General features: G+C 59.5%; 54 protein-coding genes (1 of these 54 only partly in view). 28 read left to right on the top strand and 26 right to left on the bottom strand.

All coding sequences use genetic code 11. The features are described 5' to 3' along the window. The 8 genes from XH83_RS40540 to XH83_RS37940 all read left to right on the top strand — a co-directional run. A protein-coding gene (locus tag XH83_RS40540; RefSeq protein WP_276575769.1) for a hypothetical protein crosses the window boundary here: on the top strand, positions 1-84 show its 3' portion. It extends 48 nt beyond the left edge of the window; 84 of the gene's 132 nt are visible here — the last part of the coding sequence; its start codon lies beyond the left edge, outside the window; its stop codon occupies positions 82-84. Between the two features lie 13 nt (positions 85-97). Further along, the gene (locus tag XH83_RS37970) at positions 98-1,423 is read left to right on the top strand and encodes a carotenoid oxygenase family protein (protein ID WP_206733113.1); all 1,326 of its coding nucleotides are present in this window, start codon (positions 98-100) and stop codon (positions 1,421-1,423) included. A 311-nt stretch (positions 1,424-1,734) separates the two neighbouring features. Next, positions 1,735-2,367: a VOC family protein gene (locus tag XH83_RS37965; protein ID WP_128930002.1), complete on the top strand. Its 633-nt coding sequence runs from the start codon at positions 1,735-1,737 to the stop codon at positions 2,365-2,367. Between the two features lie 6 nt (positions 2,368-2,373). Next, positions 2,374-2,811 (top strand): nuclear transport factor 2 family protein, encoded by a 438-nt coding sequence (locus XH83_RS37960; RefSeq protein ID WP_128930003.1) that lies wholly within the window; start codon positions 2,374-2,376, stop codon positions 2,809-2,811. A 25-nt stretch (positions 2,812-2,836) separates the two neighbouring features. Next, on the top strand, positions 2,837-4,108 hold the full coding sequence (locus tag XH83_RS37955; RefSeq protein ID WP_128930004.1) for an MFS transporter: 1,272 nt from the start codon (positions 2,837-2,839) through the stop codon (positions 4,106-4,108). Positions 4,109-4,148: 40 nt separating this feature from the next. Further along, entirely contained in the window at positions 4,149-4,997 is an 849-nt protein-coding gene (locus XH83_RS37950) for a fumarylacetoacetate hydrolase family protein (RefSeq protein ID WP_128955136.1), read from the top strand. Positions 4,998-5,121: 124 nt separating this feature from the next. Then, a complete protein-coding gene (locus XH83_RS37945; protein ID WP_128930006.1) occupies positions 5,122-6,117 on the top strand; it encodes a zinc-binding dehydrogenase in 996 nt (331 codons plus the stop codon). Between the two features lie 201 nt (positions 6,118-6,318). Next, the gene (locus XH83_RS37940; protein ID WP_128930007.1) at positions 6,319-8,391 is read left to right on the top strand and encodes a methyl-accepting chemotaxis protein; all 2,073 of its coding nucleotides are present in this window, start codon (positions 6,319-6,321) and stop codon (positions 8,389-8,391) included. A gap of 388 nt (positions 8,392-8,779) precedes the next feature. On the opposite strand, the gene XH83_RS37935 is transcribed toward XH83_RS37940, so the two are convergent. Beyond that, positions 8,780-9,427 (bottom strand): TetR/AcrR family transcriptional regulator, encoded by a 648-nt coding sequence (locus tag XH83_RS37935; protein WP_164938227.1) that lies wholly within the window; start codon positions 9,425-9,427, stop codon positions 8,780-8,782. Positions 9,428-9,573: 146 nt separating this feature from the next. Between XH83_RS37935 and XH83_RS37930 the strand changes: the two genes are divergently transcribed. The 3 genes from XH83_RS37930 to XH83_RS37920 all read left to right on the top strand — a co-directional run bounded on the left by XH83_RS37930 (position 9,574) and on the right by XH83_RS37920 (position 14,866). Next, the gene (locus XH83_RS37930; RefSeq protein WP_164933587.1) at positions 9,574-10,698 is read left to right on the top strand and encodes an efflux RND transporter periplasmic adaptor subunit; all 1,125 of its coding nucleotides are present in this window, start codon (positions 9,574-9,576) and stop codon (positions 10,696-10,698) included. 197 nt (positions 10,699-10,895) lie between these two features. Then, complete coding sequence (locus tag XH83_RS37925; RefSeq protein ID WP_232995547.1) at positions 10,896-11,771, top strand: efflux RND transporter periplasmic adaptor subunit; 876 nt, start codon at positions 10,896-10,898, stop codon at positions 11,769-11,771. Then, complete coding sequence (locus XH83_RS37920) at positions 11,768-14,866, top strand: efflux RND transporter permease subunit (RefSeq protein WP_128930011.1); 3,099 nt, start codon at positions 11,768-11,770, stop codon at positions 14,864-14,866. Before XH83_RS37925 ends, XH83_RS37920 begins: the two co-directional genes overlap by 4 nt. Positions 14,867-15,734: 868 nt before the next feature. Here the strand turns inward: XH83_RS37920 and XH83_RS37915 are convergent. After that, positions 15,735-15,977, bottom strand: coding sequence for a hypothetical protein (locus XH83_RS37915; RefSeq protein ID WP_128930012.1), 243 nt, complete (start codon positions 15,975-15,977; stop codon positions 15,735-15,737). Positions 15,978-16,035: 58 nt separating this feature from the next. Between XH83_RS37915 and XH83_RS37910 the strand changes: the two genes are divergently transcribed. From XH83_RS37910 to XH83_RS37890, 5 genes are all read left to right on the top strand, one after another. Continuing rightward, a complete protein-coding gene (locus tag XH83_RS37910; RefSeq protein ID WP_128930013.1) occupies positions 16,036-16,413 on the top strand; it encodes a hypothetical protein in 378 nt (125 codons plus the stop codon). 23 nt (positions 16,414-16,436) lie between these two features. Further along, positions 16,437-17,159, top strand: coding sequence for a hypothetical protein (locus XH83_RS37905; protein ID WP_128930014.1), 723 nt, complete (start codon positions 16,437-16,439; stop codon positions 17,157-17,159). Positions 17,160-18,643: 1,484 nt separating this feature from the next. Next, positions 18,644-19,012: a hypothetical protein gene (locus XH83_RS37900; protein ID WP_128930015.1), complete on the top strand. Its 369-nt coding sequence runs from the start codon at positions 18,644-18,646 to the stop codon at positions 19,010-19,012. A gap of 110 nt (positions 19,013-19,122) precedes the next feature. After that, positions 19,123-19,665 (top strand): hypothetical protein, encoded by a 543-nt coding sequence (locus XH83_RS37895; RefSeq protein ID WP_128930016.1) that lies wholly within the window; start codon positions 19,123-19,125, stop codon positions 19,663-19,665. A 49-nt stretch (positions 19,666-19,714) separates the two neighbouring features. Continuing rightward, a complete protein-coding gene (locus XH83_RS37890) occupies positions 19,715-21,187 on the top strand; it encodes a benzaldehyde dehydrogenase (RefSeq protein WP_232995548.1) in 1,473 nt (490 codons plus the stop codon). Positions 21,188-21,593: 406 nt separating this feature from the next. On the opposite strand, the gene XH83_RS37885 is transcribed toward XH83_RS37890, so the two are convergent. From XH83_RS37885 to XH83_RS37865, 5 genes are all read right to left on the bottom strand, one after another. Then, positions 21,594-22,388, bottom strand: coding sequence for a GGDEF domain-containing protein (locus XH83_RS37885; protein WP_128930017.1), 795 nt, complete (start codon positions 22,386-22,388; stop codon positions 21,594-21,596). A gap of 313 nt (positions 22,389-22,701) precedes the next feature. Beyond that, on the bottom strand, positions 22,702-23,367 hold the full coding sequence (locus tag XH83_RS37880) for an RraA family protein (protein WP_128930018.1): 666 nt from the start codon (positions 23,365-23,367) through the stop codon (positions 22,702-22,704). Between the two features lie 16 nt (positions 23,368-23,383). Then, positions 23,384-24,004, bottom strand: a complete 621-nt coding sequence (locus tag XH83_RS37875) for an RraA family protein (RefSeq protein WP_210326182.1) — start codon at positions 24,002-24,004, stop codon at positions 23,384-23,386. A 35-nt stretch (positions 24,005-24,039) separates the two neighbouring features. Beyond that, positions 24,040-24,429, bottom strand: coding sequence for a RidA family protein (locus XH83_RS37870; RefSeq protein WP_128930019.1), 390 nt, complete (start codon positions 24,427-24,429; stop codon positions 24,040-24,042). Positions 24,430-24,449: 20 nt separating this feature from the next. Next, positions 24,450-25,448 (bottom strand): amidohydrolase family protein, encoded by a 999-nt coding sequence (locus XH83_RS37865; RefSeq protein ID WP_128930020.1) that lies wholly within the window; start codon positions 25,446-25,448, stop codon positions 24,450-24,452. Between the two features lie 175 nt (positions 25,449-25,623). Between XH83_RS37865 and XH83_RS37860 the strand changes: the two genes are divergently transcribed. Next, positions 25,624-26,616: an extradiol ring-cleavage dioxygenase gene (locus tag XH83_RS37860; RefSeq protein ID WP_164938228.1), complete on the top strand. Its 993-nt coding sequence runs from the start codon at positions 25,624-25,626 to the stop codon at positions 26,614-26,616. A 172-nt stretch (positions 26,617-26,788) separates the two neighbouring features. Next, positions 26,789-27,526: a TetR/AcrR family transcriptional regulator gene (locus tag XH83_RS37855; protein WP_164933590.1), complete on the top strand. Its 738-nt coding sequence runs from the start codon at positions 26,789-26,791 to the stop codon at positions 27,524-27,526. Here XH83_RS37855 and XH83_RS37850 read toward each other — a convergent pair. The 7 genes from XH83_RS37850 to XH83_RS37820 all read right to left on the bottom strand — a co-directional run bounded on the left by XH83_RS37850 (position 27,501) and on the right by XH83_RS37820 (position 34,369). Next, positions 27,501-28,658, bottom strand: a complete 1,158-nt coding sequence (locus XH83_RS37850) for a cytochrome P450 (RefSeq protein ID WP_128960202.1) — start codon at positions 28,656-28,658, stop codon at positions 27,501-27,503. The two genes, XH83_RS37855 and XH83_RS37850, sit on opposite strands and share 26 nt — an antisense overlap. Before the next feature lie 5 nt (positions 28,659-28,663). After that, complete coding sequence (locus tag XH83_RS37845) at positions 28,664-29,824, bottom strand: cytochrome P450 (RefSeq protein WP_128930024.1); 1,161 nt, start codon at positions 29,822-29,824, stop codon at positions 28,664-28,666. Positions 29,825-29,893: 69 nt separating this feature from the next. Next, entirely contained in the window at positions 29,894-30,616 is a 723-nt protein-coding gene (locus tag XH83_RS37840) for an ABC transporter ATP-binding protein (protein ID WP_232995550.1), read from the bottom strand. After that, positions 30,609-31,361 carry an ABC transporter ATP-binding protein gene (locus XH83_RS37835; RefSeq protein WP_128930026.1) on the bottom strand — a complete coding sequence of 251 codons (753 nt, stop codon included), beginning with the start codon at positions 31,359-31,361 and terminating at the stop codon, positions 30,609-30,611. Before XH83_RS37835 ends, XH83_RS37840 begins: the two co-directional genes overlap by 8 nt. A 63-nt stretch (positions 31,362-31,424) precedes the next feature. Further along, a complete protein-coding gene (locus XH83_RS37830) occupies positions 31,425-32,342 on the bottom strand; it encodes a branched-chain amino acid ABC transporter permease (RefSeq protein ID WP_128930027.1) in 918 nt (305 codons plus the stop codon). Then, entirely contained in the window at positions 32,339-33,202 is an 864-nt protein-coding gene (locus XH83_RS37825) for a branched-chain amino acid ABC transporter permease (RefSeq protein ID WP_128930028.1), read from the bottom strand. Before XH83_RS37825 ends, XH83_RS37830 begins: the two co-directional genes overlap by 4 nt. A gap of 3 nt (positions 33,203-33,205) precedes the next feature. Then, the gene (locus XH83_RS37820; RefSeq protein WP_128930029.1) at positions 33,206-34,369 is read right to left on the bottom strand and encodes an ABC transporter substrate-binding protein; all 1,164 of its coding nucleotides are present in this window, start codon (positions 34,367-34,369) and stop codon (positions 33,206-33,208) included. Between the two features lie 154 nt (positions 34,370-34,523). Between XH83_RS37820 and XH83_RS37815 the strand changes: the two genes are divergently transcribed. Together XH83_RS37815 and XH83_RS37810 are read left to right on the top strand one after the other, a co-directional pair. Continuing rightward, on the top strand, positions 34,524-36,137 hold the full coding sequence (locus XH83_RS37815; protein ID WP_128930030.1) for an acyl-CoA synthetase: 1,614 nt from the start codon (positions 34,524-34,526) through the stop codon (positions 36,135-36,137). A gap of 62 nt (positions 36,138-36,199) precedes the next feature. Continuing rightward, a complete protein-coding gene (locus XH83_RS37810) occupies positions 36,200-37,138 on the top strand; it encodes an SDR family oxidoreductase (RefSeq protein ID WP_128955140.1) in 939 nt (312 codons plus the stop codon). A gap of 269 nt (positions 37,139-37,407) precedes the next feature. Here XH83_RS37810 and XH83_RS37805 read toward each other — a convergent pair whose 3' ends face one another. After that, complete coding sequence (locus XH83_RS37805; RefSeq protein WP_128930032.1) at positions 37,408-37,836, bottom strand: DoxX family protein; 429 nt, start codon at positions 37,834-37,836, stop codon at positions 37,408-37,410. Between the two features lie 108 nt (positions 37,837-37,944). Between XH83_RS37805 and XH83_RS37800 the strand changes: the two genes are divergently transcribed. Further along, positions 37,945-38,832, top strand: a complete 888-nt coding sequence (locus XH83_RS37800) for a LysR family transcriptional regulator (RefSeq protein WP_128930033.1) — start codon at positions 37,945-37,947, stop codon at positions 38,830-38,832. A 43-nt stretch (positions 38,833-38,875) separates the two neighbouring features. Here the strand turns inward: XH83_RS37800 and XH83_RS37795 are convergent, their stop codons facing one another. Next, positions 38,876-39,850, bottom strand: a complete 975-nt coding sequence (locus tag XH83_RS37795; protein WP_237864940.1) for a LysR family transcriptional regulator — start codon at positions 39,848-39,850, stop codon at positions 38,876-38,878. Positions 39,851-39,909: 59 nt separating this feature from the next. Between XH83_RS37795 and leuC the strand changes: the two genes are divergently transcribed. The 7 genes from leuC (at position 39,910) to XH83_RS37760 (ending at position 47,619) form a co-directional block, all read left to right on the top strand. Then, the gene (gene leuC / locus XH83_RS37790) at positions 39,910-41,334 is read left to right on the top strand and encodes a 3-isopropylmalate dehydratase large subunit (protein ID WP_128930035.1); all 1,425 of its coding nucleotides are present in this window, start codon (positions 39,910-39,912) and stop codon (positions 41,332-41,334) included. After that, positions 41,331-41,939 carry a 3-isopropylmalate dehydratase small subunit gene (leuD, locus tag XH83_RS37785; RefSeq protein ID WP_128930036.1) on the top strand — a complete coding sequence of 203 codons (609 nt, stop codon included), beginning with the start codon at positions 41,331-41,333 and terminating at the stop codon, positions 41,937-41,939. Before leuC ends, leuD begins: the two co-directional genes overlap by 4 nt. 74 nt (positions 41,940-42,013) lie before the next feature. Beyond that, positions 42,014-43,333, top strand: coding sequence for a 2-hydroxycarboxylate transporter family protein (locus tag XH83_RS37780; protein ID WP_237864939.1), 1,320 nt, complete (start codon positions 42,014-42,016; stop codon positions 43,331-43,333). 24 nt (positions 43,334-43,357) lie between these two features. Beyond that, positions 43,358-44,572 (top strand): mannonate dehydratase, encoded by a 1,215-nt coding sequence (locus XH83_RS37775; RefSeq protein ID WP_164933591.1) that lies wholly within the window; start codon positions 43,358-43,360, stop codon positions 44,570-44,572. A gap of 21 nt (positions 44,573-44,593) precedes the next feature. Continuing rightward, positions 44,594-45,901 (top strand): lipase family protein, encoded by a 1,308-nt coding sequence (locus tag XH83_RS37770; protein ID WP_232995552.1) that lies wholly within the window; start codon positions 44,594-44,596, stop codon positions 45,899-45,901. A gap of 282 nt (positions 45,902-46,183) precedes the next feature. Then, on the top strand, positions 46,184-46,504 hold the full coding sequence (locus XH83_RS37765) for a putative quinol monooxygenase (protein WP_128930039.1): 321 nt from the start codon (positions 46,184-46,186) through the stop codon (positions 46,502-46,504). An 83-nt stretch (positions 46,505-46,587) separates the two neighbouring features. Further along, complete coding sequence (locus tag XH83_RS37760; protein WP_128930040.1) at positions 46,588-47,619, top strand: aldo/keto reductase; 1,032 nt, start codon at positions 46,588-46,590, stop codon at positions 47,617-47,619. 146 nt (positions 47,620-47,765) lie between these two features. Here XH83_RS37760 and XH83_RS37755 read toward each other — a convergent pair whose 3' ends face one another. The 10 genes from XH83_RS37755 to XH83_RS37710 form a co-directional block, all read right to left on the bottom strand. After that, the gene (locus XH83_RS37755; protein ID WP_128930041.1) at positions 47,766-48,662 is read right to left on the bottom strand and encodes a hypothetical protein; all 897 of its coding nucleotides are present in this window, start codon (positions 48,660-48,662) and stop codon (positions 47,766-47,768) included. Positions 48,663-48,720: 58 nt separating this feature from the next. Beyond that, a complete protein-coding gene (locus XH83_RS37750) occupies positions 48,721-49,455 on the bottom strand; it encodes an amino acid ABC transporter ATP-binding protein (RefSeq protein ID WP_128930042.1) in 735 nt (244 codons plus the stop codon). Continuing rightward, positions 49,439-50,086 (bottom strand): amino acid ABC transporter permease, encoded by a 648-nt coding sequence (locus XH83_RS37745; RefSeq protein ID WP_128930043.1) that lies wholly within the window; start codon positions 50,084-50,086, stop codon positions 49,439-49,441. The genes XH83_RS37750 and XH83_RS37745 overlap by 17 nt, the downstream gene beginning before the upstream one ends. 15 nt (positions 50,087-50,101) lie before the next feature. Continuing rightward, on the bottom strand, positions 50,102-50,785 hold the full coding sequence (locus XH83_RS37740; RefSeq protein ID WP_128930044.1) for an amino acid ABC transporter permease: 684 nt from the start codon (positions 50,783-50,785) through the stop codon (positions 50,102-50,104). 34 nt (positions 50,786-50,819) lie between these two features. After that, positions 50,820-51,617: a transporter substrate-binding domain-containing protein gene (locus tag XH83_RS37735; RefSeq protein WP_128930045.1), complete on the bottom strand. Its 798-nt coding sequence runs from the start codon at positions 51,615-51,617 to the stop codon at positions 50,820-50,822. A gap of 354 nt (positions 51,618-51,971) precedes the next feature. Beyond that, positions 51,972-52,766: a shikimate dehydrogenase gene (locus tag XH83_RS37730; protein WP_128930046.1), complete on the bottom strand. Its 795-nt coding sequence runs from the start codon at positions 52,764-52,766 to the stop codon at positions 51,972-51,974. Between the two features lie 17 nt (positions 52,767-52,783). Then, positions 52,784-53,257: a nuclear transport factor 2 family protein gene (locus tag XH83_RS37725; RefSeq protein ID WP_128930047.1), complete on the bottom strand. Its 474-nt coding sequence runs from the start codon at positions 53,255-53,257 to the stop codon at positions 52,784-52,786. 4 nt (positions 53,258-53,261) lie between these two features. Continuing rightward, on the bottom strand, positions 53,262-53,990 hold the full coding sequence (locus tag XH83_RS37720) for a ribonuclease activity regulator RraA (protein ID WP_128930048.1): 729 nt from the start codon (positions 53,988-53,990) through the stop codon (positions 53,262-53,264). 138 nt (positions 53,991-54,128) lie between these two features. Beyond that, positions 54,129-55,235 carry a mandelate racemase/muconate lactonizing enzyme family protein gene (locus tag XH83_RS37715; protein WP_128955142.1) on the bottom strand — a complete coding sequence of 369 codons (1,107 nt, stop codon included), beginning with the start codon at positions 55,233-55,235 and terminating at the stop codon, positions 54,129-54,131. 17 nt (positions 55,236-55,252) lie between these two features. Next, complete coding sequence (locus XH83_RS37710; RefSeq protein ID WP_128930050.1) at positions 55,253-56,905, bottom strand: IclR family transcriptional regulator C-terminal domain-containing protein; 1,653 nt, start codon at positions 56,903-56,905, stop codon at positions 55,253-55,255. Between the last annotated feature and the right edge of the window lie 50 nt (positions 56,906-56,955).

Genomic DNA, 56,955 nt, shown 5'->3' with positions numbered 1-56,955 from the left:
CCTGGCCGTGTAGAGGCACACGTGTTCGATCTTGACGTTGAAGGACGCATTCCAACCGATCTCGACGGCACCTTTTTCGTGTAGCTCCCGAACCACAATGGCCGCCGAGCTTGGCCGTGACATCTTTTTTAACGGCGATGGCATGGTTGGCGCCTTCCGTTTCAAGGATGGTCATGTCGACTTTACGTCGAAATATGTCCTGACCGACAAGTTCGTTGCGGAGCGGGCGGCGCGCCGCGCCCTCTACGGCGCCTACCGCAATCCGTTCACTGACGATCCATCGGTTGCCGGTACTATCCGAAGCACGGCCAATACCAACGTCGTCGTTCACCATGGGCTGTTGCTCGCGCTGAAGGAGGACGGACCGCCGGTCGCGATGCGGCCAGATACGCTTGAAACGATCGGTAACTACCGTTTTGACGGAAAGATGACCAGTCAGACATTTACGGCTCACCCCAAGATCGATCCGACCAATGGCGAGCTGATTGGCTTTGGTTATGCCGCCAAGGGTGTGACGACCACCGATATCGCCTATTACGTCATCGATCGCGGCGGACACGTGGTGCATGAAGCTTGGTTTAATGCGCCGCGGGCAGCGATGATACACGACTTCGCCGTGACGGAAAACTATGTCGTCTTTCCCGTGAGCTCGCTGACGTCGGACATCGAACGCCTGAAGCAGGGCGAACCGGCCTTTGCCTGGCAGCCGAATGTGGACCAAATCTATGGGGTTCTGCCCCGCCGCGGCAGCGGAAAAGATATTCGTTGGTTTACAGTGCCGACGAACGGCTTCCAGGGCCACACCATCAATGCATGGGACGAAGGACACAAAGTCTATCTCGACCTGCCCGTCGTCAATGACAACGTGTTCTGGTTCTTCCCAGAATATAGTGGGCACGTGCCTGATCCCCGGTCCCTGCGTCAAGCCATGACGAGATGGACATTTGATCTATCTAGCAACAGCCCCGTTCCTCAGGCCGAGATCTTTACCCAAACGATGGGCGAGTTCCCCCATGTGGACGAGCGTTACGCCACGCGGCCCTATCGTCATGCCTTTCTCGCCCTTATCGACCCCTTCGCTCCGTATGACGCGGATCGCTGTGGCCCGCCCTCGGTCAACGCTTTCCTCAACGGCCTCGCTCACCTGGATATAGCGACCGGAAAGAGCGAGCGCTGGCTACCCGGTCCCACCTCGTCTGTCCAAGAACCGGTGTTTGCTCCCCGATCCCCTAATGCGCCGGAGGGAGACGGCTACGTCATTGCGCTCGTCAACAGGCTCGACGAAAGGCGGAGCGGCCTCGTCATCTTGGACACTCAACATTTTGCAGATGGCCCGGTCGCAGTCGCTCACTTACCGCTGCGGCTACGCAACGGCTTGCACGGCAACTCGGTGCCTTCAAGCGAGCTCACTGCACCAAACTGACACGGCTCCACTACGGACAGCAACCAGCTGACCTCAGCCACAGGCAACCACAAGAGGATGTAACATCTCTTGTGGTGACCTGCCTGTGGCTGATTTCGCTCGTGAGGCGACCGTCGCGCCAGGGACGGCGATCTTGGACGGCCTTGCATGTTGCCGCTTCAGCATGACGGGCGTTTGATCATTCACGAACAAGCGCCCGCGCTCAACTCCAGACAAATGCTGCATGGCGCCATATGTAATAGTTGACATATCGTCGAGCCCTGATAACCTAGAACTATAAGTCAAAAGTGTCATATGAGGAATCTGTCCCCATGAGCGTCCAATCGCTACCCGCCGACCTGCACAAGGCAACCTCCGCGCTGCCTTCGCCGCGCGTTTCGGAGATCGTTCTGCAAACTGCACAGTACGAGCTGATGCGCGACTGGTACTCATCTGTGCTGGGATTGAGCTGGAGCATCACAAATCCTGGCGGTGCCCCGGAAAACCGGCGCCGTTTCGCCGGCTCGCCCAAACAGACCCGAGCTAGCGACGTGCGATCCTGTTTCATGTTCTTGGACCGCTCGCCGGTTCATGGGCAGGTCCTGGCGCTATTCGAGCTGCCAGAGCTATCCGACTCGCCCAGCCGCGATCCCGGCTTGAATCACTTTCAATTTCGTCACGCAAATCTGGCGGCGCTGCTGGATCGCGTGGAATTGTTGCTCGGCGCTGGTCTGCAAGCCCACCGCGCTTCCAACCACGGTCCAGTGACAAGCTATTATTTCTCAGATCCAGACCAGAACGTCGTTGAGCTTTGCTGCAACAATTTTGACGACGCCGAGAAACTCAAGGCCTTCATCGACTCTGACGCTTTCAAGAACAATCCCTCTGGCATTGATGTCGACCCGAAGGATTTCTTGGCGCGCTTCCGCGCCGGCGAGCCATTAGACCAGCTGCTTAAGATCTGAGGGCCCATGCAGCGGGATAGGCTAGAACGAGCGGCGGATATCCTCGAGGCTCAAGCGACGGTCTTGAGCTTCATGGAGCATTTTGACTATGGCAATGCCGAGGCCGCTGCAGGGCTCTTCACAGAAGATGGTGTCTGGCACCGCGGCGATGGCCTTGTACGCGGCAAGGGCATGCTTGTTGATCTTATCAATCGCCGCGATCGCAACCTGGTCGTCCGACACCTGATCTCCAACATCAGATCGGAATGGCTGAACGAAGATCGCATTCTTATTCACGCGTACGTAACTCTGCTCAGCCAGCGCAGTGAGACCACTCCTCAACAGTTTCCTCTGCCATTTGATGGCGTAGCAGGATTTGGCCGTTACGAAGACGAGCTGCATCGGAGCGACGGGCGCTGGTTGATCGCAAGAAAGAAAACGGTGACCGAACTCAAGAAAAAATAAAACATGAGCTGAAAAGGGGAGGAAGATGATGACGAGCGTTAATACGCCTGCGCTGCCGGCCGTTGGCGACCTGTCGCCGCAGGTTCAGCTACGTGGAATAGAGGCAACAAAGGTCGTGCTCGGTTCCGGAATTGGCATGTTGACCAATTTCGGGCCGATCGTAATCTATACTTTCGGAACATTCCTGCTGCCAATTGTCAACGATACGGGCTGGTCGAGGGCCAGCGTGGCTGCCGCTCTTGCGCCAGCTGCTCTCTGCTCCGGCTTCTCGCAGCCAATCGTCGGGTGGCTGGTCGACCGATATGGGCCGCGCGTCTTTGCAGGCTTTTCTTTCGCTTTGTTTGCGCTCGGCCTGATTGCACTCGGTCAACTTCCACGTGATCCCTTAAGTTTTGCAATCTTTATGGGCCTGCTCGGACTCCTTGGCGCGGGGCAAGGGATCACGGCTTTCACCTACATAGTCACTCGGACTTTTTCGACCTTTCGTGGGTTTGCGCTCGGCATCATTAATGCAGCCTCGGCCGCCGGCATCATGTTAATGCCCGCGATCGCCACCTTTTCCATTGCAGAATACGGCTGGCGCAACAGCTACGCAGCGATCGGCGCTGGGGTCGCAATCCTTGGCGCAGTAGCCGTCATCTGGCTCATTCCCGGCAAGGAGCGCTTTCAGAAGTCCGCCGCTTCCGCGCAATCCTCCAAGCTTGTCTTCGGTGAGCTTTTGTCTGCTCCAATTTTTTGGATGCTTGCGTTGGCATTCCTACTGATGACGCTCGCCATTCAAGGTATGATTGTCCACATGACACCGTTGTTGATCGATCGCGGCTTTCGGCCCGTCGATGCGGCGGCTGTGATGGCGACATACGGCATGACGATGCTGGTAGCCCGCTTCTTGCTCGGGTCCATGCTTGATCGATGGTCTCCACGGTTGGTAGCGGTCGTTGGTTGCCTCGGTCCTGTGGCTGCCGGACTGCTGTTGGTCTCGACACGGCAGACTTCTATGGTTTATTTGGCCGCAGCTCTTCTTGCGCTTGGAGCGGGAGCAGAGTCGGATCTCATCCCATACACTGTCGCACGGCAATTCGGCGTTGCCCAGCTGGGGCAAAAGATCGGGCTGTTTATCGTCGTGTTCGCCATTGGCGTAGCCATTGGCCCGCTGATGTTTTCCGCGGTTCAAGCCTTGCGGGGAAACTACGACATCGCGCTCATCGCCAGTAGCGCCCTGATGCTGGCGGCGTCAGTCATCTTTGCTTTGATCCCATCCGCCTCGTTAAGCCAAAACGGCGAAAAGAGCGGCTGAGTCAGCCTTCATCAGCGCCTCAAAAAAAGAAGGTATCTCAATGAAAGTAGCTCGATTTGCTCGGAATGGCTCGGTCAGCATCGGCCTTGTGAAGGGCGACGGCATCATCTCCCTGTCGCCGTTTGATAAAGGCCTATCTGATATCGATGAAGTAGTGGCTGCGGAAGGCTGGGCTCGCGCAGAAAAGCTTATGACACGCGAGCCTGACCTGAAGATTGGTGACGTTGAGTTTCTTCCTCCCCTGTCTGCTAGGGCCAGGGTGTTCTGCGTTGGCTTCAACTATAAAGCTCACGTAGACGAGACCGGAAACGAGGCGCCTGCTTACCCGACTTTTTTCCAGCGAACGCACGAGAGCTTCGTTGGGAATCGCCAGCTGCTGCTTCGGCCTAAAGTGTCTGAGCGCCTCGATTACGAGGGGGAGCTTGCTCTCATCATCGGCCGGACGTGCCACAGAGTGGAGGAGGGAAGGGCGCTCGACTACGTCGGCGGGTACACCTGTCTAAACGAGGGCAGTGTCCGAGATTACCAAAAACACTCTGCCACTGGCATGACGGGCAAGAATTTCGATTCGAGCGGATCCATAGGACCCTGGATCGTGGCGGCGACTGACGTCCCGCATCCGGACCGCCTCGCGCTTTCCACGCGCTTAAACGGCGAGGTGGTTCAACAGGCATCGACGAGCCAGCTGATCTATGGGTTACCGCGGCTTATAAGCTATCTGTCCAGTGTTCTCAGGCTCCTGCCAGGCGATATCATCGCGACCGGTACTCCAGCAGGAGTTGGGTCGCGTCGCGTTCCGCCGCGTTGGCTGCGCGCTGGCGACCGGGTCGAGGTGGAGATCTCAGGCGTCGGAATTTTGGAAAACGCGGTGATCGACGAACCGACGTGAAAGCTCGCCCGAAAGCGGCCGCTTAAAACCTTCCCGATAGGCGGACCCAACAATCTGCTTTCAACAACGGCCCGCGGTTAAGCGCGCCAATACGACCTTACCAATTCAGCGCACGGAGGTGTTCATGCCCGCAGCCATGATGAAAGCTGTTCAAGTCGAAAAGCCGGGAGGACCCGAGGTCCTCAAATACATCGATCTGCCAATTCCCACACCGGCGGCTGGGCAAGTCCTCATTCGGACCGACACCATCGGGGTCGGGAAATACGATGCGCTGGTCAGGACTGGACGCTACCCGTGGCCCGTGGAGTATCCGGAGGTGCCGGGGATCAGTGTAACCGGCTATGTTGAGCGGGTGGGAGATGGTGTTGAAGGCTTCTCCCCGGGCCAGCCCGTTCTCGCATGGAAGTTTTCTCGCCGATGTTACGCCGAATATGTCGCCTGCGATGTCCACGAGATCACGAAGCTGCCTGAAGGCATAGACATTGAGGGCGCGGTCGCAATTCCCGACTATCAGGTCGCATGGGGCATGTTGAATGACGCTGCAGATCTGCGCCGGGTAAAGGTCGCCTCCATCAACGGAGCTACTGGCGGCGTCGGCTGCGCCATGATCGATCTTTGCCGCGCTGCTGGGATACAGCTGATAGCTGTCTGCCGGGCCCCGAACAAGGCAGCGTTCGCCTTGGAGCGGGGTGCAAGCTATGCGATCGACAGCAGCTCTGAAGCGGTTGGTGCCCGGATCTTGGATATCACCAAAGGTACGGGCGTCGACTTGATGTTCGACCAATTGGTCGGTCCGGATTTCCGCGACAACATCAAGCTCGTTGCTCCCTTGGGACAGATCGTCACGTTCAATGCGCTGTCGGGACTTCCATCGTCCGACCTATTCGCGGACTTGCGCAAGAACATGGACCGCAGCATCTCAGTGCGTGCTTATAGCGTTCACGTCTACGATCCATTTCCTCAAGAGCGCGTACGGATTGCGTCAGAGGTCTTCAAACTCGTGGAAGCAAGAGCCATCAATCCGTCCGTGACGGTGCGATTGCCGCTTAGGGAGGCTGTGCAAGCGCATCGAATGCTTGATGGCCGGGAAGTTATGGGCAAGCTGGTGTTAAAGCCGTAGCGAGGGATGCATCACCGCACACCCGAGACGCCGTGATTCGCCGCCTTCCATTTCCTGTCGATGGCAAGGAGATGCGGCGCAATCGACGACACGACAATTCTATACATAGGCATACCGCCACCAAGATGCGTCCCGGACTTAATGATGAATTAGCGAGAGCGCGATAGGTTCTCGGAAACTTATGCGAAATGTGGGGTACGCATGCGAATCGGAAAGCTCTTTGCGCTGTCGATGCTGACGGTGACCACGTTTGCGGTTATTCTCGGCGCCGAGGTTCTGCTTCCGCAGACGCGCATCTTCGTTAGTCGCTCCGAATCCATCAAAATGGTCGAGGCTTTCGGCGCGGTGCTGATGGTCAGTCAACACCTGGCGGGCCTTCGTACACCCTACATCACGATCTTTCAGGAAACGCCCGCCACGCCGACCCAGATCGAAGCGATGGGCAAGGCGTCGAGCGCCGCCGATGCGGCCTTCGACCTGGCCCGCAACAGTTTGCTGGCCCTTGATGGTGGCGAACCGATGATCCAAAGCCTGGACCGTACCGGGCGCCGTTTCAAGGATGTTCATGCGGCGGCCGATCGGGCCGTGCGCGTATCCCTCGGATCGCGCGATAGTGCGGTGGTCAAAGAACTCCTTCCCACTGTTGCCGAGATGATCGGCGCGATCGAGCCGATCCTGAATCGGCTGGAGGGGCAGGTGGTCAGCGCCGATTCTTCACTTGCAACGCTGCTGAGCCTGGCGCGAACCGCGCAGGATTTGCGGGTGACCGCCGGCAGCCACGCCTCGCCACTGTCGCCGGCCTTGAGCGCCTCGCGTCCGCTCACTCCCGCTGAATTTGCGCTGATGGATCGTATGCAGGGCCGCTTAGATGCCGACCGAGAACGCATCGAGGGCACGATCGACCAGCTCGGCAATCCGCCCCGCCTTGCCACGGCCATGAAAGCGGCCGTCGAAGCCTATTTCGGAAAGGCGATTCCGGTCGTCGAGAAGGAAATGCCGGCGGCCAGAGGCGACGGCAAATACAGTCTCAGTCCCTCCGACATGGCCAAGGTCATTGTGCCCGCTATCCAGATGTTCTTCGGCGTCCGCGATGCCGCCTTGGCCGAAGCTGCCGAGCGCGCCTCGGCGGTCCGTGACGGCGCGCTGGGGATGCTGGTGCTTGCAGGAGTTGCAGTGCTGGCCCTGCTCGGTACGCTCGCTGGCGTGACCATAATGCTGCGCCGACGCGTGGTGACGCCGCTAGGCCAGCTTGCGGAGGTGATCGGCACTCTTGCGGCCGGAAACCATGACGTCGAGATCCCATCGACCGGCCGGAATGATGAAGTCGGCCAAGTTGCCGGCTCGCTACAGCATTTCAAAGACAAGCTAGTCGCCCAAAAGGCTGCCGACGCCGCGGCCGCCAGCGAAGCCGAGGGCAAACTCAAACGCGGCCAACGCTTGGACCAGATTGCGCGCGAATTCGAGGCCATGATCGGCGATGTGATCAGGACCGTTTCGTCCGCCTCCGCGGCGTTGGAAGCGTCGGCCGGTATGCTGACTAGCACGGCCGAGCAATCCAAACAGATCACGGCTGCCGTGGCTGGCTCCTCCGAACAAGCTTCGACCAACGTGCAGACCGTGGCGGCGGCCGCCGAGGAGATGTCGTCGTCCGTCGACGAGATTGGTCGCCAAGTGCAAGATTCAGCCCGCATTGCTGGCGAAGCGGTGCTGCAGGCGGGACGGACCAACGAGCATGTCGCCGAACTCGCCAAGGCGGCCCGTCGGATCGGCGACGTAGTCGAACTCATTAGCCAGATCGCAAGCCAAACCAACCTATTGGCCCTCAACGCCACTATAGAAGCGGCACGCGCCGGGGAGGCCGGCCGCGGGTTCGCGGTGGTGGCGTCGGAGGTCAAGGCTCTGGCCGAGCAGACGGCCAAAGCAACCGACGAAATCGGTCAGCAGATAACAGGCATTCAGAGCGCAACCCAGGACTCGGTCGGCGCGATCAAGTCGATCGGAGACACCATCGGCCGCATGTCAGAAATCGCCTCCACGATCGCGGCGGCGGTTGAGGAGCAGGGCGCGGCAACGCGCGAAATCTCCCGCAACGTGCAGCAGGCGGCGCATGGTACCCGACAGGTTTCGGCCAGCATCGTTGATGTACAGAGGGGCGCCAGCGAGACCGAAACGGCGTCATTCAACGTGCTCGCCGCCGCGAAGTCACTGTCCGGCGAAAGCAACCGGCTAGAGACCGAGGTCGCCACATTCCTGGAAGCGATCCGCGCAGCCTAACGGGCCTAACACGGATCACCTGTCCTCGCCGGAACTCTCCGGGCTGAACGTCTCATTGCTCGTCTTGAACGGGCACTCACCACAAGGTCACCTGGACACACCGTCGATAGTCATGTCGGGATAGCACTCAATATGTTTGCCTCGAGTTCGTTGCGGAAACCCCGCAGACTCTGATCGTCCGCTGGATAACAATTGAGTGACAGGTCAGCACCCACACTAGTCACGACCGCCGCCTCACAAACTTTGCTGGCGGTGCAGCTGTGAGCCGTGTCGTGGAAACGTTGCGATCACGACGTGGCTGGGCAGCCTCCTACTTCCTTTTGGTAAACTCAGGCGGCGACGACATTCTCTTTTTCGCCCGTCGATCGGCTACTAATTCAGCAGCCTGCTAGGCGTTTTCGGGACACATCACTGCGCTAATGACGGCGATCAGCTCCTTGCGGAATTGCTTGTCGTCTTTAGCAACCGGCGCAAATCGCGCGATGAATTGCCGGTTAGCCATGGACATCGACATCGCGCCGAGGGCGGCAAAGAATCGCAAGTTCGGATCGACTTTCCGGCTGTTGCCACTCCGATTGACTGCTGCGATCAAGGGTACCAAGGTTTCTCGGAGTGGCTTAGTTAGGGCATTGTGAAAGAACTCAAATCGCTCGCTCTGGTCGATCCCGGCAACCTCGTTGATGACAAATCGCGCAAATTGCGGCTTACGCTGGCCCACATTGATCAATTGTTCAATCGTAAGCTCTAGGCGCTCCCTCGAAGACACTTCTGCCCCATCCGATCGCACGGATGCGAGCAGAGCCATCGCCTCCCCCGAAAACGACTCGATTACGGCCTTCCATAGTTCGAGTTTTGATCCGTAGTGGTAAGAGATCAGGGCGACATCAACTTTCGCGGCAGCAGCGATTGAGCGGAGGTTTGCCTTTTCGAAACCGTGCTCGGCAAATGCGTCGAGCGCTGCATCGAGAAGGTTGTCGGCCTCTAGTTCTGAGCCCTTCCGTGGTCGACCGCGCGTTCTCACGGCTTTTCGAGACATCCCTCCTCCTCCATCGACCATTCCGACCTCTTGACGTTTAGAACGATGCAACTAAATATTCAACGCCTGTTGAATATTACGCCTTGGAGTTCTTTGGCGGGGCGCTCAGACAACTTGAAACTTTGAGTTAAATCAGCATGTTGCAAATGCCCAGCGAAGAAGGGGACCTAATGCCGCGGCTGGCCAACAGGGCGCAATTCCGCACGTCGCTCGCGCTCGTCGCGACCGTGCTTACAGCGTTCCCGAACTCGATGGCGCGAGCGGGTGACAAGTCTTCGGCGCTGTTGCGCGTGACCGTCGCCACCGCCCGCCGGCAACACATCACGCCAGACCTTCCCCTCACTGGGACGATCCAGGCTCGCATCCTTTCGAACATTGCATTTCAGACCAGTGGACGAGTTGTCCGTCGCGACGTCGAGGTTGGGCAGTATGTCAAAGCAGGTCAAACTCTCGCGCATCTTGAACGGACCGAGCAGCAGACCGATGTTACCAGTGCTGAAGCAGCGCTGAATGCTGCGAATGCGCAGTTGCTGGAAGCCCAACGAAATTTCGAGCGACAACAGTCTCTGCTTAGCAGTGGCTCTACCACACGTGAGCGATTCGATCAGGCGTTAGCCACGCTTCGAACAGATGAGGCGCAGGTCAACAGCGCACAAGCTGCCCTGAATACGGCACGCGAGCGGCTAACCTACACGGAATTGAAGGCAGGACGGGACGGCATCATTGTCTCACGTAGTATCGAAGTCGGCCAGGTTGTGCAGGCCGGACAGACGGCTTTCGCCCTTGCCGAGGATGGCCCGCGGGATGCGGTATTCCAAGTTCCCGAGATTCTTGTCACCAATCCGCCAAACGACAGGACTGTCGACATCACCTCGCAATCGATGCCGAATGTAACTGTTGCCGGCTCTGTGCGCGAGATCTCGCCGATTTTGGATCAGGCCACCGGCACCGTTACGCTCAAGGTCGCGGTCGAACGAGCGCCGGCCGATTTGACACTCGGTTCGGCCGTCGTCGGTAGAGCCCGTTGGGAGTTATCGCCTGCCTTTGTCATTCCATCGAGCGCGCTGTTTGCAGCCAACGGTAAGCCCGCAGTCTGGATATTGGATAGCGAGAACAAGGCCCGGCTTCGCGGGGTCGTCGTGCAGGAATATCTCACTGGAGCGGTCGCGTTGGCCGCCGGATTGGAAGAAGGCGAGCGTGTCGTAACTTCCAGCGTACAACTGCTGTATCCAGGGAAGGTTGTCGCGGTCGCCTACGGAGCCGAGCCATGACGTCGCCCGCACCCACGGTCTTGCGGCTGCTACTTTTCGCCTGCGCCGCGGCGCTTTCCGGGTGCGAGGAGAAGAGCCTCGAATCGCCCGTCATTCGTCCCGTGCTCACCATGGTTGTGCAACCGGCCTCGTAGAGGATCGACACCTTCACCGGAACGGTGCAGCCTCGGTACCAGGCCGAGCTTGGCTTTCAAACAATGGGGCGAATGAGCTCGCGCGACGTCAATGTGGGAGATCTCGTTGCCAAGGGGCAAAGACTCGGGTCCCTTGATTCGACCGTCGCGCAGCTCGCGATCGTCTCAAGCCAGGCCGATCTGGCCAACGCTCGAGCGGTCCTTGCCAATGCCGAGGCCACTCTGGAACGAAAGCACAAACTGTTCAGCACGGGCAGCGGGACACAGGCGGACCTCGATGCGGCAACAGCAGCCCAGCAGAGCGCCCAATCACGCGCCACGCAAGCTGAGGCGAGTCTGCAGAAGGCGACCGAACAACTCGGCTACACGACCCTAAACAGCAGCTATGACGGTGTCGTCGTCTCCTGGTCCACGGAAATCGGCCAGGTCGTCTCGGTAGGCCAGACGGTTGTCACCATCGCTCGCCCAACTTTTCGCGACGGTGTGTTCGACATACCGGACGACCGAATTGGCCAATTCATCGAAGGTTCATCCTCTCGGGCATCGCTCCTCGTCCAGGATAGCATCGCAGCCAAGGCGGTCGTCCGTGAGATCGCGCCGCAGTCGGACTCCTCGACCAGAACTCGGCGCATTCGGTTCACCATCGAAGATCCACCTGAAGCGTTTCGGCTGGGAACCACGATCCGCCTCGCGGCTGCACAGGAGGGCCAAATGGAGATTCCGGTTAGTGCTCTTTTGAAAATCGAAGGTCAGGACGCCGTCTGGATCGTGGGAGCAAACAAGAGGGCTCTAGCACGTCCTGTGATGCTCGGCGCCCACAGGGGAGACCGCGTGGCAGTTACATCCGGCTTGTCGATTGGCGATCGCGTCATCACTGCCGGCGTGCATTCCCTCTCCGAAGGACAACTCGTCAAACTTTTGCAAGAGAATCAGTCGTGACCTCCTTCAATCTATCTGAATGGGCCCTAAAGCATCGCTCGTTCGTTTGGTTCCTGATGATAGCGTCCGCGATAGCGGGCCTGCTCGCCTACCGCAGCCTCGGTCGCGAGGAAGATCCTCCGTTCACCATCAAGACTATGGTGATCCAGCAACAATGGCCCGGCGCGACGGTTGACGACATGCTCAATCAAGTGACCGACCGGATTGAAAAGGAGGTGAAACAGATCGGCGCGGTCGACTACGTCAAGAGCTACACGACGCCCGGTCAGACCACGATTTTGGTCAATCTGAAGGACACCACCAAGCCAAAGGACGTGCCGTGGCTATTCTATGAGGTCCGCAAACATGTTCAGGACATCCAGTACACCCTGCCTTCAGGCGTAGGCGCAGCCTCCTTCAACGACGAATTTGGCGATGTCTTCGGCAACATCTACGCGTTTACGTCCGACGGACTCAGCCCACGGCAATTGCGCGACTATGTCGAGCGGGTGCGCTCGGAACTTCTCACCGTGCCAAGCATCGGCAAGATCACGGTGATCGGAGCACAAGATGAGGTCATCTATCTCGACATCTCCACGCGCAAGCTGGCGGCACTCGGTCTTAATATGCAGTCGCTCATCAAGACACTGCAAAATCAAAACACAGTGCAGCCGTCAGGCGTCGTACAAGCGGGCCCAGAACAAGTTTCGCTGCGCGTAAGCGGTCAATTCGCTTCGGAAGAGGCCCTTCGAAGCACCAACCTGCGCATCGACAACCGCTTCCTTCCGCTTAGCGACGTCGCGACCATCACCCGTGGATATCGCGATCCACCCGATCCGCTATTTCGTGTCGATGGAAAGCCTGCGATCGGGCTCGGCATCGCGATGATGGCCTCTAGCAATGTGCTTCAATTTGGTGAGGCGCTGAGAGCAAAGATGCGCGACATCTTGGCCACGCTTCCGGTAGGCGTCGAACTCCACCTGGTTTCCGATCAGCCGAAGATAGTTGAGCAGGCAGTCGGCGGCTTCACCGAAGCGCTCGTTGAGGCCATAGCCATCGTGTTGGTGGTAAGCCTGATCAGTCTTGGAGTGAGGGCAGGGCTGGTGGTCTCGTTCTCAATTCCGCTCGTGCTGGCGGTCGTGTTCGTCATCATGCAGTATTTTGGAGTAACGCTGCAGCGCATTTCCCTAGGTGCGCTGATCATCGCGCTTGGACTGCTCGTCGATGATGCAATGATAACAGTCGAGATGATGGTGCACCGCCTTGAGCGCGGGGACAATCTCTATAACGCAGTGACCTTTGCTTACACCTCGACCGCATTTCCGATGCTAACCGGAACCCTGGTAACTGTCGCAGGCTTTATCCCGATTGGGTTCAACGGCTCATCGGCTGGCGAATACACCTACACTCTGTTCCTCGTAATCGCAGCATCGCTACTAACCAGCTGGGTGGTAGCCGTTCTGTTCGCTCCACTGATCGGCGTCATGGTCCTTCCAAAAACCATGAAACATCACGACCATATCGGTGTCGGCCGGCTATCCCGCTACTTTGTCGTTCTACTGGAGGCCGCGATGCGCTTCCGCTGGGTCACAATCGGCGGAAGCCTCGGTCTGCTCGCGGTGGCAATCGTCGGTATGGGATTTGTGCAGCAGCAGTTCTTCCCGTCGTCAGACCGGTCCGAGCTGCTCGTCGACTTGACGCTTCCGCAGGGCAGCACGATCCTTGAGACCAAGAAGCAGATCGACCAGTTCGAAAAAGGGCTGGCCTCCGATCCTGACGTCGAAAGCTGGAGCTCTTATGTTGGGCAAGGTGCGATCCGCTTCTATCTGCCACTCGACCAGCAGATGGCCTTTAACTATTTCGGCCAGGTGGTCGTCGTAGCCAAGTCACTTGAAGCTCGCAATCGGATCGAAAGCAGATTGCGAAAGACCGCGGCCGATCAATTCATCGGGATCGACGTCTTCATCCACCCGCTCGACCTTGGACCTCCGGTTGGACGTCCGCTGCAATACCGCCTCAGCGGGCCGGACATCCAGCAATTGCGCGCCAAGGCACTGGAGATCGCCAAAATCATGAGCGACAACCCGCATCTTGACCCTCCGACATTTGATTGGAACGAGCCAGGCAAGGTCGTTCAAGTCGAAATAGCGCAAGACAAGGCGAGGCAGCTCGGGCTCGACTCCGTCGATGTTGCCTCGATACTGAACGGCCTTGTCGGCGGGACGTCCATTACACAGATGCGCGATAGCATTTATCAGGTCAACATCGTTGGGCGCGCCGCAAACGACGAACGCAGCCGAATCGAAACGCTGCAGTCGTTGCAGATCCCGACTGGCAATGGACAGGTGGTCCCGTTGCTCTCGTTCGCAACACTTCGCTATGACCTGGAGCAGCCCATTATTTGGCGACGCGACCGTGTCCCAACAATCACGATTCGAGGCACCATCCACGATGGCACGCAACCGGCAACTGTCGTCCAACAGCTTGCGCCGGCTATCGAGACCTTCGCCGCGAACCTGCCGGCGTCGATGAAGATCGCAACCGGAGGCGCCGTCGAGGAGAGCTCAAAGGGTCAGGGTCCAATCGTTGCGGTCGTGCCTGTGATGCTGCTTGCGATGGCGTTCTTCATTATGGTCCAGCTGCAAAGCTTTGCGAAGCTGTTCCTTGTCGTAAGCGTGGCTCCCCTCGGCTTGATCGGCGTTGTGTTCGCTCTCCTCGTATCCGGAAAACCGATGGGTTTTGTCGCGATTCTCGGTACGTTAGCCCTTATCGGGATCATCATTCGCAATTCGATTATCTTGATGGCGCAGATCGACGAAATGCTTGACGAGGGTCACGATCAATGGTCGGCAGTCGTGCTGGCAACACAGCATCGCATGCGGCCAATCCTGCTGACGGCCGCCGCAGCAAGCCTCGGCATGCTTCCGATCGCGCCGCAGGTCTTCTGGGGTCCTATGGCGCTATCGATGATCGGTGGCATCATGGCTGCGACCTTCCTGACTCTCTTTTTCTTGCCGGCGCTTTACATCGCCTGGTTCCGTGTAGAAGCCCCACTAAAGGACTCTTCTTCGCGCCAGGAGGAGCCCAGCAGGCTCGCCAGGGCCAGCTCACCATAGGGAAGCCCGAGCGCGATGCCACAAGGCCTTTGGCGTCCTGCTTGGTAACCGCCACGCTCCGCGCCGGTTTGTACCGGGAGTTCGTGATGCCTTTCCCTGCACCGGATCCGACCGTAGAGCTCTTCGGGCTTGGCGATCCGGTGCACGACGATCGGCGATTGCCGGCAGCGTCGCACGACGTTCACCGCGCTTTCACAATCCACGAGCGTCGTGAAATGATGTCACCGCCGTAGCTGTCGAGCTACCGAGTGATGGTCCTTAGGAGAATCAAACAATCGATCGCGAGACCGAGCACCAGAACGACGTTAAAAAAGCTCGCCACATCATCGTCCTGAATGTCTCTCCCGTAGCGTCCACGGCTATCGAAAGCGCAGCGCCACTGAATTGATCAGGAGCGTGGCACATTGGTCTCGTCTCAGAATGCCGGTGACGCGTCGAACTCGGCCCAGCTACAGTCGACGTGGCTCGGACGTGCGTTTCCGACCGTGCTTATGAAAGCGCACGGCGCAACATGGGTATGGTCGAGAACAAGACCACTGCTAGCAATGTCGTAGACCTTCTTATCAGGTCTGCTCTCCTGCCAGACGTTGTCGAATGCGACGACATCAGCCGTCCCAATCGGCGTATTCTCGTGGGCACAACAAAAGCCCCAAGCTTCAAATCTGGCGCTCTTTGCGGTTCTGCATAGTTGCCGGCCACGCGCATCCATACGTCAGATTTGACATATATGTTCATGCCTGCTAGCCAGTAAGTAATAAATGACATATGGAGGAAGGCCGTGAATTGCCGCTCGGGGGTGGACGCACCTGACCTGTTCGGAATGACGTCCGAACTCTGCACCAAACGCTCTGACCGGTGCTGGGTATCCTCAATTGCTGATCAACGGTGAAGCCATTTTCGCAAGCAGCTGCGCTTTGTGCAGATGCCATTGGTAATTGGCCGCGATGGCTAGTTGAAGCAACGGGCAATCGTCCCGTCTAGAGCTCTCATCCATGATGCTCTCGATGGATAGCAAAGCACTCTGTGAGGCGCGCGCCGGCAGCTCAAGAGTTTCGATGGCAGTGGGGAGCGAGCGTCGCGGCTCTCCATAGCTGTCGGATGCCTTCATCATGCCTGCATCGGTGCGGAGCTGCAATTCACGAGGGCCGACTATCATACGGGAGGAAAAAATGGCGCAGATTAACTCGTTGGGGTCAAAGATTTCATTAGTGACAGGGCACATGGCTGGGATGATAGACCAGCCCGCACTTCCGATTTGGGTCGGTGTTCTGATCTCGGAATATGCGTTTTCACCGGCGCGAGCGGGGGCGCTTCCGACCCTCTTTCTAGGAGCCATGGTCTTTGCAAGCGTTACACTATCGCCATTCTTCCATCGCGCTCCGGGGCGCTGGATGCCGACGCTGGGCTTCGGCATCAGTGCCGGGACCTTCTATGTGATGGCCGGCTTCACCGAATTTAGCATTCTGGCAGTTGGCCACTTCGTCGCTGGATTGGCGACAGGAGTCGCACGGATAACCCACATCGTGTCTTTGCAATGGGGGGGTTAACGCTTGGAGTCTTCGCGGTAATATTGCTCGGCGCATCGGCGACTCTCATCACGAAATTCGGTCCACCAGCCATCTTTGAGGTCTTTGCCGCAGTTACGGCCGTGGCAGCCGCAATAGCGACTTTCTTCTTTCCCTCTGCTTCCATCAGCGAAGACCTCGTCAGGGATGCCGCTGGATTCACACGCCCTGTGTGGTTCATTATCACTGGAATCGTCCTGATGTCGCTCGTCCAGGCAATGATATTCAGTTTCCTACAACCGATGGGCACCGATCGCGGACTGTCGCCTGTCCAGATCCAAAGCGTTCTGGTCACGTTAGGTCTGGTGGCTATGACACCGACCCTGCTCGCCGCGTTTCTCCAAAAGCGGCTTCCGCCGATGCGGGTCGCGATGACTGGAACCCTGCTGCAGGGAGCGGTAGCTGTCCTAATCTCTTGCTCTAGCGGTTTCTTGCCGTATGCGGTCGGAGCGGTCGTTTTCCCGTTCATAATGTTGTTCACGCATACTTTTGTCTTCGGGCATCTCGCGCGCCTTGATCTCACCGGGCGCGCGGTTGCTGCGACCCCAGCCATGTTGGTCGGCAACATGATTGGACCGCTCCTGGGCGGGACATTGGTCCAGACGACTGGCTATCTTGGTCTCGGGTCGGCGGCAGCGGCCGTCGATCTCATTGCTCTCTGCTGCTTCATTGCTGCATCACAGAGAGCCACATCCGCTATCCAGCCGTTGCCGCAGCTAAACCAGTAGGCAGATCTCTTGGCTTGCCGGAGCCTGACGAGAGCCAACGCTACGCGCGGATTCGAAATGCTGAAAGACGTTGAGATGCCGATCTAGTTTCTGCGAGCAGCCAAGTTCTCATTCGCTTTTATCCAATTCGACGCAACCCCTTTGGCAAATTCCCCAGGTGCCTGGCACCGGTGCGAGCGAGAGATGTCGAAAGAGGTATAGGGGCCGGGCTCAAAGAGGCCTCTCCGCCAATACGTTCTCGCGGGGACGCTCTCTCGCCGCTGTTACGCCGAATAGGGTGATTGCGTCAGGCACAATCACGACCCTTTCCGCGACATGCACATAAGGCGCAGTCGCCATGATCGCTTTTGCCGAGAGGGCGGCATTCAGCTGATAATGATCCGCCGGCTCCGGAGACGGCATGGTTCGAATTGGAGCAGGGTTGCGAGCTTTGCTATCGACAACAACATCTCGGATGTCAGTCTCGGTTCTTCGAGTTGACCAAAGGTGTGAGCATTAATCTGATGTTTGACCATTTCGTTGTTCGGTTTTCGCGACGACACTCGCTGGTCGCATCGTTAAGTCAGATATTAACGTTCAACACAAGTCCGGACGTTCTTTCCTCGGAGCTGCGCAAGAACATCGACGGAGGCACCTCCGTCTAAGCTCGCATGAAGTGCGAAGTCTACGATCCTTTCGCCGAATAAAGTGACCGCATCGCCAGGGAAGTCTCATCGCCTAGGCGGCCATCGCGCCATCCGTGATCACGTCGATGCCGACTAAGGTTCGATAGGGCAATCGTGGTAACTTCTTCCTACCTTCTTGTTTGCCGCTACTGCTCGGCGGTTGCCACGGCGAATTCTTCGCGTTCATACCTTTCAATCAGGCAATCGGCGAGCGCGGTACACACCTCGCCGCCCCGCATTCGGGAATTCCGCTTTGCTGAGCAGAAACAGAAAAACATAAGGTTGGTCCACCGGCAGGTAATATGTAAGGATTGCCATATGCGATAACCTGATGTATTCTTACTATAAGTCAAAACTGACATATAGGAGGATCCGTCCGATGGGCTTAGTCCGCCTGTTCGAGCAGTCGAAGGCTCCGTCAGGCTCAAGTCGGAGCGTCCGGATTGTGTGTGCTGGTCTTAAGGATCAGCCAACATTTGGTTCGCTTGACCGAGTAGCTCATTTCGAGCGACGTCCCGATTGGTCGCCTGTTTCCGCGCGCTTTCGATTTTTCTCACTCAAGTCGATGCACAGCCGCCGGCAAGCTCCTCCCGCAGCTTGCGCAGGGCCCCGGCACGAGTTGTCGCGGCACCGCATTTTGCAAGAGCGCCGCCTAGGTGCTCAATCGCCTTTGCAAAATCAGTTTGAAGTTCGTGTCTGCGCTACTGGTTGCGCGCATTGGGGAAACGCCGGTCGACTCCCTGCGTATGCGATGCGGCTCTTTGTACAAGCCGAGCTCCGCGCCAAGCCGCGAAGTCATGGAATGGCGGAGTAACGATCATGAAGAAGGGCTACAAGTGGATCAACAGGAGGATCGAGCAACTCGATCCGCACGTCGATTATGCTGAAATTTGGCGGCTATCCAGCTGTTACGGCCTGACGGATTTCATACAGAATTTTTCGTATTGTTTCACATTTCCCAACTTCGTAGTGACTGAGTGGGGCGCTCGGGCCGTTTGGCGCGAGGATGGCGGAAAGCTTCTTTATAGAGCCACTCATCGCGCCGAACAGACCGGAATCAACAACACAACCTGGTGGTATTACGGTCCTCAGGACGATCGCACCATCAAATCCGTCGAAAACATCAACAAGCTCCACGCCCATTATGCCAAACAGTACCCGGGCGATTTTTCTGATCACGAAGATTAGATCTACACGCTTGCCTTCACGGCGATCGCCATGGATCTGGCATTCAAGGCGATGGGATTGAAGGGCTTCAACGAGAAGCAAAAATAGCAGCTCACAAGTTTTGGGGTGAGATGGCAAAGCTATTCGTCGCCGAAGGTGGCGTACCTTTACACGGGTATCCTAAGGACTGGGACGGTCTCGTTGCATTTTGCCGGGATTTCGAAAGCAGGGAGCGATCAGTGACCGAGAGAGGGAATCTGATCGTCAACGCGCTCTTCGATCAGTTCAGCTATCGCTATTTTCCGCCAGGCTTGCGGTGGTTGGGTCACCAGATGTTGCGATCAATGGCGCTGCCTTCGACGCTGAAGGCGCATGGCATTCCGCCGGCGCATCCCTTGGCTCAAGTACTCATACCGCGATCGTTGGGCTGCGTGGCCTGGATTGCAAAGACGCTCCTTCCTGATCCGCGGATCAGCTACATGGAACAAAGGAGCAGTATGCCGGCGGAAAACAGGAAGAAGCTGCGTAATCGGATCAATGTCCTTGATGAACAGTTTCCATCCTACTTTATCGGACGTCATGCCGAGGATCAGGCATGGGCTGGCTGTCCCTATCATGCTGCGCTGAAGTGCACCTGGACAATCCGCCCCCGCCGTTCAGGTGAGGGCTCTTGAGAAGCAGTCGAGCGTGCTCGACGCCAATTGACCCGGGACATTTTGGAGAATGAAAGAAATGGTTAGCGACAACATCGTGGCAGGCTCGGTGCTGACTGGGCAATTCTTCACGGGCGAATGGTCATCTAGCAAATCCGCCTTTGAGGCAGTCGAACCTGCGACCGGTGCGGTGATTGGTAAGGTTGGTCTTGCAAGCGCGGTCGACATTGGGAGCGCTTCTGCGAATGCACGGCAGGCGCAGGTCTCGTGGGCCGCGACGGCGCCAGATGCACGCGAAAACATACTTCTAAAGGCGTGCGAAGTCGGCGAGCGTTATAGGGATGACATCGTCACCTGGATCATGCGAGAGAGCGGCGCGGTCCGCTTGAAGGCTGAGATCGAGCTCGCAGGTACGCTCAAAGCAATCCGGCTTGCGGCTGCGATGCCCTCGCAAGCTCAAGGGAACGTGCTTCCAAGCCCGGGAGGGCGCATCAGCTTCGTGCGGCGACGCCCACTCGGGGTGATCGGCGTGATATCACCCTTCAATTTCCCGCTCTACCTTGCCGAGCGCGCCATTGCGCCGGCCCTGGCCGTCGGAAACGCGGTGGTAGTCAAGCCGGATCTGCGGACTGCTATTTGTGGTGGCTTCGTTATTGCGCGCCTCTTCGAATTGGCGGGTGTGCCGAAAGGCGTTCTTCAGGTGCTGCCCGGTCGAGAGGATGCTGGTGAGGCTCTGTGCAAGGACCCCAATGTGGCGATGATCCAATTTACCGGGTCGAGCAGGGCGGGGCGAATGGTCGGACAGGTGGCTGGACAGCATCTCAAGAAGGTGTCCCTCGAACTTGGCGGCAAGAACTCACTTATCATCCTAGACGACGCAGATCTGGATACCGCCGTTCGTGCCGCCGCCTTTTCGGCGTTCTTTCATCAAGGACAAGTTTGCATGAGCGCTGGACGCATTCTCGTGCAGAGAAACATCTTCGACGCTTTCAGCGATGCGCTCGTCAGATATGCGAAGACTTTGAAAGTTGGCAACCCTCTCGACCCTTCCGTTGCCCTCGGTCCGATGATCAATCAGCATCAGCTAAATCATGCACTAACCCTGATTGACCGCTCCGTCACCGAGGGAGCTCGGCTGCTAACGGGAGGCAAGGCGGAGGGCCTGTTTCTTCAGCCCTCCGTGCTGGCGGAGATCTCACCCACCAATCCGGCCTATCGTGACGAGCTCTTCGCTCCGGTCGCGGTGCTTGTCCCATTTGAGACGGATGTACAGGCCGGGCAAATGGCGAATGATACCGAATATGGGCTCTCTGCTGTGATCATCTCGCGCAACATCGGCAGGGCAATGGCAATTGGCGAGCAATTACGAACGGGTTTGCTACACATCAATGATCAGACGATCAACGACGATGTGGTCAATCCCTTCGGCGGCTCCGGCACATCGGGCAATGGCACATCGATCGGCGGTATCGCTAACTGGGAAGAGTTCACTCAATGGCAATGGGTGACGATCAAAGCTGAGCTGCAGCCCTATTCACTCTAAACTCGACACTCGATCACTGACTGAATGACCAATGCGCCCGTGGCGCTGATTGTTTCTCTAAGTTCCCGGCGGAGTGTTCACCAAGCTCCCTCCCACTTGGCCGTACTCTACTACCAAGAGTACGGCCTCTCTTTTCGGATCAAGGCAAGATCTGTTCGAAGGCTATCGAGTTGATCCGGACTCGTAAAGCTCGATCAACGTCTGTCTTCGACACACGCAAATCTTTTTTGGGTAGATTGGCCAAAGCCTTGGCCATCCCGATCTTAGCTTTGAGCAATAGCAGGAAGCGCTCGCTCGCGGCGGCTTGACCTGCCACTGAATTTTCATCCAGCAGCAGTTAGAGTCTCGGAGTTCGCGCCAAGTGAGGCTGCTGCGCGCGCGTGGAGAAAGAGTGCGGTTGCTACGATTAGGTGAAGCCCAAAGCGGAAACGCCAATGGTATCGCTATAGCGCACCGAAACCTGATCTCGCCCTGCACGCTTGGCGCGATACAAAGCTTCGTCTGCAAGGCCAAGTACTTTCGACAATCCCTCGCTTCCCTTGGAAACCGCCAGCCCAATGCTAACCGTGACCTTGGTCAAGGCACCATTTCGGGCAACTTCTCTCTGCCCGCAAGCCTGCCGCAACTGCTCAGCGAGTAAAACTGCATCGCTCGGAGATACGCCCAACAGCAGCGCCGCGAATTCTTCGCCTCCATGCCTGCCAATCACGAGGCTATGCTCCTTCGCGAACGACTTGAGCACGTCCCCGATTTCAACCAGCACCGCATCACCGAAATCATGACCGTATTGATCATTTATGCCCTTGAACCGATCGATATCCATCATCAAGCCTATAGCGGGAAGGTGACGATCGTATGCCTCTGCGAGAGCCTTGGCTGCAACCTCGTTAAATCCTCTTCGATTCAAGAGACCGGTGAGTTGGTCAACTCTCGAAAGTCTTAGGAGCTCGGCCTGGGTCGCGATCAACTTTTGCTGCAGCAGGTTGCTGCGCAGGCTCATGGCGCCTCCAATTCCAATGGAGGCGAGCGTACCAAGCAGAGCGACGCAACCTGTCGCATAAAGGCTGCTCACGTTGCCCTCCGGTCCGAACAGATAGGCGTATGCTAGCCAAACCAGCGGAACAGTTAAGACAAGCCCGATCGCAACGTCGCGAACCGTCCGACGGTACACATCTCCCAACGTCATTAAGGGATCATTCATCAATCGCGCTCCGTGACTTTTTGAAAGCCTAGGAGGGATCGACTGGTCGTCATCTTAAAATGCTTGGGGACTTAACAGCGTTACTAACAGGAGGTTAAATTCGGAGCCAGAAATAGGCATTGACGCTCTCCTGTCGAGTCGCCTGCCGGCACGCGCCCGGCGCAGGCCCGCTGCCACGACCGGTATGCGCAACATGCATGGGCTAATTTCCACTATTGGCAGGCCTCTAGACCGCCTGCAGCTTCCTTGAAGCCAGAAACTGCGTGAATCGCAAAGCCGAGCCATCGTCTGCCGAGCAGACGCGTCTCTAAATTCAAGCCTTGGCGCCGCTCTCGCGCGTTTGCAGCGCATGGTAGCGCAACTTCTTCCGTGTCTCGTCGAGGCGATCGCCGCGCAGCACGGCTTCGCGGATCTTCTCCTCTGCGGCTGCGATCTGTCCGGCGACTTCGATCACCTCTTGGACGCGGCTCGCCGGGATGCAGATCACGCCGTCGCCATCCCCGACCAGCCAATCGCCAGGCGCGATGCGGATACCGGCAATTTGCACGGTCACATTGTAGGCGTCGGCAGTGACGCGATCCTTGCCAGTCCGCATCGTGTTGGCCCGGGCATAGATCGGATAGTCGAGTTCGATGCTGCGGTCGATATCGCGGCAGACGCCGTCAATGACGGTGCCGCCGATGCCGCGGCGGTCGGCGACCAGGGTCAGAATGTCGCCCCAGACCGTGGCGTCCATGCGACCGTCATTGTCGATGACGACGATCTGGCCGGGCTGCACATCATCGATATAGTCGCCGACCGAACCGCCGCTCTGGCCGGTCGGTAGCATTCGGATCGTAAAGGCCGGGCCGGCAAGACGCATCGAGCGCGCAAACGGCATGATCCCGAGACACTGCCCCTCGATGCCCAGTCGATCCAGTGCATCTGACAGGGTCGTCACCCCGAATGTCTTGAGGTTTTCAGCCGCGTCCTGTGTCATTTGCTGCGCTACCCTTTCAGCATATCTTCGTAGTTCCCGGCCATGACGTTGCCGATCGCTTCGCCGCGATCGATGGCTGCCGCCATCGCCCGCTCGCGCCCAAAAATGTCCTCGGCTCCGTAGCGATGATCTCCTCGGCGCGGAGTTGGTCGACGAACACCACGCCGCTGCCATCGGCTAGGACATAGTCTCCCGGCTTGACGGCGACGTTGCCGAACGTGATCGGCTCCTGGAACGAATGCTCCGCGATCCGGCCGCGAGCGGTCACGGGTACGGCTGCGCGCGCAAAGACCGGAAGCCCGAGCGCGCGACTTTCATCAAGGTCTCGGCAGGCGCCGTCAATCAGAATAGCGGAAACGCCCTTCTTGACGGCGCCGAGGCTGAGCAGGCCGCCCCAGCCAGACACATCGGTCCGTCCGCGATGCTCGACGACGATGATGTCGCCACGTTCTGCCGCCATCACCGCTCCCGCGCCGAGGTGGCGTTTCGGGAGGTTCGGCAGAGGTGCGCCGAGCTTCGTCGTAACGGCTCGTCCGGCGACTCGCGTCGGGCCGGTGAGGGCCGAGACTCCGATGACAGCGCCCGGCAAGTTGAGCTTGTCGAGCGCGTCGGACACCGCGCAGGTGTCGAGTTCCATCAGTCTGGCGACAATGTCAGATGTCGTTGAGGTGGTCACTCGAGAACCGCCATGGCATCGCATTGGACCAGCATGTTGGCCGGCAGATGATCGTTCTGGAATGTATGCCGTGCAGGTCGCGAAGCTGCATCGGGGAACGCTTCCAGCCAATGCTTGTTGACGGCCGGTCGGGCTTCCGGAACCTTGACGTAAACCGTCATCTTGACGATGCGATCCATCGCACCTCCGGCTGCCGCCATGATGCGCTTGAGATTGTCGAACATCAGTTCAACCTGTTTCTCGACCTCGTCAGGAATCTTTCCTGCCGCGAGATCCAACCCATAGACACCGCCGGTCATGACGATATTGCCGACGCGAGACGCTGCGGGTATCGGCTGAGCGCCATGGCTGAAGCCTTCGATTTCGATGCTGCGGCGTGCAGTCATTGCTGCTCCTCCCCAACCGGTCAGACGTCAAGCCGCGCGAACAGACGGCGCGCGTTGCCTTCGAAAATGCCCTTCTTGTCAGCTTCGCTGATCTCGGTGATCGATTCGATTACCGGCCTGATGTCGTCATAGGGCTTGCCCGAATTTGGATCGATGCCGCCGCCGCTGCCCGGCCGCTCGGTGCCGAAGACGCACCGATCGGCGCCGACCACGTCGAACAGCAGCTCCAGCGATTTCTTGTAGTGCAGTACCGTATCGAACCAGAAGCGCTTGAGCGTCTCGTCGAAAGTCTCGGCCTTCGCCCCCGAGGCGGCGGCGAACATTTGGCGATTCGAGCGCCAGCGACCGACTTGATACGGCACGGAGCCGCCGCCATGGCTGATCAGCAGCTTCAAGCTGGGAAAGCGCTTGAACACGTCGGACCGGGAGATCGAGGTGATGGCAAGGCTCTCTTCCGTGATGAAGTGCTCGTCATACGTTTCGCGGCCGCAGCAGGCGCAGCTGTGGATGTGACCAGGGATATCGTGCTCGCAGAGGAATTCGTATAGGGGATACCAATAGGAATCGCCCATCGGCGGCGACTTGCCGGCCCCCTCCGAAGGATCGGGATTGATCAACACGCCCAGAAAGCCGAGATCGTTGATGCACCGCTTGATCTCGTCGAACATCTTTTCAACCGGCACGCCCGTCGCTTGAGGCAGGCCGCCCACGCCGCGGAAGCGCTTGGGGTGCAACTTGATCGTGCGTGCGATCATGTCGTTGTTGTCCTGCGCCCAGCTGACGATGTCGTCCCAGCGGTTCTCGCCATGCAGCATCATGAAAGGCCGGGGTGAGAGAACCTGGATGTCGGTGCCGACGCCGTCCATGATCTGCACGTTCTGGGCTGCTGATTTCTCAAGCTCTGCATCCGGGATCTTGGCGTGATAGATGCCGTATTGGCCGCGCGCGACCTGGAGATTTCCGCGATGGGCGTAGAAGCTCGGCGGCGCGACGAGATGCGCGTGGGCGTCGATGATCATGCGGACATTTCTCCCTGGATGGATAGCGCGGGTCTTGCGACCACTAAATCTTCCACATGGTATAATTAAAAAGCGACCGTCGCAAGCCCTGGGAATTGCGTCGAGGCGATTGCCATTCGCGATCGCTCGTAGCAATATAGTCCATCTGGTAAAATTAAAAGAGAGGAAATGTCCAATGGCGAAAATCGTTCTCGGCCTCGCCGCGTCGCACACCCCCATGCTCGCGCTGGAGGGAAAGCGTTGGAGCGAGCGCGCGGCTGACGATCTCAAGAACAAAGCTCTCAATCTCTCCGATGGCCGCTATGTGTCCTACGACGAGCTCGCCCGCGAAAACGGCGCTCCTTATGCGGCGCTGGCGACCGAGGCGAAGTTCCTGGAGATCGAGGCCGCATCGCAGAAGGCTCTGGATTACATGGCCGACCGCCTGGCGCAGGTTGCACCCGACGTCGTGCTGATCGTGGGGGACGATCAGGCCGAATTGTTCAGCCTATCCAACATGCCCGCAATCTCCATCTTCTATGGAGAGGAGATCCTGACGCATGAGCGCCATCTCACGCCGCAGACGCCGAATTGGATCGGCACGGTCATGAAGGGATATGCCATGGATGCAGTCCATACGTTTCCGGGCTGTCCAGAGCTCGCCCGCGAGCTGATCCATGGTCTGATCGAGAACGACGTGGACATCGGAGCAGCAGCGAAGGTGGATGACCCGCACAAGGCCGGATTCGGCCATGCCTACGGCTTCATCATCGAGCGGCTGTTCAAGGGAAAGTCCATTCCGGTTCTGCCGGTCCTGCTGAACACCTACTTTCCGCCCAATGCCCCGACGGCACGACGCGCCTATGGCGTCGGACAGGCGATCGCGAGCCTCATTTCACGGTCGAAGTTGGATGCCCGAGTGGCCGTGGTGGCCAGCGGCGGCCTGAGCCATTTTGTCGTGGACGAGAAGCTCGATCGCAAGGTGCTCGATGCGATCAAGCGCAAGGACGTGTCCGTCCTCAAGTCGCTGACCAGGGGAGAGTTGAACTCCGGCTCTTCGGAACTCCTGAATTGGGTGATGGTCGCGGGCATGTCCGAGCATCTCGACAACGACTGGACGGAATACTATCCAGGCTATAGGACCCCGGCCGGTACAGGCACGGGTATCGGCTTCGCCGTCTGGTCCTAAATTTCCCGGCACAGCGAGCGACTGCCGCCGGCGAGGCGACTTGCCGGCGGAGTTCACGCCTGTGTCGCTCCGGTCTGTGTGTTCCGCTTGTGCGCGTCGGGCGCGGTGTTGACAAACCGGTCGCTCCGGCGGATAGGCTTCGTGCGGACATGGCATGCCACGCGGAGCTGTTTTGGCGACGGATCTGACCAAGGAAACCCTCGACGAGGTCGTGAATCAGCGCCGGCGCCAGCAGCGTTCCCTCGACACAAGGGAACGGATCCTGGAGGCCGCTTTCGAGGAATTCGCCGAGCGTGGCTTTGAGGGAGCGTCGACACGGACGGTTGCAGCCAAGGCCGGCGTTCAGCATCCGCTCGTGACTTATCATTTCAAGAACAAGGACGGGCTTTGGCGCGCCGTCCTATCAACGACGAGCGTGAATTTCAGCCGGCACTTCCAAGACTACCTTGCCGGCGTCTCTAAGCAGGACGAGGTGGGACAGCTCAGGGTTCTCCAGGAGCAGTTCATCCGCTTCGCCGCTGCCAATCCGAACTTCCATTGGCTGATGTCACACGAGGGAAAGCGCGAGAGCGAACGGCTGACCTGGCTAGTCGAAGATCGGGTCCGCAACTATTTCAACGTCGTCGCGAAGCTCATCCGTGCGGCTCAAAAGCAAGACCGTTACGTCGAGGGCGATCCCTATCATCTCCAGTATCTGTTCATCGGTGCGGTAACGCGTATCTTCATGCTTTCGGCCGAGGTCCAGCAGGTGATGGGCCACTCGCCTTTTTCAAAGAAATTCGTTGATGAGCACATCCGCACCTGCTGCGCGCTGTTTTTCCGCGAGCCGGCAGAGCAACCTCGCCGGCGTAAGCTCGCTCCGCGAAACAAAGACGCAAAACGCGTTACCAAGCGAGCGGCAAGCTCCTGAAGCCGCGCACCATCAGGTGACGAACACGAACTGCGCGGGCGAGGTCAATCTCGAAGTCCCCGAAAGTGCTCAGCACTTTCGGCAGAATGGTGCGGAGCATGGCGCGTGTCGCGGGGGCGCCGAGGCAAATATGCGGCCCCGAACCGAAGCCGAAATGGCGAACCTTGCCCCGGTCGACATTGAAGGTCTCGGCATTTGTAATTGCGCTCTCATCGCGATTGGCGGAGCCGTAAAGCAACACCACCCGGCTGCCTGCTGGAATGTCGGTTTCGCTGAGGGCGACCGGGCTGGAAGTGATCCGCGCGAAACACTGTGTCGAGGTATCCCAGCGCACACCCTCTTCGATGGTAGCTTCGACCAAGCTCTGATCGGCCAGGATGCGCGATCGCTGCTCGGGGTGGCGCCAGAGCGCATGGACCAGGTTGGGTAGAAAGTGGCCGATGGAGGCATTGCCGGCCAGGAGCACGGTCATCATGTTTGCGACGATCTCGGTATCCGTGAGGGGCGCTCCATCCTGTTGAGCAGCGATCAGGACCGAGAAGAGATCGTCCCCACGTTCGACACGCCGGCGTTCCAACTCCTCGGACAGCAGCGCAATGACCTTGGCGCGTTCTTCCTCGGAGAGCGCAGGCCCCGCGGGGCCGGAATTCCCGCGAAATAAACGCTCCGACAGCTCGGCTGCGCGCTGCGCCGAATCGGGTCCCAGCCCCAGCATCCTGCCTAGCGCGCCGAACAGCACCGGGCGGCTCACTTCGGCGACAAAGTCGCATCGGCGCCGGGTGCCAAGCGCTTCCAGGCCCTTAGCGAGAGTATCGCGGATCCAGGGCAGAACCAGCTCGATACGCGCCGGGCTCAGTCCCCGCATGATGATCCGGCGAAGCTCGTCATGCCGTGGCGGGTCGATCGAGCCGAGCGTCTTGCCCACGCGCAGCGGAGAATCGCTGAGGGCGTTCCCGGCGGAGGACGAGAGCAGGACGGGATTGTTCAGTGCATAGGCGATATCCGCATAGCGGCTCACGAACCAGAGCTTTGTGGTAGGGCAATGATAGACCGGACATTCGGAGCGCAGGCGACGATAGGTCGGATAGGGGTCATCGAGAAACCCATTGCCGGTGAGGTCGAACTCGCTCACCTCGTTCACCAGCGGATCGTCAGCTTGTAAAAGCCGCGTACCATCATGTGAGCGACGCGTTCGGCGTTCGCGACGTCGAGCTCATAGTCGCCGAGCGCCGGCAGCAGAGGGGTCATGACCGTTCGCATCATGGCCCGTGCTGCGGGCGCCCCAAGGCAGATATGGGGGCCGGAGCCGAAGCCAAAATGCCGGGTCTTTGGCCGGCTGATGTCAAAGCGGTCCGGATCCGGGATAGCGCGTTCGTCGCGATTGGCGGCCGCGAAACAGACCACGAGCCGGCTGTCTGCCGGAATTGCGATTCCGTGCAGCTTGACCTCCTTCGTGGTCTGCCGTCCGAAAGCCTGGGTTGACGTATCCCAGCGAACGCCTTCGTTCACGGCGGCATCCAGCAGGGCCGGATCGGCCTGCAACTTGCGACGCTCGTCCGGATTGGTCCAGAGCGCGTAGATCAAGTTAGAGAAATAATGCCCGATGGACGCGTTGCCCGCGAGCAGGACGGTCGACATGTTGCCCAGAATCTCGCCGTCGGAAAGTGGTGCTCCCCCCTCCTGTGCGTCGAGCAGGAACGAGAACAGATCGTCACTGCGGTCCTTGCGACGTCGCTCGAGCTGCTCGGTGAGCAGTTCAAACACCCCTTCCATCAAGCCCGGCCTCGCAGCCGGGCCCATCGGTCCCGTATCGGTATGAAAGATGTCCCGCGACAAATCCGCCGCCCGGTCCGCAGCTTCGCCGTCCAACCCGAGCATCCGCCCGAGTGCGCCATAGAGGATGGGCCTGCTGATATCTGCCATGAAGTCGCACTCACGACGGGTGCCGAACTTGTGCAGCAGTCGATCGACGTCGCGCTGAATGGCGGGCAGCATGGATTCGATGCGCGCGGGCGTGAAGCCCTTCATCACCACACGGCGAAGTTCGTCATGACGCGGCGGATCGGTCGATCCGAGCGTCCTGCCCACCCGCAAGGGTGAATCGACCAGCGCATTGCCACGCGCCGAAGAGAAGACCTCGTAGTCGTTGAGGATGCGCGCCACGTCCTCGTTTCGCGTGATGATGTAGAACCCGCTCCCTTCGTGCAGATAGACCGGATGGTCGTCGCGCAACACCTTGTAGGTGGGATAGGGGTCGTCCACGAAGTTCCGCTCCTCGGGATCGAAACGAAAGGCCATGTGGTTCTCCCAGGAAATTATTATTACGCTAAATCTACCATATGGACAGTATAATGAGCAAGCCTTCGGCTACGCGGCGCGACCGGGTTTGCGGATGCCGACATATTGTTCGAGGGCACCGCGATCCGCCGCAATAGCGCTGCTTTCTCCGTTGCGAACGGCAATGCCGCGCTCCAGGATGATCGCCTGCCGCGCCAGCCTGAGCGCGAAGCCTGCGTGCTGCTCGATCAGAATGACCGCCATGCTCTCGGTCTCGGTGATCGCGGTGATGCAGCGCGCGACGTCCTGCGCGACGACGGGGGCGAGGCCTTCGAGCGGCTCGTCGAGCAGCAGCAAGCGCGGGTTCGTCACCAGGGCTCGACCGATCGCCAGCATCTGCTGTTCGCCGCCCGACAGCTGATCTCCGAAATTGGTGCGACGTGCCTTCAGACTTGGAAACATCTCGAAGATGCGCTCGATTGTCCAAGGTCCGTTCGTCGCGGCAATCTGCAGGTTCTCCTCGACAGTGAGGGGGGCGAATATCTCGCGGCCTTGCGGCACCCACCCGATGCCCAGTCGGCATCGCCGGTGTGGCGCTAGGTCGGCGATCTCGTTGCCGCGAAAACGAATTCGCCCCGAGCGGGGCGTGAGATGACCCGCAAGGGCGAGCATCAGGGTTGATTTTCCGGCCCCGTTTCGGCCCAGAACCGCAAGAGAGCCGCCGGCCTCAATCGCGAAGGACAGTCCGCTGATGACGATTCCTTCACCATAGCCCACGTTGAGCTGGTCGACCTCGAGCAGCGGCTCAGTCACGGTCATCTCCGAGATAAATCCGCCGCACCTCCGGGTCGGTCGCGATCTCGCCGGGCTTGCCTTGGCGAAATACCGAACCGGCGACGAGAACGGTGATCGTGTCGGCAAAACGAAAGACCAGATCCATGTCGTGCTCGATGAAGAGAACGGCGATCTGATCGGGGAGGGATTCGATAGCCTGCATCAGCTCAAAGCTCTCGCCGGCGGGAACTCCCGCCGCCGGCTCGTCCAACAGCAGCACGCGGGGACGGCCGGCGAGGGCGAGAGCAATCTCCACAAGGCGCTGGCGACCGTAAGATAGTTCGGCAGTCCGCCGCAGGCAGTCGCGGTCAAGCCCGACCGAACGCGCCAACTCATACGCCTCGTCCGTGGTGTCGGGCTGCCGATGTAAGGCCTGAAGAGGCCTGCCAAGCCGTCCGCGGCGCCGGGCGACCGCGAGCATGATCGATTCCAGCGGCGTCAGATGCGGGAACAGGGCGTTAATCTGGAAAGTCCGCCCCAATCCGCGTGCGACACGCTGATCGGTGCTCAATCGATCGATTGGCTCGCCCTCCAGCAGAATGCTGCCGCTGCTCGGGGCCAGCACGCCGGTGAGCAGGTTGATCAGCGTGCTCTTGCCGGCGCCGTTCGGCCCGATCAGGGCATGTCGACCGCCTGCCTTTAGCACGAGGCTGACGGCATTGGTGACCTTCAAGGCGCCAAATTGCTTGCAAAGGTCGCGTGTCTGGAGCGCGGCAACCGTCATCTCGCTCGCCTCCAGCGCACGATCTTGCTCCGAACCAGGCTCACGACGCCGAGTAGGCCGCCTCTAGCCGTCAACACGATCGCGATCAGCACCAGGCCGAGCCAGAACATCCAATATACAGGATTGACCGTCGACAGCAGGTCGCGCATCCAGATGAACGCGGCAGCCCCAATGAAGCCGCCGATAAGCGTGCCAATTCCGCCGACGATCAGCATGACGAGGGCCGACACCGATCGTTCGAAGCTCAACGTTTCCAGTGCGACGATCTGTGTGGTCTGCGCCAGCAGCGCGCCTCGCCGCCGATATCGTGAAAGCGATCATCTTGCGCCGTGTGATGGAGACGCCGAGCATCGGAACGCGGGTCTGGTTCTCGCGAATGGCCTGCAGCGCGAGACCCTCCGGCGAGTGGACATAACGCCGGGCGACAAGATAAAGCGTCAATGCGCTGCAATAGGCATACCAGAACGCGGTTCGGCCGAAGAGATCGAACTCGAACAGCCCGAGCAGCGGCCACATCTCGATTCCCTGGAGACCGCTGTCGCCGCCGGTGAGCCAAGGCAGGCGGCTTGCGCCTTCATAGAGCAGAAGCCCGATGCAAAGCGTCACCATGAGCACTGCGGCGCCGCGGACTTTTGCAATCAGCGTGCTGAAGGCGAAGCCGAGAGCGCCGGTCACGAGCCCGGCAGCAAGAACGCCGGAGATCGGCTCGCCCCAGCCATGCGCAGCGAGCAATCCCGCCGTGTAGGCGCCGAGTCCGAAAAAGGCGGCATGTCCGAAGGACGGAATCCCGCCATAGCCGAGCAACAGATCGAGCGACATCGCAAACAGGCCGCCGATTAGGATCTGTGTGAGAAGGACGAGCTTGCCGGGAAAGAGGACATAGCAGGCCGCTGCAGCGATCCAAAAGACCAGCTCGACCAAGGTCCATCTGGCGCGAAAGCGCACCGCAGTTCGCGCGAGGTCGAGAGTGATGTCGCTCATTGCGGACGGCCGGCTAGGCCTTGCGGGCGCACCGTCAGGACGGAAAGCGCCGTTGCATAGATGATAAACGCGCCGATCTCCGGAAGCAGATATTTCCCGGCCACGTCAAGGACCCCGAACATGAGGCAGGCGGCAAACGTTCCGCGCAAGGAGCCGAGCCCGCCGACGCTGACCACGATCAGCAACTCCGTCAGAAATTTGATGGGGAAGTTCGGGTCGAGGCCAAGGAGCTTCACGCTGAGCGCGCCGCCTAGTCCAGCAAGCGCGGAGCCGAGAGCGAAGGCGAGGGCGTACAGTCTTGCGACGTCGATGCCGCAGGATGCCGTCATCCGCCGGTTGAAAACGGCCGCCCTTATCCTGGCGCCAAAATTCGTATGATCGATCAGAACAAGCAGCGACAGAAGAAGTGCCGTGCCGAAGCCGATCAGAAAAAGCCGGTAGCGGCTGACCTCGACAGCGCCGATGCGGACGTTTCCGTCCAGCCATGAAGGCACCGCGATCGCCATCTGCTCTGGACCGACCAGATAGGTGGCTGCGGCAATCGACACGTAGACGACGCCGATCGTCAGCAGGACCTGTTCCAGCTCCGAGGCCTCGTACAGTCTCCGGAAAAGGCTGCGCTCGAGGATCGCACCCACGGCGGCCGCGATGGCGGCAGCCGCTGCCACCGCCGCAAGGAACGGCCACCCGGCCTTGCCGATCAGCAATGCCGCCGTGTAGCCTCCAACCATGGCCAGCGCCGCATGCGCCATATTGGCGAAGCCCATCAGCCCGAGCGTGATGGAGAGGCCACCAGCCATCAGAAACAGCACGAACCCATAAGCGATGCCGCCGATCAGAACGTTGACGAAGCCGACCATGATCTAGCGCGCCGATCCAGGATCCTTGACGTCGGGAATGGTCGCAAACTCCAAATTGACCATCTGTCCGTCCCGATTCTCGACCCTTCGGAAGTAGATGTTCTGCACGATCTCACGGGTCGACGGGTCGATCGCAATCGGGCCGCGCGGGCTTTCGAATCTTGTTTGCTTCAGAAGCTCGATCGTGCGCTCGGGATTGAGATCGCCCTTCTGCGCATCAACGACCGTATAGATGGCACGCAGGACGTCGTAGCTGACGACCGGTATGAAACCGAGCGGCCGGCCCTGCGCGACCGCGTTGAACGCGGCTGCGAACTCTCGGTTGACCTCCGAATCATGCGTCGGGGTGTAATGGAAGGCCGTAACAACTCCGAGAGCGGCCTCGCCCGCGGCAGGTAGTGACGATTCGTCCGTGATGTCCCCGATGCCGATGATCTTGGCCGGATCCAGCCCTGCCTCCTTGAACTGGCGGAGAAAGATCGGCGTCAATTCGCCGGCAGCCATGAACACGAAGATGCCATCCGGGTTCGCGTCCTTGATGCGCTGGATATAGGCGGAGAAGTCCGTGGCCTTGAGCGGCGCCCGCACAGATCCGGCAATCACGCCGCCGGCCGCTTTGTATTCACGGACGAACATCGCCTCCGCATCGAGGCCCGGCTCGTATTCATGCACGAACGTATATACGGATTTCAGCTTTTGCTTGGCGGCGTAGAGCGCGAGCTGCTGCGCCATTTCGGTGGTCGTGAAGCCGAACCGAACGGCGAAGGGATGCTTGGCGAGGATGCCCGAAGTTGCCGAGTTGACGATGAGGAGGGGCACCTTGGCGCTGGTCGATAGCGGCGCAACAGCCATTGTGTTGGGCGTGTAGTCCATTCCTGCGAGGAAATCGACATTCTCGCTGACGATCAGCTCCTGGGCCAGGCGGCGGGCCACGTCAGGTGCGGGTCCCGTCGTGTCGCGCTTGATGATCTCGATCCTGCGACCGGCGACCGTAGTGCCGAACTTGCGGAAAAACACCTGGATCGCGGCATCGGACGCGGCGCCGGCCGCGGCGCCCGGCCCGGTATAGCTCATCAGCCAGCCGATCTTCAGCGGACGGTCGTCGGCCTTTGCCTGAATGCTGACGGCCAACATGGCCGCGGCCACGATTGCGATCCTGGCGATCATGCCGCTTATCCTCCCTTAGACTGATCATGCGGGGTCTCTCCCGGACCCTTGATACAAATTAGACCATATGGAAAATATATGCAAGATAGCGCGAGGCCGGTGGGGCTGCCCTAGCAGGACACGGTCTGACAGAAGCGAGCACAAGGGAGGGGAGATGAACGCAGATATCGGAGTTACGATCGCGAAAGCCCGCGAGCATTCGATTGGCGATCTCTTGCGCCGCTCGGCTGCCCGCGAGCCGAGCAAGCTAGCCTTGAGCTGCGGCGCGGTGCGCTGGACGTTTGCCGAACTGGACGCGATCTGCAATCGACTGGCGCGTGGCCTACCCGGCCTCGGCGTCGGGAAGGGCGACCGTCTCGCCGTGCTGTCGCGCAACTCGCATGCCTTTGCGGCGCTGCGCTTCGCGGTAGCGCGGATCGGCGCGGTGCTGGTGCCGATCAACTTCATGCTCAATCCCGACGAGATCAATTTCATCCTGAAAAGCTCCGGCGCCAGGCTGCTCGCGACCGGCCCCGATTTCGTCGAGGCCGCACGCGCCGCGAGCAGTAAGGGCTGCGCGGTGGAGAAGCTCATCTGGTTGCCGGGCGAGGATCCCGCTGCGCAGCCGGCGGGCCTCACCAGCTTCGACGATCTTCTCGATGCCGACAGCTCGTTGTTTGAGGCCTCCGTCGACAGCCGCGATCTCGCACAGATTGTTTACACCTCGGGCACGGAATCCCTGCCCAAGGGTGCGATGCTGAGCCATGAAGCCGTGATGTGGCAGTATGTGAGCTGCATCATCGACGGCGGCATGAGCGCCGACGATAAAGTGCTGCACGCGCTGCCGCTCTATCATTGCGCTCAGCTCGACGTCTTCCTCGGCCCGCAAGTCTATCTCGGCGCCTCCGGCGTGATCACGGGCAAGCCGACCGCAGACAACATTCTGGCGCTGATCCAGGCGCACGGGATCACCTGCTTCTTCGCGCCGCCGACGATCTGGATCGCGATGCTGCGCTCGCCAAATTTCGACAAGAGCGATCTGTCGTCGCTGCAAAAGGGCTATTACGGCGCTTCGATCATGCCGGTGGAGGTGCTGCTCGAGCTCCAGCGCCGCCTGCCCAACGTCAAGTTCTGGAACTTTTACGGTCAGACCGAGATCGCGCCGCTTGCGACCGTGCTGACGCCCGAGGACCAGCTCCGCAAGGCGGGCTCCGCCGGCAAACCCGCCATCAACGTCGAGACCCGCGTCGTCAACACGGCAATGGAGGACGTTGGCGTCGGCGAGATCGGCGAAATCGTACACCGCTCGCCGCATCTGTTGTCGGGCTATTACAACGATCCCGTGAAGACCGCGGCGGCTTTCGCTGGCGGCTGGTTCCACTCCGGCGACCTCGCCACCGTCGATGCCGAGGGCTACATCACCGTTGTCGACCGCGTGAAGGACATGATCAAGTCCGGCGGCGAGAATGTCGCCAGCCGCGAGGTCGAGGAGATGATCTACAAGATCCCGGCGATCTCCGAGGTCGCCGTCGTGGGCCTGCCCGATCCGCACTGGATCGAGGCCGTAACCGCGATTGTCGTGGTTAAGAGCGGCGAGAAGCTCGACGAGGATGCCGTCATCACGCATTGTGCGGGATCGATGGCGCATTTCAAGGTGCCCAAGCGCGTGATCTTTGTCGACAGCCTGCCGAAGAATCCGTCCGGCAAGCTGCTCAAGCGGGAATTGCGCCAGCGTTTCATCGGCGGCGAGACGCTCGACAAGGCGATCCAGAAAAACTTCGGGGCTTGAGGCGGCCACCCAGCCGCTCGCGGCAGGTTGGGGCCTTCGCCAGGGTTTATTGAGGTCTGTTAATGCGACACGGTCAGAAGAAGATTCCGAGCACGATTCTCATTTTCGGTGCAGCGGCTCATATCGGCGGCCCACTTGCGCACTTCTTGCGCGAGGAGGCGCCGCAGATCAAGCTGCGCCTCGTAACAAGCAATCCCGCCAATTGTGACGTCCTTCGCCGCGAGCACCCGCATGCGGAGGTCGTCATTGCCAGCTATTTTGATCTCGCATCGCTTGAGAAGGCGGTCGACGGAATGGAAGGAATCTTCGTACTGACCAGAAGCGGCACGAACGAGGCCGACGCGATGACAAATCTCGTTGTCCTGCTCAAGAAGGCAAGGTCCGCCGTTCACGTTATACGTCTTGTCGGCCTACAACCCGAAGCGAATCGAAGGCGAATTCCTCAGTCTCTCCGCGAGCATGGTCTTGGTTTACCCATCCAACACCCCATCGCAAAAGAAATCCTCGACGAAAGCGGTCTGCCTGTCACCTACCTGAACATCGGCGCAACCTTCATGGACAACTTCTACTGGATGAAGGACGGCTTGAGGAAGGAGCGAAAGCTGATCTGGCCCGAACGCTTGATTCCCTATATCGATCCACGCGACATTGCGGAAGTGGCCGGACGTCTTTTCCTGTCGAGCAATCATCGGCACATTGGTCAATTTCACACTCTGAACAACGGACAGGACATACTGAGGTTCAGCGACGTCGCCGATCTCATGACCAAGGTTTTTCAGGAAAGAATTGTTCACGACGGCAGCAGAGCGGGCTTCTTCGAGGCGTACCGGGAGCTCGGAGAGATCCGGCTGCACTATCTCTGGGATTTCTTCCAGTACGAAGAACAGAACGAGGTGGTTTGGGCGCGCAATGACTTCGTTGAGCGCACCCTAGGACGGATGCCCGTCTCCTTGAGCGAATGGCTGGCCGAACATCGGCAAGCCTTGCTGTTCGGAATATAGGCCTAAAGCGCCCTCGCGCGATGGAGATCTAGGGATCATTGCCCAGCGGGACCTCCGCTATATCGTACTCATGAAACGCTTTAAGTGGCGCGCAACTGGACACCCGGTTTGCCTGAGGCTGATTGCTGCTACCATCCATTTGGAGGGGCGAAGACATGCTGCGATGAGCGAAGCTGCATCGTGGGAGCGTGCCGCCGGGATAATTCGACGCCAATCGATCCCCTGAGAGCCTTCGGGAAGCACCGCCATGGCTGGTTAGGAGCTCGGCATCAGGATCGGCGCGGCGCGACCGGTATCTTGCGCCCGCGCCCCCAGACAACAAAGACGCTAAGGGCCAGCAAGATGAAGTTGAGAGGCGTGAGCTCGGCCTCGCCGCGAGAGACATGAAAAACGATAGCGAAGACCTGCAACACGGAGCAGCCAAGCGCGGCAAGCACTGTCAGCCGCGGCATAATCCGGGTTAACGCAGGCACGAGAACGCCAATTCCTCCGGCGAGGTCGATCAGTCCGATGACCCGGACAAATGCTTCAGAGTGCTGACCTGTCCATGGCATCATTGCCGCTAACTGCGGAATCGGCATGAACAGCTTCGCGAGCCCGGACGAAGCGAACACGCAAAAGAGGAGGGCTTGAGCGATCCAAAGGCTCACGCATAGGGGACGTTCCCGCGGGGCGGCTTGGGCGGTGGCGGTGGACATGGCAGGCACTCCGACGATCACAGGGCTGTCACCATGTTTGGTCGCTTCACGATTTTGGATCATTATCTGTTTTGGGATGGATTCATTTCCTATATGTTGATGATCTGAATGGATACGCTGGTCAGCATGAAGGTCTTTTGCCTGGTTGCCGAGCTCAAGAGCTTTGCAGCCGCGGCAGAGCGGCTGGGCATCTCGCCCGCCATGGCGAGTAAGCATGTGATGCAGCTTGAGAAGCGTCTGGGCTCACGGCTGCTCAACCGCACGAGCCGACGCGTCAGCCTGAGCGAAAGCGGCGCATTATATTTCGAGCAGACGCGTCAAATGCTCGAGTCCCTGGATGAGGTAGAGGCGGCCGTCAGCAACGTGACCGTAGTTCCTCGCGGCACATTGCGGCTAACCGCACCGGTCTGGATGGCCAATCCGAAGTTTTCGAAAGTCTTGGCAGACTATCAGGCTCGCTATCCACAGGTGCGGCTGAACATCGATCTCAGTGGACGATTGGTCAATCTGGTCGAGGAAGGTTTTGACCTGGCCTTGCGTGCGACGGGCACGCCTGACGAGGCATTGATCGCGCGGCCGATCACAAGGGTCCCATTTTATATGGTTGCCACGCCCGCTTATCTCGATCGCGCAAAGCGCCCGAAGAATCTGGCTGAATTGTCCGGACACAGCCTCTTGCACTATGCGCTGCACTCTCCAGGCGAGAGTATCACCATCCAGGGCGAAAGTGGGACGCAGACTATCAAATTCAACCCCGTTTTGCTCAGCGGCAACGAGACTCTGCTGCACCTGGCCGCCCTGGAAGGCATGGGGCTCGCGGTGCTGCCCAAATGGCTGATCAGCGAGGATCTCGCCGCCGGGCGCCTGGAACAAGTGCTGCCGGAGCAGAGCATCTTCGAAAGCCAATTGTTCGCGGTTTATCCGACGCGCAAATACCTCTCAGCCAAGGTCCGGACATTTATCGACTTCATCGCTGCTGATAAGCGACTGAGATAGCCGGGCCAAAAGCGTGACTGCTGCGGCATCAACTTTACTTACGTCATCGTGAATGTGTGGCTGCTTTCTCGATGTGCTGCCAGAATGCCTCCGCCGCCTGGGCGAGCCGCAGTTTAGGCCGGAATACGTGGATCTCGATCGGCACGTACCACTGCTGCCCGCCTGCCGCGACAATCTCGCCAGAGGCAAGCTGATCACTGATCAGGCTTTCCGGCAGCCACGCCATGCCCCGGCCTGCCTGAACCATCGTGACCAAAAGCTTCGCCAGATGCGACGTGAATGTTGTGTGAAGATGAGCTTGCAAGGGGGAGGTGGCACGCACCGCTTCCAGGATCCGTCCCATCCCTGATTCTGAACGGAAGCTCAAGAACTGTACAGGCGCGCCCTCCGTTCCCGGAAGCTTGAAGCGAGGCTTGCGGTTGCGGCGCGAAACCGGCACCGATGCGGGGATCAGCCGATCGTCACCAACATGCAGCGAGCGAAAATGCGACGGCGTCAACGCCGTCGTGGCGGCCGGATGATAATGGCAAAGCAAAAAATGGGCATCGCTCGCCAAGAGGATCCGTTCGCAGCCTTCCATATGATTGGCAACGAGCTGTACGTTGGGCACGAATGGTAGCTCGGTCTCGATGCGACGCAGCCAATCCGGAAAGAACGTCAGCGACAGCGCATTGGTCGAGGCGAACTTCAGTACGTCCGAGGCACCGCGCGCCCGCTCCTGCGCCTCGAGCCGGCCGGCACTCAATCTGCGCACGATATCGTCAGCAGTGTGACGAAAGGCTTCACCAGCGGGCGTCAGATTGACGCTGTGCGTGGTGCGATCGAGCAGCGATGCGCCAGCCCAGACCTCGAGCGCCTGTATCCTCCGGCTGAGCGCCGGCTGGGAACAGTTTCGCTCCTCTGCGGCCCGTGAAAAACTGCGCGCTGTCGCAACCGCGATGAAATCGTATAACCAGTTGATCTCCATGGAGAGCTCTCGTTTATGCAGGCCTTGCATAACGATATCAGCATCCGGCATTGGATTTCTAGTCGCGCGCGCGTCACGGTGGCCGGAAAGAAGCTTTGGAGGAAGGCGGGATGGCCGCGCGCACGTTGTATGACAAGCTGGTGGACTCCCATGTGGTCCGCAATCTGGATGATGCCGGGCTCGTCCTGCTGTACGTCGACCGAACCGTCCTCAACGAGTATACCAGCCCCCAGGCGTTTGCCGGCCTGCGCGCCGCGGGGCGGAAAGTTTGGAATCCCAAAGCGGCGCTGATGGTGGTCGATCACGTCAACCCTACAGCCGCACAACGCACCCGCGCCATGCCGGATAGCGGCGCCGCGCGCCAAGTTGACTACTTCGCTGAAAACGCCCGGGATTTCGGCATCGAATATTTCGATATTCTCGATCCGCGCCAAGGCATCGAGCACGTCGTCGCCCCCGAGCAGGGCCTCGTCATGCCAGGTATGGTCATCGCCGCCGGCGACAGCCACAGCACCGCCTATGGCGCCTTCGGCGCGCTCGGCTATGGCATCGGGACCTCCGATATCGAGCACTATCTTGCAACCTCGACGGTGCGCTACCGACGCCTCAAAACGATGCGCATCCACCTCACCGGAGACGTCCCGTTCGGGGTCACGCCGAAAGATATCGTCATGGAGATCATCCGGCGGATCGGCGCCGACGGGGCTACTGGCTATGCCGTTGAGTTCACTGGCCCCGTCGTCTCAAACATGAGCGTCGAAGGCCGCATCGTCATGTCCATCATGATCGTCGAAGCGGGCGCGCGTGGTGTCGTGGTCGCCCCGGACCAGAAGGTGCTGGACTATTTAAAGGGCCGGCCGCGCGCGCCAAAGGGCGAGATGTGGGAGCGAGCGGCCAAGAAATGGCTGACGCTCGCCTCGGACCCCGATGCCCGGTTCGACCGCGAGGTTGCGCTCGATGTCGCGGATGTCGCCCCTCTCGTCACCTGGGGAACCAGCCCCGACCAGGCAATTGCAGTGACCGATATTATCCCCGATCCTGCGCAACAGGTGGCGCCTGAACGCAAGGCCGCGGCCCTTCGCGCCCTGAGCTATATGGGGCTTCGAGCCGGTGATCCCATTCAATCCGTCCCGATCGATTTTGCGTTCATCGGCTCCTGCACGAATTCGCGCATCGAGGATTTGCGCGACGCGGCCGAGGTCTTTCGTGGCCGCCGTGTTGCGGCCGGTGTACGGGCAATCGTAGTGCCGGGATCGACCCACGTCAGAGCGCAAGCCGAGGCTGAAGGCCTTGCAAAAGTGTTCACGGATGCCGGCGTCGAATGGCGGCAATCCGGCTGCTCGATGTGCCTTGCCATGAATGACGATGTGCTCAAGCCCGGAGAGCGGTGTGCGTCCTCGACCAACCGAAATTTCGAAGGCCGCCAGGGACCAGGCGCCCGCACGCATCTCATGAGTCCGGCAATGGTGGCCGCGGCCGCGGTCACCGGCCACATCGCTGACGTTCGTTCACTGCTGGGAGTTGCAGGCCAATGATGCCATTCGATCAAGTTTCAGGCGTCGCTGCACCCATGATGTCGCCAAACATCGACACCGACGTGATCATGCCCAAAATGTTTCTTAAGGGCGTGGACCGGAGCGGGCTGGGCGAGGGCGCCTTCAATCTGCTGCGCTTCTCCGCCGGTAAACCCAATCCCGAGTTTATTCTCAATCAGGACGGTTATCGCAACGCTTGCTTCCTCGTGGTCGGCCCAAATTTCGGCTGCGGTTCGAGCCGCGAGCACGCGGTGTGGGGGCTTCAACAGCTCGGCATCCGGGCATTGATCGGCACCAGCTTCGCCGGGATATTCAATGACAATTGCGGCAACAACGGCCTGTTGACGATCTCGCTCGAACCCGATCTCGTAGCTGAGATCGCTAACGCTGTGGCACATCGTGAGCGCAACGACGTCTTCGTTGATCTTGCAGCGCAGACGATCCGCTTCGACCGTGGCCGCCGCCCGATCAAATTCGACATCGAGCCGACGAGGAAAGAGGCGTTCCTGACGGGCCGGGATTTCGTCGCATCAACCCTGGTCCTTGCTGACGACATCCGCGCTTTCGAAGCACGCCATGCTGCGGAGAATCCCTGGATCTTCTGACTGGCAAGCCAGTCCTCGCGGCCAGCAGACTGGCCGCAGCCCGGATGACGAAAATAACAAAATTGGAGGGAACTTTGGTTGACACGACTTTTCGTCCGGCCGCGCCGGAGGCAATCCCTTCGACGAAGCTCAACGGCGTCAAGATCGGCCCGTTGCCAATCAGCATATACGTCGGAGCGGCCATCGTCTGTGCTGCCGCGGTTTACTCTGGAAAGCTCCCGAACGATGTGATCGGCGGTCTCCTGGTCCTCATGCTGCTCGGCTTTCTGCTGGGCAAGCTTGGCCAGACGATACCGGTTCTCAAGCAGATCGGTGGGACCGCGATCCTATGCCTGTTCGTTCCGGCAGCACTGGTAAGCTATGGCTTGATGCCGGATGCCGCCCTTAAAGCAATCACCACGACGTTCCGGACCGCCAATTTTCAATACTTCTTCATCGCCTGTCTCGTCGCAGGCTCAATCCTCGGAATGCCCTACCGCGTCTTGGTTCAAGGCTTCATCCGCATGTTCGTTCCGCTTCTGATCGGGACCATTGCCGCCGTCTCGGCCGGCATTCTGGTCGGGCTGGCATTCGGGTATACTCCCAAGGACACGTTCTTCTTCATCATCATTCCGATCGTCGGCGGCGGCCTTGCCGAGGGCGTATTGCCGCTCTCCATTGCTTATTCCGAGATCTTGCAGCGGCCGCAAGCCGATCTTGTCGCACACATGGTGCCTGCGGCATTGCTCGGCAACGTGGTCGCAATCGTTTGCGCCGGGCTTCTTGCGCGCCTTGGCGAGAGACGGCGCGATCTGAGCGGGCAGGGCATGCTGGTCAAGACCGGCGACAATGACATCCTAGGCGACGTGCGGCCCGATCGGCCTATTGATCTCGGATTGCTGGGAGCAGGTATGGTGCTGTCCTGCGGTCTATTCGTGCTTGGCATGACCCTAGCGCCATTTACAGGGATACCTGGACCGATCATGATGATCATCGCGGCGGTCGCGTTGAAGCTGACCAAGATCCTACCGAACGAGATGGAGCTCGGCGCCTACCAGATCAACAAGTTCATGTCGACCAACCTGACCTTTGCGATCCTCGTCGCCATGGGCGCATTGCTGGTCAAATGGGAACAACTCGTCGCCTCCTTCAACCCGGGATACATCATGATCTGCACCGCGACCGTGCTGGCCATGATTGCCTCCGGCTTTTATGTCGGCAAGTGGCTAAACATGTATCCGGTCGAGGCTGCGATCGTCACCGCCTGCCATTCGGGACTGGGCGGCACCGGGGATGTTGCCATCCTTGGCGCCGCCGATCGCATGGGCCTCATGGCATTCGCCCAGATCGCCACTCGTGTCGGCGGGGCGATCATGATTGTGATCGCGACCCTGCTGCTGAAGTCGCTATCCTGATCTGGCGTGTTGGAGATGCAACAAATGGATCGGCGCGACTTTACAAAGGCCCTATTGGCCATGTCCGCCAGCGCTGGCATGTCAGGTGCAGCGGTCGCGGAGCAGGAGCCAAGCGGCGGCGTCCCTTCGCTTGCCGTGCGCGTCAACGACAAGATCAGGCTGGGTGGCCAACGCAACTTCGACAGAGGACCGGTGACCTCGCGGCAGAACATGCAGTGGCACCAGCGGTGGGGCATTCGCTATCTCGATGTCTCGCTGGAGACGAGAAACGCCGCTCCGGACGTCTTTGGAAGCGATACGCCCGACGAGGGTGCGCTTGCTCGCGCTCAGGCGCTCGGCACGGGCATGGGAGGCGCGCGGCTTCAGCCCACCACGCGCTGGAGCCTCGAAGGCATGATGCGCATCGCCGACACGCTGCAGAAAAACGATCTCATCTGGGAGAGCATCCGGATGGATTCGGCGTACATCGCGATGGCGCCGGGGCCGGAACGCGACCGTTATCTGGATCTGATTTGCGAAAACGTCCAAACCGCCGGCCGCGCCGGGGTCAAGATCATCAGCTATCATTGGAATTTGACCCCGATCCGGCGCAATCGCAAAGTTCAGGGCCGTGGTGGGTCGGAATACGACGCGTTCAAGCTAGAAGACAATTGGCGCGACCTCCCGCCGACCCCTGCAGGCCGTGTCTCAGCGGACGACTATTGGGAGCGCCTGCATGTTTGGGCGTCCCGCGTCATCCCCGTGGCCGCGGAGAGCGGGGTCAAAATGGCTTGCCACCCCTACGATCCGGGCGGCCTGCCTCTCGGCTATCTCGGTGTCGACAGCTTCGATGCCGGCGATTATGCGAACGCGCTGCTCAAATACGAGAAGCTGTACGATTCACCTCATAATGGCTTTCAATACGATACCGGGGTCTCACGGGAATCGATGCCTGAAGGGGTTGATCAGCTTGCGCTGTTATACGGTTTGATCAAGAGAAAGAAGATTCATCAGATCCACTTCCGCAATGTCCGCGCCAGCCAGAACGACTTCGTCGAGGTCTATCATGACGAGGGCGATGTGGACTTGTTCAACATCATTCGCCTGCTTCGCGACAGCGGCGGCTCACTGCTGGCCGATCATAGTCCGCGTCATCAGGATGATCCCTCTTACGTGATAGGCTTTGCGTTCGCAAACGGCTACATTCTCGGCCTCCTGCGCGCTGCCCATGAAGAGGCGCTCAAGTCCATCGCACGATAGCCCGTTATGGAACCAGATCGGATGAAGAAAATGAACAGGCTGCTAAAGCTCAATCCCAACAGGTTCACAATGAAGTCGGTGCTCGCAATCTCGATCCTTTCGGCCTTGGCATTATCCGAGGCCTTCGCGCAGAACACCGCGCTGCCGACTGGCCCCCAATGGGGCGATCAAAACCTATCGGCTTTTTATCGTTGGACCGATCCGCTGCCCACAAGGCCGGGCGTGATGCTGCGTGAAGAGCCAATGAAGGCCCAGCCGGAGATCACGAAAGCGGCTCTCGCCGAACGCATTCTCTACAGTTCGACGGATGTACGTTGGCACGCCGGGATCGTACCGGTGAGCGGGACACTGTATCTGCCGGTTGGAGAACCGCCGGCCGGAGGCTGGCCCCTCGTGGCCTGGGCTCATGGCACGCTGGGCGTTGCGGACGTGTGCGCGCCGTCCTGGGCCGGGCACAAGCCGCGCGATGCAACCTACATCCAAAAATGGCTAGAGAATGGGTTTGCGGTCGTTGCCACCGATTACCAGGGTCTCGGCGGTCCCGGCCCGCATCCTTACCTGATCTGGGAAGCTGAAGGGCATTCCGTGCTCGATGCCGTCCGGGCAGCGCGCGCCGCCCATGGCGACAAGCTCGCTCCCAAGGTCTTCATCAGTGGTCAGTCGCAAGGCTCAGGCGCAGCTTTGGGCGCAACAACGGTCGCACCGAACTATGCGCCAGATGTACCCTTGCTCGCCACAGTCGCCACAGGGGTCGTGTCGACCTTTCCCGACGGCCCTTACCGGCCTGCGGAGGCATTCAAGGTTGGCTCGCCGATTTACCTCACCCTCATGATGCTCGGCGGTTCGCTTCCCGATGAGGCACCCCCCGTAGACAACCTCGTGACTGACAAGGGAAGGCTCGTCTTACGCGCAGCACGAGAAGGCTGCACCGGCGAGATGCGCGCGATCGCGCAGAAAGATACTGTCACCGCCGACAACGCCTATGTCCAACCGATCGCGAACATCGAAGCGAGCCTTGCGTCTCCGACCGACATGAAGCCCGTGCGGCTGCCGGTGCCCGTTCTGCTTGGCACGGGTCTGGCCGATTCAGTACTGCCGCCCCGTCGCCAATATGCAGCCGTGGCGGCCTTATGCTCGGCCGGAAACGAGGTCGTTTGGAACACCTATCCTGGTGCCACTCACAACGGGGGCCTGATTGCCGCTTTCCCGGACGCATTGGCGTTCTTCAAACAGACACTTGAAGGCAAAAAGACGCCAAGCAACTGCGCGCGCATTACCGAGCCGGGGCTTCCGACGACACCGGCGCCTGGTATACCCTTCAATGACTGACTAGCGGTTCTTTGCATCTTAGCGCATCGGTTTGCACGAACCGATGCGATCCAAGCCAGGCAGTCCTTTCTGAGAAGCTCTGGGCTGCCGGTTTGACCTGCGCCTTCGGCTAAATTGAGCCCCTTCCAAGTGCGCCAGGGGAGGCTTTCGTTGGGTTAGTCTCGTCGAGCGCGATCCTTTCGATTTCTAGCGCTCGCGCCCGTGACGACCGGCGGCTTATTTCTTGTTTCTTATCGGTCGGCATATGCCGCGACCGTCTCTCCGCTCTTGAGGTAGAAAGCCATGTCAGGAACTTTAGCCATCGTCGCGCGCTTTGTCGCGAAGGCGGGTTGTGAGGAGGAATTGAGGGCTACACTACTAGAGGCTGCGGCAATCGCCCTGGCGGAGGAGCCTGGCTGTCGTCGCTTCGAAATCCTGCAGGCGGTTAATCCTGATGGCGTGGTGCTGCCGGATACTTTCATGTCCAATGAACTCTTCGACGACTACGAGGCCGTCGAGGCGCACCGTAACTCCAGGCACGCTCCCGTCCGCAAGGCTCGGATCCGTGCTCTTGTGTCGAGCCAGACCCGGATCGAGATGGGCGCTGTGATTGATGAAGTCTGATGACGCTCCCCCGAGATCGAGCATCCAAAATGAGCCGCTTTGCAACGAGGCAAGCACAGGGTGCTTATGGCTAGGACAATGTGATGGAACATAGGGGTGTCGGCCGTTCAGGGCTGAGGATCCCAGCCCTGGCCTTTGGGACAGCGACTTTCGGCGGTGGGAACGAGTTCTTTCGCAAGTGGGGCACGACCGATCTATCGGAGGCCCGACGGCTCGTCGACATATGCCTCGATGCGGGGCTGAATCTCTTTGACACCGCCGACGTCTACTCGATGGGCGCGGCGGAAGAAATCCTCGGAAAGGCTCTGGGCTCACGCCGATCGCAGGCCCTGATCGCCACCAAGCTCGGCTACCGCTCGCATAGCGGGCCGAACGGAATGGGGGCGAGCCGGCAGCACATCATAATGGCGTGCGAGGCCTCGCTGAAGCGACTTGGCTGCGATCACCTCGACCTGCTGCAACTCCACGGCTATGACGAAAATACACCGATCGAGGAAACACTGCGCGCCTTCGAGGAACTGATCAAGGCCGGGAAGGTCCGCTATATTGGGGCGTCTAACTTCTCCGGATGGCAGCTGGCCAAGATGGCCACCACCGCTGACTGGCTTGGCTTGCCGCGCCCCATCTCGCATCAGGTCCACTATTCCTTGCTGTGCAGGGACTATGAACACGAATTGATGCCCGCGGGTTTCGATCAGGGCATAGGCGCCATCATATGGAGCCCGCTATCCGGCGGCAAGCTTAGCGGCAAGATCAGCCGTGACCGGCCGCCGCAGGCCGACAGCCGAGCGGCGAAATTCGGAGGCCTGACCGAGCGCGACGCCAAGCTCTTTGACATCGTGGATGCGCTCAACGATATCGCGCAGGAGCGCGGGACAAGCGCGTCTCAAGTTGCGATCAATTGGCTACTCGCCCGGCCAACCGTCTCAAGTGTCGTCATTGGCGCCCGCACGGCCGAACAGCTCGTTGAAAACATCGCAGCCCTCGACTGGCAACTTTCCATCAAGGAGGTGGAGCGCTTGAACCAAGTGAGCGCCTCGCCAGCACCCTATCCCTATTCACATCAGTCTATGTTCCCTGAATTACTTCGTCCGCTCAGCGGAATCTCTCGGTAATGCATGCAACTGGCAGGCTAGGGTCTCGCAATGTTTGGCACTTTCGAACAATGCTCGCCTGAACGGTCCATCCCTGCCGGGGCGCGGCGCTTGCAAAGGGAGACCAAATGTCCGACGCCATCCGCAGCTTTGACCATCCGCGGCTATCAACTCATGGAAATCACAACAGAGCCCTTCAGCTCGTCTCCGGGTTCCAGAATCACAGTTCCAGTGTCAGCACAACCGCGAGCGAACAGGTTGAACCCGTCCGCAACGTGGCTGACGGGCTCTGCGCATAGATGTGCGGCATCAGCGGGCCGATGCAGCACAAAATGCGAAAATGCAGGATCCCCTCGCATTTCAATCCGATCACCATTCGAGCGGTGAATAACGCAGAGCCCGCGCCATCCACTGCGATAAAGCGTCACCTCACCGGGCGGCAATGAATCTGCTGTGGGCCCGGCAGAATGGGCATCCGGCAGCGCGGCGAGATAGTCCGTCGTCACGGCCCAGTCGATCGGTGCGTCAAACTCTATGTTGTCATCGACTTGGTGCTCGAAATAGGGATGCAGGCCGATTCCACCCGGCATCGGCGTCTGCGCCTCGTTTCGAAGATTGAGACAAAATATGGCACGCGAGGGTTCAAGTTCGACCTTAAGAGTTGCGCTGAACGCCCAAGGCCAGTCGGCGCCTCCCTTGTGCGAGTATCGCATCGTCACCTGCGATGGCGTCAGCGAGATCGTCTCCCAAGGCATCCTGTGCGCATGCCCGTGCAACGTATGCGGCAGCGCGTCGGGATGGGCCGCAAGCTCGTACCGCTTACCCTGGAAGAGAAGAACCCCATCCCTCACGCGGTTGCTATAGGGGACGAGGGGATAGATACCACCCTTGGGCCAGCGCAGTAACTGAGCGGGCTCTACCCCGGCCGGGAACGGACGCAAGACCCGTCGCGGCAAGCCGCTACCCTTGCTGCTGCACAGCTCGAGAGAGGTCACGCGTCCGCCAGCGGACGCCGAGAAGCCAAGTCGAGCCGCACCGGCCGTCAAAAGCTGGTTGGTGATCATAGAACGCCATTCAAACCATTTGAGATGGACCGTTTGAGCGCCCGTTCACTGCCGCAGCTTAATGCTCAGCTGATTCGGCGACGAACGCCGCCAGCTCGGGCGTCGCAGGCATCCGCAGGATGTCCGACGATCCCATTTCGTGCACCTTGCCATCGCGCATATAAATGACGCGGTCCGCCACCTTGCGGGCAAAGGCCATTTCATGGGTCACCAGGATCATGGTCATGCCGTCGGCCGCGAGCTGCTCCATGACACGCAACACTTCTCCCGTAAGCTGCGGGTCGAGCGCTGAAGTCACTTCATCGAACAGCATCAACTTAGGCTCCATGGCAAGGCTGCGGGCAATGGCTACGCGCTGCTGTTGCCCGCCGGAAAGCTGTTCCGGATAGCAGTCCATCTTCTCCCGCAGCCCCACTTTGGCGATCACAGTATCCGCAATTTCGCGGGCCTGCCGCTGCTTCATGCCTTTTACCATGCGCGGGGCCAACATGATATTTTCGGCCACGGTCAGGTGCGGGAAGAGGTTATAGCTTTGAAAAACGATTCCGACATCGCGTCTCAAAGACTTCAAGTCGATGTCGTCATCATGGAGCTCGTGGCCGCAGATCAGCATCGAGCCGCCTTGGATGGTCTCCAGGCGATCCATGCAACGTAGCGCCGTGCTCTTGCCCGATCCGCTCTGGCCGATGATAGCGGCGACTTCGCCCCTGTTCACCTCAAAGGTGACACCTTTAAGGACTTCCAGCTCGCCAAAGCTCTTGCGCACGTCCTTTAATTCAACGATTGGCGACATTGAGTTTCCTTTCGAGGGCTCTGCTTTGAACCGACAGCGGATAGCAGATCGCAAAGTACATCAGGGCAGCGATGCCGAAGTAGAGAAACGGCTCAAATGTTGCGTTGTTGATGATCTTTGCGTTGTAGGAGAGCTCGGCGTATCCGACCACAAGTGAGGCGATCGATGTGTTCTTGACGATCTGGACCAAGAAGCCGACTGTCGGTGGAATGGCAATGCGCAGAGCTTGCGGCAGGATGACAGCCCTCATGCGCTGCCAGCGCGTCAGGCCGAGGCACTCTGCGGCTTCCCATTGCGGCTTCGCCACCGCCTGAATGCAGCCGCGCCAGATCTCGCCCAGATAGGCGCTGCTGTAAAGTGTGAGCGCGAAGGTCGCTGCCGTCAGCGGAGATAAGGAGTCGTAGCCCAAAATGCTCGGCCCGTAAAAGCACAGACCCATGAGGACGAGCAACGGAAGTCCCTGCATGATCTCGATATAGGCCGCCGCCCCGCGCGAAATCGCCCAATTCCGCGAGATGCGTGCCAGAGCGACGATGAAGCCGGCGATGCCGCCAAACAGGAAAGTTAACAGGCTCAATACGACCGTCGCCCATAGCCCCTGGAGCAACGAGAGAATGTAGGCGCTATTCATCTGCTATCTCCATGCTCACAGCGGGGTTCCGAGCTTGCGGCGGCGAGGAAACATCGCAAGCCCGAGGAGAGCAAAACCCCCACGTACCAGTATGGCGAGACCTAGATAGATGCCGCCGAGCACGACGAAGATTTCGAAATTGCGATAAGTCTCGCTCTGGATACGGTTAGAGATCCCGAATAGCTCCTCAACGCCAACCGAGGACACGATGCTCGAGGCCAGCATCAACAGAACATACTGGCTCGACAGCGCCGGATAGACGCGCTCCAGCGCTGGCCGAATAATCACATGCAGATAGGTTTGGGTGCGCGACAGTCCAAGGCAGGTCGCCGCCTCAAGCTGGCCGCGATGGATCGATTCAATGCCCGCACGCACGATCTCAGTCGTATAAGCTCCGATATTGACCGTCAGCGCGATGGTCGCACCAACCAGGATGGGCAACCGAATTCCCATGCTCGCAATGCCAAAGATTAGGAAGTAGCACTGCACGAGCAGCGGCGTATTGCGGATGAACTCCACATACAAGGAGACGATCCAACGGGCCCAGGTTGGCCCGCCGGTCCGGACCACGGCGCAGGCACCACCTAAAAGGATGCCGAACACCGTGCAGAATAAAGTGAGCCGTAGCGTCGTCCAGATACCCTCCAACAGGAGCGGCCAATAAGCCAGCACGGCTGCGAAGTCGAAATTGTAAGTCATAGGACTTTGCTCGTTTCAAGGGCCGTAGGCCATGTCATTGAGACGCGGCGATGACTTCCTGGGGCAGGTCGGCGCCCTGAAACTTCTTGAAGATCGCTTGGAGTTTTCCGTTGGCGATGTTCTTCTTCACCCAGCTGTCGACCCATTCCTTCAGATCCGTATCCTCCTTACGCATGCCAACACCCATAGGCGCGGTCCGAAGCGGCAGCTTCAGCTCAAGCTCTTTGGCCGGGTTCTTCTTATTGATCAGGTCGACAAGGGTCGGCACCTGCGCGACCAAGTCAAGCTGGTTGGACACGACCGCCGTCATGGTCGTTGCTTCATCCTCAAAGCGCACGATTTCCGCATCTCGCGGGGCCGCCGCAGTCACATCCGCATCGTTCGTCGTGCCGCGCGTGACGGCAATGCGCTTTCCCGACAAATCAGCGAACGTCTTGATCTGCATGCTCTTCGGTGCTGCCACATAGGACGTCGCTCCAGAATATGGCAGCGAGAACGCGATCAGCTTCTTGCGCTCATCAGTGATCGACAAGGCCGAAAGGACTGCGTCTGCGCGATGCGACATCAGGAAAGGAATGCGATTGGCGCTGTTCGTCCCCACGATCTCCATCTTCACGCCGAGATCGGCAGCCAAGAGCTTAGCTGTTTCGACTTCCGAGCCAGTGGGATTGAGGTCTTCGTCCTTGAATGCCCAGGGAGGGACACTGAGATCGACGGCGATGCGAATGATACCCGCGGACTTGATCTTCTCAAGCGTCCCGGCTGTCGCTGTTTGCCCCAAGAGGGCCAGCGAGACAACAGCAGCTGTCAAAACTCTAGCAAGAGTCTTCATTTTCAATCCTCCCGATGGCAATTGACTGTTCGAATTAGAGCTACGCCCAGATTTTCGGCTAGAAGAGGTCGATTCGGACTCGGTATTCGGAGCGCATCCGCTTCCGCCCCGGCGTTATTCTCGTCGCGGCGGTGCCAGGCAGAGCGACCACTCAGGGAGCAGGCGGCGATCGATTCCTTTGGCCCGACCGCCTCGATGGCGTTCGCAAGTGTCTCCTCCAGAGTGCCAAGTATTGTTGTTATGATTGCGCGAAACGTTAGCGAGCGCGGCTTTCAACGTGAAGCCCGTCTTTCATTGTCCGCGAGAGATCGTCTCACTTCGTGAGACTGTCGCCGTTAGTGAGCGGTCTGATGCTCAATGACCAGAGGTCATGAAGGAGAACAGAAGCGCGATCTGTCCATCCAGCATGTGCGTGCCGTCTCGCGTGGCGCAGCCAATCTTGGCTGCCTCCGACAGGAGCCTTGTCGGGACCGGATCGGTGATAACGTCGGCAACGATCATGTGCGGCGCAAGTTGAGCGGGATCGACTGGTAGCGGGTCGCCGTCCCGCAAGCCTGCCGACGTCGCATTGACGACAATATCGCAATCGCGAGGAACGGCAGTATCGATGGAGACCTTGCCTGGATATGCCTTACTAAGCCTGTCAAACAGGCTGTTCTGGTTTGACGCGTCGAGGTCGTGGAAGGTCAACCGGCGGGCGCCTTCTTCGAGCATGGAGACGCCGATCGAGGAGCCTGCACCGCCCGCGCCGACCATGAACACGTTTTTGCCGGCGATGGCATGGCCCGCCTTCTTCAATCCGGCAGTCAGACCGGCACCGTCGAAATTGTCGCCGAGCCAGCGGCCGTCCTGTTCTCGTCGCATGGCGTTGATCGCCCCGAGGACCTTGGCGCGATCAGACAGGCGGTCGCAATGCGCGATCGCCCCGAATTTGTGTGGCAGCGTGATAAGAATACTGTCGATGTTGAGCATTGCTTTGAGGGCCGCCAGAGCCGTGTCAAGATTGCCTCTCTCGACCTGCAGCGGCACCAGCACACCGTCATATCCGGCATCCTCCATTCGCTTGGTCAGCCAGCCCGGTGCCAGCACCTGCGAAATAGGCGAGCCTATTAGCGCATGAACGCGTGTCTTTCCGGTCAGTGAGGTCATGAACAGGCCCGGGCGCTTCAGGACAATTTGGGCGGAGGCGAGGGCGGCGCCATGGCATAGCCCCTGGCCTCATAGTCGAAGTCATGCAGCTTGTTGACTGTCTCGGCCTTGTTGACGGGAGAGGCATAGTAGGCCCGGATCTCGGCAATCCGTGTGACGTCGTCGTTGAAGACGTACCATTCATCGCCGCGCAGCACCTCACCAAGGGCCGTCTTCCAATGGGTCCATTCGATCACCGCTTCGTGGCCGTCCGAGCTGGCCAGAACCTTCTCAATGGTCCAGCGCGATCCCATCGTTTTGACACACCAGACCCAGCCGTCGGCTATTGCCTGAGCGCCGCGCCAGGGCGCACCAGGCAGGCCGGGTGGGAAATAGTGGACAGCATTGCTCGTGAAGCAGTCCAGCAGCGCCTGGTGATCGGCATCGTTGCAGGCTTGAAAGTATCGGCGGATCAAGGCCTCCGCCTGCGCGGCTTTCGTGAGCGCACCCATCGCTTTACTCCGCCGCTCGCCGGGCTCGCCATTCCGCGTATTCCTTCAGCGTTGCCTCGTTCGGCGGGTAGGTGCCCCAAAGAGGCGCGCCAGCATCGATCTTGGTGAATAGAAATCTCTCGCGCAGCTCCTGCTCATGAGACTCCTCCGCCACCTCCTCGGCGATGGCACGTGGGATGACGACGACGCCATCGCTGTCCCCGACGATGATGTCGCCGGGGTAAACGGCAACATCGGCGCAGCCGATTGGCAATTGCATGTCAACCGCGCGATGATAGGCAGGGCGCGTCGAGGCCGTGTTGGCCCTGCAGTAAGCGGGAAACGCCATTTTTGAGATTTCTGTCCCGTCGCGGAATGCGCCGTCGGTAATGGCTGCCGCAACGCCCTTGCGCATCATGCGCGTCATCAACATGTTGCCGGCCGATGCGGCACGCGGGTCGTTGCGGCTGTCGATCATCAGGACTTGGCCTGCACCAATCGCCTCCACGGCCTCCCACTGCATATTGTCCTCACCCCGCTTGCGGAGATCAGAAAGATCCCAGTCCTTGTCTTCCCGCGAGGGAATGAAGCGCAAGGTGAAAGCCTCCCCGGCAAACGCACCAGCGCTCGGATTGAGCGGCGTGATCCCAACCAGGAATTGCTGACGATAGTTGCGCTTGAAGAGCTGCGTGGTCAGCGTCGCTGTCGAGCAGGCCTTCAGCTTTTCGAGGGTTTGGGAAGCAATCGGAGCCATGCGTATCTACCTCCAAGAACGGAATCTAAACCAGCGCAAGCAGTGCAATGCTTGCCTTCAGGCATCACCATAGCGGCAGCAGTGCTCGGCGGAAGGCCTATCAAGCTCGCAGCGAGTGCGCCGTCTCACATGTTGAGATCAGGTGCGGGGAGCGTAGCGCTTGAGGACATCGAGATCTGGTTCAAAGCCGATGCCGATGCGATCAGATGCGCTGACAACCCCCTTCACCGGCTTCGGTGTGCTCGCGAGCCACACTTCAGGGTCGACGAACAGGAACTCGATCAGCGTCTTCTCCTGCATCAAAGGCAGCATCGCCAGGGTCGCAAGATATCCCGGCCCGAAGTAAGGCGTATGTGGCATGACGCTCTTACCGTGTCGCTCGCATGCGGCCAAGATCTTGACGAATTCGGAGATCCCGCCGACTTTTGTCATACTCGGCTGTGGATAGGTAACAGCGTTGATGATCCGCATGAAATCAAAGGCCGTGCTGGCGTTCTCACCGCTGCCAACGGGGATTGCGGCCTTCTCAATCTCCTCCATACTCTTGTAGTCGTCGGGCGGGAATACCGGCTCCTCCACCCACAAGGTGTTGCAGGCGCGGAACGTTTCTCGCAAAGCGATCGTCTCCTGCATGGACCAGGCGCAATTGGCGTCAACCATCAGCGCGACACCGGGCCCGATGACCTCGCGCGCGTGCCTGATTACATCCGGGGCGATCTCGTGAAGCTTGATGTGCCGGTAGCCGCGCTCGAGCGCCCGCTTGCATTGCTCAGCGACGAGGTCCTTGTCGCCATACCTGACGAGGCTCGCATAGGCCGGCCGGTGCGTCGGCGCATTCGCCCGGAAAAGCCGCCATAGCGGCACGCCCTGCCGTTTCGCCTTCAAGTCCCACAGCGCGATGTCGACCCCTGACAGCGCGAACATGGTTATGCCGTAGCGTCCAAAGAGATGAAGTTTCTTTTGCACCTCCAGGTTCCAGGCAGCGATATCGTCGATGGCTGCCTCGGTCACAAACGGCGCGATCATGTGATCGACGGCCGCGCGCACCGCCTCCAAGCAGAAATAGGCAAAGGCATCGCCCCAGCCGACATGCCCATCCTCATCTTCGATACGAATCAGCACCATGTCGAGGCGATGCCAGCGGGACGGCGTGCCGCCCGTGCCCGGGCCGCCATCGGCGAACGGAATGCGCACCGGAAAGGTTTGCAGTGAGATGATCTTGGGTACGGTGTTGCTTTGGGGCATAATGCGAGTGGCCTGGGTCAAAGCCTTGCGACTGGATCGGCGAGGCCGCGCTCGCCGACATCGATCGACAGGAGGTGTCCCGAAAGAGGAGCATTGGCGAGGCTTTCGCGCGACAGGCCGGTGCGGGCACTGGTCACGAAGAGCTCGGACAGGGAGGCTCCTCCAAACGCGATACCGGTTGGTCTTGGCACGGGGAGGGCGACGGTTCGCTCAATCTCTCCGCTCTCATTAAGCTTCACGACGCTCCAGCCGTCCGACAATCCAACCCATGGGTTAAATTGCTCGTCGACGGCGAGGGCGCAAGGAGCGCCCGCGACCTTCGGAATATCGGCGAATTTTCGCTTTCGCGCCGCCTTTCGCTCAAGCAGATAGACGCATTGACGCGATGGCTCCGTCGCGAACAGGCCGGCATCACCGCAAAAGGCGATGTCGCTCACCTGGCCTTGCACTTCGAACACCGGTTCCATCCCCGATTGCCGTCGCCACGGTCCAACCAGGCTTATGTTGGCCTCGGCGCTGTAGGCTGCTGCCCAGATCTCACCAGCCTCCGAGACGCGCAGCACTTTGAAGGAAATACCCGGCTTTCCTTCAATGCGCTCCTGGCCGCCCGATAAATTGTCGATCACGATGTCATGGCCAACTGAATAGGCGACGCCGCCCTCGACAAGGCACAGCGAGTTGATGCCCTCAGAGAGCGCCTGCAGCGAGACGGTGAAGGGATGCCCGCCGTCGGCGCGGATAGCAGGCGCCAACAGGTCGGCCCAAACCAAGTTCTGCGCGCGCGCATCCCAGCGCGGCGCCGCGCCCACAAAGGCTGTGCTCTTCGTCCAGACCTTGTAATTTCCCGGATCATGCCGAGCGCTCTTGATGGCAGGTGCGAGCAGGCTCGAAATCCGTCTTGCGACATCAACGAGCTCTTGCCCTAATCGTTCGGCGCGCTCGGCGGTGATGCGAAAAGTCGGGCCGGCCACGCTGATGGCCGCAAGCGGTTTGCCGGCGGGATCGAGAATAGCCGTTCCGACGCAGCGGGTGCCGAGAACTATCTCTTCGTCATCGATCGCATAGCCGCGCGCACGGACGATGGCCAGATGTGCCTTCAACTGCTCGCCGTCACAAATCGTCTTCTCGGTAAACTTGGCAAGCCCGTCGCGGACCACCAAGTCGAGTTGCGCGTCGGAGAGATGAGCGAGGATCGCCTTGCCCTGGCTTGTGCAATGCATCGGTTTAAGCGCGCCGAGCCTCGCATTGGATCGCTCGGAATGTGCGCTCTCGAAGCGGCCGAGCGAGAGCACGTGGTGACCGTCTTGAACCGCGAGATAGGCGGTCTCACCGGTCAAATCGCGTAAGCGCCTCAACTCTACGGACGCAATTGACGCAAGGTCAGACGACGACCAAGCATTCTGTGCAAGATCGAGAAAGTTGAAACCAAGCGTGTAGGCCTGGGTGCGCGGATCTGCCCGGATCAGTCCACGCGAGATCAGCGCCGCAAGGATGCGATACAGGGTCGCCCTGGGGATGCCCGTCTGGTCCGCAAGACGCGCCTGGTCGAGGACGCCGGGTGATCTGCCGATCAGCTCGAGAATATCGCAGGCCTTTCCCAGAAGCGCCGTCCCGGCGACATTCTTAGGATGGATCAGCTCCGGCGACCACTCGACTTCGTGTTCAGACATGGCCCAATTTTAGGTTCACGAGACGAGACCATCCAGCCTGTCGCAGGCTT

The organism is Bradyrhizobium sp. CCBAU 53351, assembly GCF_015291745.1.
In the GTDB taxonomy this organism is placed as follows: Bacteria; Pseudomonadota; Alphaproteobacteria; order Rhizobiales; family Xanthobacteraceae; genus Bradyrhizobium.
The sequence above is the reverse complement of the archived record's forward strand: the minus strand, read 5'-3'. Positions and strand labels throughout refer to the sequence as shown.

Excerpts from the sequence above, each read along its gene's own strand:
- XH83_RS37820 (WP_128930029.1), bottom strand. The coding sequence starts at position 34,369 with ATGATCGCCAGGATCGCAATCGTGGCCGCGGCCATGTTGGCCGTCAGC.
- XH83_RS37725 (WP_128930047.1), bottom strand. The coding sequence starts at position 53,257 with ATGGGTGCGCTCACGAAAGCCGCGCAGGCGGAGGCCTTGATCCGCCGA.
- XH83_RS37755 (WP_128930041.1), bottom strand. The coding sequence starts at position 48,662 with ATGATCACCAACCAGCTTTTGACGGCCGGTGCGGCTCGACTTGGCTTC.
- XH83_RS37945 (WP_128930006.1), top strand. The coding sequence starts at position 5,122 with ATGCCCGCAGCCATGATGAAAGCTGTTCAAGTCGAAAAGCCGGGAGGA.
- XH83_RS37720 (WP_128930048.1), bottom strand. The coding sequence starts at position 53,990 with ATGGCTCCGATTGCTTCCCAAACCCTCGAAAAGCTGAAGGCCTGCTCG.
- XH83_RS37930 (WP_164933587.1), top strand. The coding sequence starts at position 9,574 with ATGCCCAGCGAAGAAGGGGACCTAATGCCGCGGCTGGCCAACAGGGCG.
- XH83_RS37865 (WP_128930020.1), bottom strand. The coding sequence starts at position 25,448 with ATGATCATCGACGCCCACGCGCATCTCGTCGCGCCGCCGAGCTTCTAC.
- XH83_RS37800 (WP_128930033.1), top strand. The coding sequence starts at position 37,945 with ATGGATACGCTGGTCAGCATGAAGGTCTTTTGCCTGGTTGCCGAGCTC.
- XH83_RS37750 (WP_128930042.1), bottom strand. The coding sequence starts at position 49,455 with ATGTCGCCAATCGTTGAATTAAAGGACGTGCGCAAGAGCTTTGGCGAG.
- XH83_RS37965 (WP_128930002.1), top strand. The coding sequence starts at position 1,735 with ATGAGCGTCCAATCGCTACCCGCCGACCTGCACAAGGCAACCTCCGCG.
- XH83_RS37810 (WP_128955140.1), top strand. The coding sequence starts at position 36,200 with ATGCGACACGGTCAGAAGAAGATTCCGAGCACGATTCTCATTTTCGGT.
- XH83_RS37770 (WP_232995552.1), top strand. The coding sequence starts at position 44,594 with ATGAAGAAAATGAACAGGCTGCTAAAGCTCAATCCCAACAGGTTCACA.
- XH83_RS37875 (WP_210326182.1), bottom strand. The coding sequence starts at position 24,004 with ATGGAACTCGACACCTGCGCGGTGTCCGACGCGCTCGACAAGCTCAAC.
- XH83_RS37795 (WP_237864940.1), bottom strand. The coding sequence starts at position 39,850 with ATGCCGGATGCTGATATCGTTATGCAAGGCCTGCATAAACGAGAGCTC.
- XH83_RS37735 (WP_128930045.1), bottom strand. The coding sequence starts at position 51,617 with ATGAAGACTCTTGCTAGAGTTTTGACAGCTGCTGTTGTCTCGCTGGCC.
- XH83_RS37910 (WP_128930013.1), top strand. The coding sequence starts at position 16,036 with ATGGCGCAGATTAACTCGTTGGGGTCAAAGATTTCATTAGTGACAGGG.
- XH83_RS37845 (WP_128930024.1), bottom strand. The coding sequence starts at position 29,824 with ATGGCCTTTCGTTTCGATCCCGAGGAGCGGAACTTCGTGGACGACCCC.
- XH83_RS37825 (WP_128930028.1), bottom strand. The coding sequence starts at position 33,202 with ATGGTCGGCTTCGTCAACGTTCTGATCGGCGGCATCGCTTATGGGTTC.
- XH83_RS37860 (WP_164938228.1), top strand. The coding sequence starts at position 25,624 with ATGGCGAAAATCGTTCTCGGCCTCGCCGCGTCGCACACCCCCATGCTC.
- XH83_RS37885 (WP_128930017.1), bottom strand. The coding sequence starts at position 22,388 with ATGAATGATCCCTTAATGACGTTGGGAGATGTGTACCGTCGGACGGTT.
- XH83_RS37935 (WP_164938227.1), bottom strand. The coding sequence starts at position 9,427 with ATGTCTCGAAAAGCCGTGAGAACGCGCGGTCGACCACGGAAGGGCTCA.
- XH83_RS37730 (WP_128930046.1), bottom strand. The coding sequence starts at position 52,766 with ATGACCTCACTGACCGGAAAGACACGCGTTCATGCGCTAATAGGCTCG.
- XH83_RS37815 (WP_128930030.1), top strand. The coding sequence starts at position 34,524 with ATGAACGCAGATATCGGAGTTACGATCGCGAAAGCCCGCGAGCATTCG.
- XH83_RS37740 (WP_128930044.1), bottom strand. The coding sequence starts at position 50,785 with ATGACTTACAATTTCGACTTCGCAGCCGTGCTGGCTTATTGGCCGCTC.
- XH83_RS37925 (WP_232995547.1), top strand. The coding sequence starts at position 10,896 with ATGGGGCGAATGAGCTCGCGCGACGTCAATGTGGGAGATCTCGTTGCC.
- XH83_RS37710 (WP_128930050.1), bottom strand. The coding sequence starts at position 56,905 with ATGTCTGAACACGAAGTCGAGTGGTCGCCGGAGCTGATCCATCCTAAG.
- XH83_RS37745 (WP_128930043.1), bottom strand. The coding sequence starts at position 50,086 with ATGAATAGCGCCTACATTCTCTCGTTGCTCCAGGGGCTATGGGCGACG.
- XH83_RS37895 (WP_128930016.1), top strand. The coding sequence starts at position 19,123 with ATGGCAAAGCTATTCGTCGCCGAAGGTGGCGTACCTTTACACGGGTAT.
- leuD (WP_128930036.1), top strand. The coding sequence starts at position 41,331 with ATGATGCCATTCGATCAAGTTTCAGGCGTCGCTGCACCCATGATGTCG.
- XH83_RS37940 (WP_128930007.1), top strand. The coding sequence starts at position 6,319 with ATGCGAATCGGAAAGCTCTTTGCGCTGTCGATGCTGACGGTGACCACG.
- XH83_RS37915 (WP_128930012.1), bottom strand. The coding sequence starts at position 15,977 with ATGATGAAGGCATCCGACAGCTATGGAGAGCCGCGACGCTCGCTCCCC.
- leuC (WP_128930035.1), top strand. The coding sequence starts at position 39,910 with ATGGCCGCGCGCACGTTGTATGACAAGCTGGTGGACTCCCATGTGGTC.
- XH83_RS37950 (WP_128955136.1), top strand. The coding sequence starts at position 4,149 with ATGAAAGTAGCTCGATTTGCTCGGAATGGCTCGGTCAGCATCGGCCTT.
- XH83_RS37960 (WP_128930003.1), top strand. The coding sequence starts at position 2,374 with ATGCAGCGGGATAGGCTAGAACGAGCGGCGGATATCCTCGAGGCTCAA.
- XH83_RS37880 (WP_128930018.1), bottom strand. The coding sequence starts at position 23,367 with ATGACACAGGACGCGGCTGAAAACCTCAAGACATTCGGGGTGACGACC.
- XH83_RS37835 (WP_128930026.1), bottom strand. The coding sequence starts at position 31,361 with ATGACGGTTGCCGCGCTCCAGACACGCGACCTTTGCAAGCAATTTGGC.
- XH83_RS37900 (WP_128930015.1), top strand. The coding sequence starts at position 18,644 with ATGAAGAAGGGCTACAAGTGGATCAACAGGAGGATCGAGCAACTCGAT.
- XH83_RS37765 (WP_128930039.1), top strand. The coding sequence starts at position 46,184 with ATGTCAGGAACTTTAGCCATCGTCGCGCGCTTTGTCGCGAAGGCGGGT.
- XH83_RS37805 (WP_128930032.1), bottom strand. The coding sequence starts at position 37,836 with ATGTCCACCGCCACCGCCCAAGCCGCCCCGCGGGAACGTCCCCTATGC.
- XH83_RS37760 (WP_128930040.1), top strand. The coding sequence starts at position 46,588 with ATGGAACATAGGGGTGTCGGCCGTTCAGGGCTGAGGATCCCAGCCCTG.
- XH83_RS37955 (WP_128930004.1), top strand. The coding sequence starts at position 2,837 with ATGATGACGAGCGTTAATACGCCTGCGCTGCCGGCCGTTGGCGACCTG.
- XH83_RS37890 (WP_232995548.1), top strand. The coding sequence starts at position 19,715 with ATGAAAGAAATGGTTAGCGACAACATCGTGGCAGGCTCGGTGCTGACT.
- XH83_RS37775 (WP_164933591.1), top strand. The coding sequence starts at position 43,358 with ATGGATCGGCGCGACTTTACAAAGGCCCTATTGGCCATGTCCGCCAGC.
- XH83_RS37715 (WP_128955142.1), bottom strand. The coding sequence starts at position 55,235 with ATGCCCCAAAGCAACACCGTACCCAAGATCATCTCACTGCAAACCTTT.
- XH83_RS37830 (WP_128930027.1), bottom strand. The coding sequence starts at position 32,342 with ATGAGCGACATCACTCTCGACCTCGCGCGAACTGCGGTGCGCTTTCGC.
- XH83_RS37970 (WP_206733113.1), top strand. The coding sequence starts at position 98 with ATGGCCGCCGAGCTTGGCCGTGACATCTTTTTTAACGGCGATGGCATG.
- XH83_RS37870 (WP_128930019.1), bottom strand. The coding sequence starts at position 24,429 with ATGACTGCACGCCGCAGCATCGAAATCGAAGGCTTCAGCCATGGCGCT.